Below are 50,590 nucleotides of genomic sequence, written 5' to 3'. Positions count from 1 at the left end.
GGGACGGTCTGGGCCGTGAAGCGAATCTGACATGGAGTAACACCCTGCAATTTGGCAATGAAATCGTTGCCGGTGAGTGGCAGGGTAATGCGACCTCTGCGCCGGAGGACGGGATTTATCCTGTATCTGTAGAAGAGGAAGTGGCCGGAAGGCTGGATATCCGGCTCAATGATGTGCTGACATTTAATATCGGCAGTGAAGAGGTGCAGGCGCGGGTAACCAGTTTACGAAAAGTCGACTGGCAGACTATGCAGCCCAATTTCTTCTTTGTCTTGTCACCTGAAGCGATGGCGGCGTTTTCACCAACCTATATCACCAGTTTCTTCCTGCCACGGGAAAGAAAGCCGGAACTGACAGAATTGCTGAAGCCATTCCCGTCCGCCACCTTGTTTGACGTGGATGCCCGTATCAATCAGTTGCGGGATATTGTCGACCAGGTCTCACTGGCCGTTGAGTTTATCCTGATTCTGGTGCTGGCTGCCGGCGCACTGGTGCTGATAGCACAGGTCCAGGCGTCAATGGACGAGCGTCAGCAGGAACTGGCTATACTTCGTACTCTGGGAGCGAAAGGATCGCTGATCCGCCTGAGCGTAGTATATGAATTTGTCATCATCGGCGTCGTGGCCGGGTTTATGGCCGCACTTGCCAATGAGCTCAGTCTCTATTTGCTGCAAACACAAATTTTTCAGATGGAAGCATCGTTGCATCCGGAGTTTTGGGTGATTGCACCGGTGACCGGAGCGATTGTTGTGGGTGTATTGGGGGCATTGGGCTGCTGGCGTTTGCTGTCATTAAATACCACAGCGTTGCTACGAAAAATGGTGTAGCAACCCTATTGAAATTACTGCGGTACAAAATAGCTGTACCGGCGGTATAAACCGGTTCAGAGAAGAGTGTGTCACTCTCTGAACCGGCTCTTTTCCTGATATTTTCCGGGCATTTTCCCGCCAGCTGGCAGGCTTCAGATTTTCATCTTTTCTGCACAGCGTTTTTTTATTTCGTTACAAAATTTACAACACCTCTTTACGTTGCCTGTGATAACTTACGCAATATTGCCGCCGGCCGTTCTGACAATCCGTTCTCCGGCCTGAAAATAATTGCTTCGCAGTGACCACAATCATTACGTTCAACAAAATAAAAATGACACCCAGCCTGACAAAGGATTTCATCTGACAATGAATAAATCATCTGTTTTCGCACTCCTGTTTATTCTTCTTATATGTGCATGGATGGTCTCCGGACTTTTTTCATCAGAGCCCGAAGAGCAAAATCAGACTCAAAGTGAGAGCCAGCCATTTTCCGTGGAAGTGACGGTTTCTGAAGCGCAGGTTACACCGGTTTCGCTGGTGGTTCAGGGACAAACCGTGCCGGAACGCTTGCTGGAAATTAAAGCACAGACGGCGGGACGTATTGAGCAGATTTTGGTAAGCGAAGGCGACTCTGTGCGAAAGGGTGATACCTTACTGACCATCGATATGGAAGACAGACTTATTCAGCTTGAGCAACAGGAAGCGCTGTACGAAGCCCGTAAGAAAACCTATAAGCGTTTGTCGCAACTGGCTGATAAGCAGTATCAAAGTGAATCAGAGCTCGACACCGCTCTGGCAAATGTAAAAGCGTCTGAAGCCGCCATTGCGAACATCCGTTCAGATATTAATTTTGTGCGTCCTGTGGCGCCTTTTGACGGCGAAGTCCAGAGTTTGTCTGCAGAAAGCGGCGATGTGGTAAGTATCGGCGATCCGATGCTGGAGCTGGTGGATAACTCGGTACTGGTGGTTGAGATCCAAATCGCACAACAACGGGTGAATGAAGTCAAAAAAGGGCTGCAGGCAGATATTAAGCTTGCCACCGGCGAGCAGGTATCAGGCAAAGTCCGCTTCATTGCTCCTTATGCCAGCAGTGAATCCCGTACCTATCTTGCTGAAATCGGCATACCCAATCCTGACGGAAAACTGAAATCCGGCTCCAGCGCCACGGTTACCCTGCACGTGAATGAAGTGAAGGCCCACTATGTATCGCCGGCGACATTCACCCTGGATGCCGATGGGCGAATTGGGGTTAAATCAGTTGGTAGTGACAATAAAGTGGAATTTCATCAGGTATCACTGCTGCAATCTGACAATGAAGGGGCCTGGGTAACCGGCTTGCCTGATACCGTGCGTCTTATCACCACCGGGCAGGGCTTTGTGGATGCCGGTAATGTGGTGACGCCAGTTGAGAAGGCGGCCAGATAATGAATGCGATAATCGATGCGGCATTTGCCCGCACCCGTACCGTAGCGTTGGTCTTTTTTGTTTTAACCATTGCCGGTGCCAGTGCTTATTTTGCCATTCCGAAAGAGTCTGAGCCGGACATCACGATTCCGTTTATCTATGTCTCGGTGGTGTACGACGGTATTGCACCGGAAGACAGCGAACGCCTGCTGGTGAGGCCGCTGGAGAAAGAGCTTCAATCCATTGAAGGCTTAAAAGAAATGAAAGGGACGGCCATTCAGGGCTTTGCCTCAGTGGTGATGGAGTTTGAAGCCGGCTTTGATGCTGACCAGGCGTTGCTTGATGTCAGGGAAAAAGTCGATCTGGCCAAAGCGGAGTTGCCTCCCGGCAGTGAAGAGCCCAGAGTTACCGAAGTGAACCTGTCACTCTTCCCGGTGCTGACTGTCATGTTATCGGGTGATATTCCAGAACGTACGCTGGTGAATATTGCCCGCCGTCTGCAGGATGAAATTGAAGCTTTATCCGGTGTACTGGAAGTGGATATTGCCGGTGACAGGGAAGAATTACTTGAAGTCATTATCGACCCGGTTGCGCTGGAAACGTATAACCTGTCTTTTCCCGATGTGCTGAATTTTGTCAGTCAGAATAACCAGCTGGTGGCAGCCGGGGCCATTGATGCCAGTGCCGGGCGCATGGTGTTTAAAGTGCCGGGCGTGATTGAGACCATGCAGGACCTGGCTACCTTGCCGGTGAAAAAAGTAGGGAACACCATCGTCACCTTCGATGATGTCGCCACCATCCGCCGTACATTCAAAGACCCCACCAGTTTCGCCCGCTTGCGGGGTGAAAAGGCCATTGCTCTTGAAGTATCAAAGCGAAGCGGCGCAAATATTATCGAAACCATTGCTGATGTACGCAATCTTGTGGAACTGGCGAGAACTCAGTGGCCGGATACCATCAAAGTAGACTATCTGCAGGACAAATCCGGTGAAATTAAGAGCATGCTGGGTGATCTCGAAAACAACGTGCTGACCGCTATTATTCTGGTGATGATAGTGATTGTTTTTGCCCTGGGTATACGGCCGAGCATCCTGGTCGGTATGGCTATTCCCGGTTCCTTTCTGGCGGCCATGACGGTGATATTCTTCTTCGGCATGACCATGAATATGATTGTGCTGTTCAGCCTGATTCTGGTGGTGGGTATGCTGGTTGACGGCGCCATTGTTACCATCGAGCTGGCAGACCGGAAAATTGCTGAAGGCGAGCCGCCGAAAACTGCTTTCGCAACCGCCTCCAAACGCATGGCGTGGCCTATTATTGCTTCAACCATCACCACGCTGACCGTATTCTTCCCGCTGCTGGTGTGGCCTGGCCTGGTGGGAGAGTTTATGAGCTTCCTGCCGCTGACCGTCATCATTACCTTAACCGCCTCGTTGTTTATGGCGCTGATCTTTATTCCGGTACTTGGCGGTGTGATTACCCGTAAAGTCAGCGTTGATACCCAGTCTGATACGGTGAAATTTATCCGCATGGCGGAGAAGGGCAACCTGGATGATATTCAGGGCTGGCTGGGCCGTTATCTGCGATTCTTAAAGAACATCGTAAATCATCCCGGCAAGTCCACACTGGCAGCACTGGGTATTATGTTCATGACCTTCGTGCTTTACGGTTTCTTTGGTCGTGGCGTGTTGTTCTTCCCTGACATTGAACCCGAATATCTGCAAATTCAGGTACAGGCACGGGGTGATTTATCTATTTATGAGCGCGACAAACTGGTTAAGAAAGTCGAGAAGTTTTTGTTGCAACAAGACAATCTCGATTCAGTTTACGCCCGCACAATTGGCGGCGGTGGTGGTAACGAGTCGGAAATGCCGGAAGATGTTATCGGCGTTATCCAGCTTGAATTAAGCGACTGGGAAACCCGTCCGCCGGCGTCAGAAATCATGGCTGATATCCGTGAATATGTTGAAACCATCCCCGGCATCAAAGTACAGGTACGGTTGCCCGACATGGGGCCGTCCTCCGGTAAACCGGTGGAAATTGTCCTCAGCGGGATCAGTAATGACAGTCTCATTGAAGGCACGGAACATATTCTTGCCCTAATGGAAGAAACGGGTGGTTTTGTTGATGTTGAAGACTCCCGGCCTCTGCCCAGTGTGGAGTGGCGTTTAAATGTCGACAGAGAGCTGGCGGCGCAGTACAACGTGGATGTCACCCTTCTGGGGAATGTGGTGAAGTTAATCACCAATGGCGCCATGCTGGCGGAGTACCGCCCGGATGATGCCGAGGAAGAAGTCGAAATTCGTCTGCGCTTCCCGGAAACCTTCCGCAATATTGAGCAGCTCTATCAACTTCGTATTCCGTCTGCCAACGGCTCTGTGCCGATTGGTAACTTCGTGACCATTGAGCCTGCACCCAAAACCGGACGGATAAACCGTCTTGATGGCGCACGGACCTATACTATTAAGGCTGAAATTGCGGAAGGTGAGTTACTGGATCAGAAGCTGAAGCAGATGCGTGAAAAGCTCATCGAATCGCCATTACCTGCTGACGTTATGTTGTCATTTAAAGGCGAAGATGAGGATACCCAGGAGTCAATGACATTCCTGAGTAATGCCTTTATCGGCTCGATTTTCCTGATGCTGATAATTCTGGTGACTCAGTTCAACAGCTTCTATCAGGCCTTTGTGGTACTGAGTGCAATTATCTTTTCAACAGCGGGCGTGTTAATTGGCCTGATGGTCACGTCGCAACCCTTCGTGGTGGTTATGAGTGGTATCGGCACCATTGCCCTTGCAGGGATAGTGGTAAACAACAACATCGTTTTAATCGACACCTATAATGCGCTCAAGAGTGAGGGCATGGATGCCAAAGAGGCCATTCTGCGCACGGCCGCGCAGCGTGCCAGACCGGTACTGCTGACGTCAGTTACCACCATTCTGGGTTTATTACCCATGGTGTTTGCGCTGACCATCGATATCGTCGGCCGGAATATTTCTGTGGGAGCGCCGTCAGCGCAGTGGTGGACAGTGTTGTCGAGCACTATTGCCGGCGGTCTGACATTTGCGACCCTGCTCACACTGTTGCTGACACCGGCGTTGCTGATGTTGGGAGAGAAAATAAAATCCCTGACCTCATCAGCCAGGGATTAAAGCTGCGCCTTTACCAGAACTTTTCAAGGATGTTCTGAACAATGTTAAGGCTCATAACGTGTGCAGCAAAGGTCTGCACACGTACCTGCATTCTATGAATTGGATAACCGCGAAATACCCACCACTTGCGGGTCGCATTATAACGGGTCAGAAATTGCTTTTTATGCGCCGGCAGCGGTGTGGTTCCGTAACGTTCCCAGGCTTTATACGCCCCTGTGATATCGGCATAACGCATGAATTTTTGCAACCATAACGGGAAACGTTGCCAGCGCAAGCTCGATTGAAAATCAATAATGGCGGGCTTTCCCTGCTCATCAATAAGAATGTTACCCATGTTCCGTAAGTCCAGATGAACCTGTCCGGCCTCATGCATCCGGTGAATTATTTTTTCCAGTTCGAGACAAAATGCCGGTGACAAACGGTTTCCCTCAGCACCGTAATCTTTCAGTGTTTGCCCGGCAATATGGCTGTAAGCAATGGAACATTCACCCGGCCGGAATCAGAGCGGTGTAATGCCCGGTATGTGTTGTAATGCCGTAATGGCATTGAACTCCTGGCGAACTGATAAACGCCCTATGGTTTTTCTGATAAGCCAGTGCCGTGAAGAAAAGTCTTTGATGATGAGTTGATAGTGTTCGTCCTGATATAAATAAACGATAGCGTTAGCAAAGCGTCCTTCATGCAGAACGGACAGGCTGCCGGCAGAAAACGTGTGGCCGGGTATGTGTGCTGACAGAGCACGAAGAATTGCCTGAATCATGTTGAGTGTGTGTTTTTGGTTGACCAGGCAAGTATTTTATCGCTTGTGGTTGCCCGGGCAACTAAATAGAGATTGTAAGCGGATAAGTGCGATAACTGTCAGTTAGTGACACAAATTATGCTGACAACGGGTGAGCATGCTGAAAAATTGTGCTCTTTCAGATTCTGAAAAATCCTTTAGTGCGACATCGTAAATGGCATTAATTTTAGGCGTAGTAAGCGGGAAAAGCTGTTCGCCTTTTGCGGTGAGGGCCAGTTTAAATGCGCGGCCGTCGTGAGGGCAGGGTTTGCGGCGGATAAGCGCCTTTTCTTCCATACGGCTTAAAATCCGGCTCATCGCGCCTTTATCATGATGCATCGCTTCACAGAGTTTTGCCAGGGTATCGGCTCTGCCTTCAGCGATCAGCTTGATAACGGCAAATTGTGAACCGGTAAGGTCAAATTCTTTCAGAGCCTCGTCCAGTCTGCTCATCATCTGATTCCTGACCAGCGCGATTTGTTTGCCGAATTCACCCGCAGCCACAGTCGTTACTCCGTTATGTAAAATACTAAAGACACCGGCAGACTAAACAGGTTCACATCGGGGTGCAAGGCTTTTGATTTATATACAAAAGCCTTTCGCTGGCCGGTGGCAATAGTCCGGCGGATCAGATGCTGCTATCAGCTTCAGCCATCTTTGTAGTGATAGCTGTAGCCGTTCAGGGCTGGGGCGCCGCCAAGGTGTGCGTAAAGCACTTTTGAGCCCTCAGGGAAGAAACCTTTTTTAGTCAGGTCGATTAGCCCCTGCATCGATTTTCCTTCATACACCGGGTCGGTGATCATGGCTTCGGTTTTAGCCGCCAGACGTATTGCTTCATTGGTTTCTTCTGACGGAACACCGTAAGCGGGGTAGGCATAATCAGGGTTGATAACAATTTCGTCTTCACGCACTTTGCGGCCAAGGCCCACCAGATCAGCCGTTTTATCAACAATACTGGTTACCTGATCCCGTGTCTGCTGCAGAGTGCCTGAAGCATCGATACCAATTACTGTATCTGCACGGTCGTGATTGGCAAAGCCCACAATCATGCCGCCCTGGGTAGAACCGGTCACTACACACACCACAATATAATCGAACTTAAAGCCCAGCTCTTTTTCCTGAGCAATCACCTCTTCGGCAAAGCCGATATAGCCTAAAGCACCGTATTTATGTACTGATGCGCCGGCCGGAATTGCATAAGGTTTGCCGCCGGCATCTTTTACTGACTGAATCGCTTTGTTCCAGCTGTCGCGAATGCCGATATCAAAGCCGTCGTCTACAAGGCGGCTGTCAGCCCCCATCAGGCGGGTCATCTGAATGTTGCCCACGCGGTCATAAACGGCATCGTAGTGTGGCACCCATTTCTCCTGCACAACCACGCATTTCATGCCGATTTTGGCAGCCGTCGCAGCAACCATACGGGTATGGTTAGATTGCACACCACCAATTGAAACCAGCGTATCAGCACCGCTTGCAATGGCGTCCGGAACAATATATTCCAGTTTTCTCAGCTTATTACCACCCATTGCCAGACCTGAATTACAGTCTTCCCGTTTAGCGTAGATATCTACTTTTCCTCCCAGGGCTTCAGTCAGTCTGGGCAAATATTCGATTGGCGTTACGCCGAATGTCAGCGGGTAGCGCTCAAAATTACTGATCAATGATTTCATAATCCGGTTTCCTGTTCTTACCGGTAGCCGTTTTAATTCTACGGGCAGTCCGGCAGGTGGTTTGTCAGGACAAGCAACAGACTTTGTCCTTTTTGTGCGTTATACTGCACAACATAAAACAAACATAACACCGTGCGCTATAGCGCACAAATAGTTTTTTGCTATGGCCGAACAAGAATTTAAGCAACATATTGCGTTACACCTTAAAACCCTGCGAAAAGACAGAGGACTCAGTCTGGACGCTCTGGCAAAGTTGTCCGGAGTCTCTAAGGCGATGCTGGGACAAATTGAACGTCAGGAATCCAGTCCCACCATTTCAACTCTCTGGAAGATTGCCAGCGGCCTGGATGCATCGTTTTCTGCCTTTTTTGCATCCGGACCGGATGACAGAGAACACAGTGATAACTTTCCCCGTGATCCGGACATGAAAGTGAAAGCCATCTTTCCTTATTCAGCAGATACGCGAATAGAAGTCATGGAAGTATGTTTGCTGAATTTCCATGAACAACAGTCTGATCCCCATGCGCCCGGGGTGATTGAGCACGTTTATGTGACAGAAGGGGCGTTATCGTTGCATGTGGACGGGGCGTGGCATGATTTAAAATGTGGTGGCAGCTTGCGTTTTCATGCCGATCAGCCGCATGTATATAAATCCACGGCGCAAACAACCCGTTTTCAAAATATTATTTGCTATTAGGCAGGTAAATCGCCCGGCAGAGACTAAGCTGAATAGCGTCTTTGCCGGACGGAAGTGCAAAATCAGTTATTTTGCTTTTTATCTTCAGAAGCCTCTTCTTCATCCAGATCCGTCACTTCAACACGACCCATGCTGACTTCATGTTTGGTACGCAGTTTCTGCAGAATTTCCAGTTGTGCTTCGGAGAAACGGAAGTTAACCGGCGTTTTCATTGCGTTGTCTTCAGCGAGGTAGTTTTGAATTGCTACCGTGTCGCCAAAGGCCTCGCCGGGTTGAGTCGCTACTACGGCATCCAGCATGGCCGCCCCGTTAGTTGCAGCCGACCGGCCGTATTTTCTGCCTTCACCAATCAGCGCTGCCAGAGTCCAGTCTTCCATTTCGAATTCGACGTCGTCGCGGTTTGCGTATTCATCGAACATGTCACCCTGCAGATAATCCATTAAATGGCTGATCAGTTTGGCCTGATCGTTGTCAAAGAACGGCATGTTGCGCTCGTATAATGCCGACACTTCGCCGTCAAAATACGTACCACGGTTTGAATTAATAAATTCACCGGCATTGTCTTCCAGTTTCCGCCACACTGTTTTGCCGGTGTAAGCAGTATTTCTCAGGCTCGGGCCACCAATATTGCCTTGCCAGAGACCATAAATAATCAGCGGATTACCAAAGTATTTTTCTTTGAGGATCGTAAACTGAATGTCGTCCAGGCTTAACGGAACACCGGCGACGTTGAGTAGTTTTTGCGCCATGATTGAGTCGTCATCACCGTAATCGAGCACCCGCAGTAAATTGTGCTTCGGATACACTTTCATCATTTCATCCAGCAGGGTGAAATTGTAAAGGTTCAGCCAGTAAGCCAGCTGTTCATTTTTGTTCAGCAGACGTAATGGCACTTCAGCGGGCAGCATTTCAAGGCTTGCGCGAATGTCAGAGATAAATTCAGCTATCAGATCTTTTTCACTTGCGCCTTTAAAATAGAACCTGTTGCCTTCCAGCGCCGTCAGTCTGTTGATGCGGGTTTTTAATCTGGTACCGACACCTGCATCCGGTCGGGGGGCTTTTTCCCGCGTGGACCAGCCACTTACTGTTACATAAGATGAGAGCAGCGCATTCAAATCATCATAGGCCACTTCCAGAGTAGAATTGGGATCATCGCCGCGAAATGGCTCAGGAATATTTTCTTCACCGGCAACAGACAGAGGAGATGTGCCTGCGAGCAGCAAAATCAGCAAGGTGTTGATTGTTTTTTTCATAGTTACATCCTTTTTACTAATTTGGAGTGATAACTATTTACTTCTGAGCCCGGACTGTCAATGCAGTTGTGCAATTAATAACCGGATGTGTGTCACGAAGATGTGACAAAATGTGAATGGCACCAGTCAGAGCAATTGTCAGTGACGGGCGCCGGACTCCATGGTTAAGTTTCAGGCGTATATTTGTTGCAAAGCTGCCGGCAGGGCCGGATAGCGAAAATGGAAACCGCTTTCCTGCAAACGCTCAGGAATCACATGCTGGCCGGTGATGACCATATCTGCAGCTTCACCCATCAGTATTTTCAGTACGAATGCCGGGACCATGAAGAAATCCGGCCGGTGAAGCGTTTCCGCCAGAGTTCGTGTGAAGACAGCATTGGTTTCCGGTTCCGGAGCCGTAAGATTATAAGGCCCAGTGCAGCGGTGGTTTTCAAGGAGATGTTCAATGGCTGACACCATGTCATCAATGTGGATCCATGACAGGATTTGTTTTCCGCTCGCAATTTTCCCTCCCACACCCAACTTTACCGGCATTGCCATTTTGGGCAATGCTCCCCGGTCCTTATCGAGCACGACACCGGTGCGTAACAAACATACACGGGTTGCGTCAGAGGCTGCCTGCATGGCGATTTGTTCCCACCGCTGACAAACCTGGTGGGTGAACTCATCATGAACGGTATGGTTATTTTCGGAAACCGGTCTATTTCCCTGACGGCCATAGTAGCCGATGGCTGAGCCGGATATAAAGACAGACGGCGGATGTTCACAGGCTTTCATGCGGGTAACAAGCTGCTGTGTCAGATCCCAGCGGCTATGGCAAATGCGTTGTTTTTGTAACGGCGTCCAGCGTTTATCTGCAATAGGCTCGCCGGCCAGATTAATGACGCCGTCAAACAGACAAAAATCTGCAATATCATGCAAACCTGCAATTACCTCAACATTGTCCGGCAACTGTTTGCGGGCATGCTCCGGCGACCGGCTTAACACGGTGAATTGATATTTACCTGCTGTTTTATGAATAAACCGGCTGCCAACCAGCCCGGTACCGCCTGTGACAAGTATTTTCACTAATACCTCTTTAAGGTTTGGTGCACGACAACGTCAGGGACACTGAATCGGCGAAGCGCAGCGCGTGAGGCTTATCCACTTCCACTTCTGCAAACGTTACCCACGGGTGCTCTGCTGTAACGGAAAGCACATCTGAAGTGAGTTTCTCAAGCAGAGAGAAACGGTTGTCTTCCACCAGTTTTATAATCGCTTTCGTCACCGTTTTATAATTCAGAGCATCATCCATGTTGTCAGTATTGGTGGCGTTTATTGCATCGTAATGAATCTTCGCGTTAACCACGACATCCTGTTTATTTTTTATCTCGTCGTCGTTAATACCAATATAGGTGCGCAGGCGCAGGTTCTTGATCCGGATGGTTGCCTGATTCAGCGTCATGATCTCTCTCGTTATTCTGGTTATATCTATCAGCAGTATAATTTGTTAATTTGATAACAGGAATTATCTTTAAAAGACCACTATGGAACTCAAATCACCCACAGCCAAAGCGATGATAGTACTCGCTTGTCTGGTCGTTGTACTGGCCGGTATTAAGGCCGCCAGCGCCATCATGGTACCTTTCTTCCTGTCGGTATTTATCGCCATTGCCTGCAGCCCGCTTATAAACTGGGCCAGTGCTCACCGCATTCCGCGCTGGGCATCTATTACTTTAGTAATACTGATTATTCTGGTTTTCGGATTCCTGCTGGCAGGGCTGGTTGGCCAATCATTAACAGATTTTAAGGAAAACCTGCCCGGTTACCGCAAACAGCTGGACAGCGAGTTTGCCTGGATCATTGACCGGCTGGCGACAATGAACATTCATATTAACCGTGAGCTGTTCACTCAGCACTTTGATCCCGGTACGGCGATGTCTGTGGCAACTAATTTTCTCAGCGGTATGGGAGGTGCATTGTCTAATATGTTCCTTATCCTGCTGACGGTTATTTTTATGCTTTTCGAAGCTGACAGCATGCCTTCACGTTTACATACGGCGCTTGCCGATCCGGAAATGAAGATGAAACATGTGGACCGGTTTATAAAATCGGTGAACAGCTATCTGGCGATTAAAACCGTGGTAAGTCTGGCAACCGGGCTTATCATCGGTATCTGGTTATATATTCTGGATATCGACCACTTTCTGCTCTGGGGTGTGCTTGCGTTTCTGCTCAATTATATCCCGAATATCGGCTCAATTATCGCTGCCATTCCCGCGGTGCTGATCGCACTGGTGCAATACGGGGCGGGCACTGCAGGACTGGTCGCACTGGCATTCGTGGCGGTAAATACCGTGATGGGAAATATCGTGGAGCCCAGATTGATGGGGCGGGGGATGGGACTGTCTACCCTGGTCGTGTTCCTTTCTCTGGTATTCTGGGGATGGCTGCTGGGCAGTGTCGGAATGTTGTTATCCGTTCCGCTGACCATGGTTGTGAAAATTGCGCTGGAATCCCGTGAGGAGAGCCAGTGGCTGGCATTACTGCTGTCCAGCAACGCAGAGCGGGATGCCAGACAGCTTTAATCAGTGAAATTACCTTTATCAGGCTATTACATTGACCGGTGTAATGATGACCGGTACCGCTTTCGAGGTCGGGGTGGCACTTTGCTGCCCCACACTGTTAAAGGGCACCAGCGGGTTCGCTTCCGGATAGTAGGCCGCAACGTTCCCCTGAGGAATATCGTAGCTGATCGCTTTAAAGCGTGAAATTTTACGGGTGACATCGTCATCCCATACGGTCTCAACATTTATCAGACTGCCTTCACGTATATTCAGTCTGGCTAAATCCTGCGGGTTCATGAACACAATATTACGTTCACCGAAAATGCCTCTGTAACGGTCGTTCATGCCGTAAATCGTGGTGTTGTACTGGTCGTGGCTGCGCAATGTCTGCATGGTGAAAACCGGCGTATCACTGGCTGCGATTTTTGCCATCACGCCTTCGCTGAACAAATTCTCAGGTAAGGCATTGTGGTTAAACAGGGCTTTACCCTCTTTATTCCGCCATTCCCGGTTTGCTGCAGCGTTGTACAAATGAAAGCCGCCGGGTTCGGCTATCTTATCATTCATATTCTCAAACCCGGGGATAACCTTCGCGATAAGGTCGCGGATCAGGCTGTAATCGTCTGACAGCGACAGCCAGTCTGCCGGCGTATTCTCACCCAGAGTTGCAGCGGCGATACGGCAAATGATCTCTGTTTCCGATTTAAGGTTGTTACTTTGCGGTGGTGTGCTGCCGCTGGAACCGTGCACCATACTGAATGTGTCTTCTACGGTAATCACCTGATTGCCCGTGGCCTGCATGTCGATTTCTGTTCTGCCTAAACAGGGCAGCAGCAGGGCGTCCTGTTTAGCGGTTACGTGAGTGCGGTTGAGTTTAGTTGCGATGTTTACCAGCAGTTCAGCGTTGCCGGCTGCAGCGGCGGTAAAGGGGGTATCTGCTGCGGCAGCCACCAGGTTTCCGCCAAGACAAATAAGTACTTTGCTGCGCTTTTCATGCAGAGCGCTGAGCATATCAAACACACGGTGTCCGGGTTTTTCCGGCGGATTGAAGCCAAAAGTCTCTTTCATGCGCTGATTAAAATCGGGTTTTGGTGCTTCAAGGATCCCCATCGTGCGGTTGCCCTGCACATTGCTGTGACCACGCACCGGACTCAGTCCTGCACCGGGTAACCCGAGGGCACCGGTGAGCAGATGCAGAGAAACAATTTCTTTGATGGTATCTACTGAGTAAAGATGCTGGGTGATACCCATCGCCCAGGTAGAAATGGTTTTGCGTGAAGCAGAAAACAGTGCTGCCAGTTCTTCGATTGTACTTTGCGACAGGCCACTTTGTTTTTCTATGCTCTGCCAGCTTGTTGCTTCAACAGCAGATGCATACGCATCGAAACCTGAAGTGTGTGAAGTAATAAATTCATGGTCGAGCCTGTCTTTGTGGTGCATCAGAATGGCCTTCGCCATACCTCTGGCAACAGCATAATCGCCCCCCAGTTTAGGTGAAACGTACTTACTGCTTATTTGCACAGTTTCAAGACCGAGTAACTCTGCAGGCTTTTGCGGGCTGGCAAATTTCTGTAAGCCGACTTCTTTTAAGTTATTCACCGAAACAATGGTCGCCCCCCGTTTTGACGCCGCACGCAGAGCGTTCAGCATGCGCGGATGATTAGTACCGGGGTTTTGTCCGAACACAAACAAGGTGTCAGCTTTTTCAAAATCTTTCAGGACCACCGTGCCTTTGCCTACACCTACCGACTGGTTCAGTGCAATGCCGCTGGCTTCGTGGCACATATTGGAACAATCGGGAAAATTATTCGTGCCGAATGCACGTCCGAATAATTGATAGACAAAAGAGGCTTCATTACTGGCACGGCCGGATGTATACAACTCAAGTTCATCAGGGCTGTTTAACCCGTTGAGTTTAGCAGCAATGATATCAAAAGCGTCATCCCAGCTTACCGGTTCATAATGGTCTGTTGCTGCATTGTAACGTAGAGGTTCTGCCAGCCGGCCCTGACTTTCCAGCCAGTGATCGGATTGTTTATTAAGATACGTCACACTATGTTGTCTGAAAAACTCAGCACCAATGGTCAACTCTGTCGATTCCCATGCCACTGCTTTTGCACCGTTTTCGCAAAATCTGAACGTACCGTCTTTTTCGTCCCCCCAGGCGCATCCCGGGCAGTCAAATCCCTTATGCTTGTTCACCTTATACAGGTTCAGCATGTTTTGACGAACCTGCTTACTTTTAATCAGTTCGTTCACAGTGGATTTAATTGACGGTAAACCGCCTGCCTTAGTGGATTTAACTGCCATGTTGAACCTCGCGGGAGAAAAATACAGGCTGGTTGTTTCGTGGCAAAAACACCAGATTCAATTTGTGTTGCCTGGCGAAAGACACTGCCAGTGACGTGGGAGAAGAAAAACTTATCAGTGTGGTAAACCCTGCAATCACTGCCTTCTGGACCAGTTCCACGCCACAGCGGCTGGTCACAACAAGATAACCTTCTTCATGGTTTTTTATGCGTTTTCGCACAGCACCGATCACTTTATCTAATGCGTTGTGACGGCCAATATCTTCCCGTCCGAGTACGATATCATTGCCTGAACCGTAAAGGGCGGCGTGCAGGGCGCCGGTCTTACGGGCTTTTTTCTGCAGCTTGTCCATGGCATCTCTGAGTGAACCGAAGTCACAGGCCGGCACAGGAGCCCAGCTTGCCGCAGCTTCAAGTTGCGGAAATGCCTGTTCAAGTGCGGTGTGATTACAAATTCCGCAGCCTGCATTAACCCGTGTAAAACGCCGTGATTTTAGCAGGTGCTCCCGGCGGCCGGTAAGGCTGACATTAGCTTCGATGCCGGCTTCGTTGCGCCCGATATGAATATCTTTAATTTCAACCGGCGCAGTAATGATTTGTTCAGTCAGAAAGTAGCCGGTAATGAAGTCTTCGATATCGTCAGGAGAGATCATCATTACTACCAGACTGATGTCATTGACGGAAATCGCCAGCGGCACTTCTTCAACCAGCAGTGATTCATCGTCAGGTAGTCTATGCTTGTCAGCAGAAAGTAATTCCGGTTTTGTCATTAACGCATACAAAATGTTTAATCGGCCAGGTTGAGCCATACTAGATGAAAATGCAGGACGGGCACAGTCGTATACTCAATTCGTCACCCTGTATGCATAGATAGCAAGTGTTCTGCAACGGCTCAAGTCGGTTGCAGTAGAGCAGGGAGACTTTTTAAGATTGAGAGGGGAGTATTATCAGTAACAGTTACAATGCACAATCAGAAACTGGCAGAATGACTGAAGAAAACGGCGGGCACACATTGTGCCCGCGATACGTGGTCATTTGAATTCCGGATAAAATACGGCCTTAGCTGCTGTAGCTGGCGCCAGAGGTAAATAACCGATTCCGGCCGAGCCGGTTTTAAGGATGATTTGATTACCATTCAATAAAGTAAGATCATCTTCGTCCAGATCATACTTCTCCAGACCAAGCTGTTCATGCACGTAGATAAAATCATCTGAGACATAATAACCGTCAACATCGTAGTACATAATTCGTTGTGCCGAGTCATCCAGTATCAGATCTGAACCGGTGGCGTTGGACATGGCTACTCTCATCAGGACGACACTGTCTTCATAATCCCATTCCGCATAATCCGGAGTCAGATAGACAAAGCTCACCGGCGGTGATTCTAGAACAAATGAGTCTATCACCGTGACCTCACTGACAACGCTGAAATCAAAGCCGTCATCTACATCAGCAAATGTCATTAAATTAACATGTATCTTTCGGGTGGCGCCCGGCGGCAAACAGCGGGCACCTACGGGGGTTTGGGAATAAAGAGAGGCGGTATCGAAATAGCCATTGTCAGTTCCACGCACTTCAAGAGAGGTGGCAAAGGTAATCGCCTCACCGTTAGCATCAGTCATATGCCAGTCGGGTCTGTCAGCATCACAAAGCATGAAATTCCCTGTATTGGTAATTTCATAAACACCATAAACCTCGGTGTCATAAAAATCATTGTCGTCTTCATCACCCCAGACCATATTCTGCCGTGGTACTGCTGCCAGTTTAATGGTCGGACTTACTGAAATATGATTTGAAACAATATTTCCTGATGATGAATAAATCGCGGTAAGAGGTAATTCTGCCTTATTCATTTCAACATTTTGAAGACCAAAGCATTCACCGGCAGCTGCTTCATAGGAAAGGCCTGCATCTTCCAAAGCAATCTGAGTTATAGATGTTGTCGGATCACACAACTCACTTTCTGAAGGCACCGCGTTACCTGTTAATCCATCACTACTGATATATTCATCATCATCTGTCCAGTCAACGCTGCCAGTCAGTTCCATAGTTTCTGTGCCGTCGTCCCAAATGAAAACTGCACCTGAAAAAGTGACTAGCTTGTCGGGTACATTAACGGTTATCTCGCAGTTAACCGAACATTCATAGTTGTATTCAACACCGTCAACCGACAGCGTTAGGAGAGAGGCTGACAGACCTATACCATCTATAAAACCAACTACAATCACAAAGCCATTATCAGGCTGTATACCTGCCAGCAGATCTTCTACGTCATTAAGATCTTCCATACCGACCAGTGTGACGGAATGTTCAACGCCTGAAAACGCGGCGAATCCAAAGGCTATATCATTGACTTCAAGTGTGCCGCCAACCAGATAGCTATGTTCACCAGTTACTGTCAGAATAGCGCTAGAGTCCACATCTGAGCCATTGCCGCCAGCACCGTCACTGTCATCGCCGCTGCTGTCGTCGCCTGAACCGTCGCTGCCATCACCGCTGTTATCGTCACCGGAACCGTCGCTGTCATCGCCGCTGCTGTCGTCACCGGAACCATCGCTGTCATCACCGCTGTCATCGTCACCGGAACCGTCGCTGTCATCACCGCTACTACCGTCACCTGATGAATCATCGCCATCACTGGTGCTGTCATCATCTGATACCGTCAGAGTCAGACCCTCCTGTTCGAAGGATTCAATCAAATGACTGGTTGCTTCGGCCTCACTGACCAGATAACCACGGCCGTCGGGGACAGCATCAAGCAGTGCCTGAATATTGTCTTGCGTAAACAGTGAAGGATCGACAGTCATGTCTATGGTAATCGTCCCTGCGATAGTCGCTACCGTTTCAGAGACATTAATGCCATTTGAAAGATCCCCGTCTTCGTCAATAGACTGGAGAATTCGGGACAGGTTTATTGAGTAGTTATCCAGCTCACCATCATCTTCAAAGGAAACCGGAGTAATAATGTCATCGCCGGCTGACACACCGATAACCCAATCACCAATGGAGAATGAAACAATATCGCCCTCATAGTAGGTAAAGGTGCCATTTTCATCTGTGACACCGGACGTTTCATCTGATGTATAAGTTAATCCCTGAACCGCACTATCAATGAAGCGGCCTTGCAACAGAGGGCGCTCATTTTCATCGTCGTCGCCACAACCACACAGGAGACTTAAAGACATGATCAAAAAACATGTTGGGTAAAACTGCCGGGTTGCCAGTGTGCTCATATTATCCTCCGTAAAATTCAGAACAGCAGGATTTATTATGTCCGGACAAGGTAATTTTGTTACCTACCAGAATTGGTAGTTTTATCTTTTTAATTGCAAAGGTCGTATGAGGTTGTGGGTAAGAGCGATGGCTACTGCATGAATTTTGTTTTTAGCTTTGAGCTTGATAAATATGCTCTTCCAATGATAACGCACCGTGTTGTGACTGATTGAAAGGCGGTCTGCGATGGCTGTATCTGTCAGGCCTTCAGCAGCCCAAAGTACTACATCGGTTTCCCGCACAGTAAGCATAGAAGCCACTTTCGCTGACGAAATAAGCGTCATGTGCTCGTTCAGCATGGCTGAAGCAAAATAGAATTCAGCTACAGTAAGACTCTTTTCTCTTGGAGAGGTGTCATCTTCACAGACAGATATGCAATTGTGTTCGCCGTTTTTCACGCGCAATCCCAGCGCGTATCCTTTATTCAGTCCAAATTCACCGGCTTCTCTGAGTATGCGTTTTCCTGTGTGGCCGGTGATTTCGGCAACCTTCTGCCACTCAAAAGGCAGAAGGTTGTGCAGGGAGTAGTCAAACAGCGGATCATGACGAGCATAATCGTTTTTCATATAGTGCATAGTCCAGTCTTTCGGGAAACTGGCCTTTACAACATCATTTTGAGCATTGCCTGGCCGGACTTTACAGTATCCTACGGCACTGAAACCCCGAAAATGCATAAACTTACAAAACATACTGAATGCTTTATCTGTGTCGGGTTGACCAGCCAGAGTTGTTGCCAGAGTTTCCACATCCATGTTTTCATCCTTAATCCGTAAGGCAAATGTGTGAGATTTTACTGGTAAAACTGATTGTTTAATTAATGTACTAAAATTCGCATGGAGAAGACGTGAATGCAATGAATCAATGGGCTATAGCATCAATATACTAAATAGGAATGACTGTTAGTGTGACCTGAAATTAATAGTGAATTATAAAGCTTCCATGGAATAATTTTCTACTCGCCGGTAATTGTGGCATTAACGCCCGGAAGGCTCATTTATGAATAAAAATGTGCAAATATTCGAAGTCATCCATACTAAGTTAAAACAGGGAAACTAACGTCAGGAGAAATTCGTGAAGCAAAAAGCGCTAATTCATGGCATCGCGATGTCAGCCAGTATTTTTATTCTTACCGCATGTGACAATAGCGGGAAGGAGGAAACCATTGCCGGACATCCTTACCAATATGACTGTGGTGATGCCGGTGCGGTGATTTTTCAGGTGGACGGCAACGATACAGCCATTCTGCAGATTGGCGCAAATGCCATGGTGCTGACGCCCGGTATCAGTGCCTCGGGTGCGAAATATACGGGTAACAGTGTGGTGTTCTGGAGCAAAGGTAAAGAAGCGACGCTCACCCTCAGTGATGAGGAATATCATTGTGCCCGAATTGAAGGGGAATGAATCAGGCAGTGTGATGACAAGAAAGAGTAGGCAATAAGTATTTAAATTTTCTCAATGCTGAAATAAATAAACCCGCTTTTCCAGGCGGGAACTTAATTAGTGGCTCATAATATTTACAAAGTTTTTTCATTTTTTTTATAAAAAGACTGATTTAGCTGCATCTGATTAGCCAGCACTCCCGTATGGCTAGATGTTCACTCACGAAAAAAGGTTAAATTATGTCCAGGTTTACGCCACTCACTCTTGCCGTCTCCGCGTCGCTGGTTGCCGGTCTTTCTGCCACAGCCATGGCTTCGAGCCACCGCGAAGCTCCGGCTATTACCCGTGCCCCTACCGTCGATGCCACAGATTTTTATATGTTTAACAGTTACGAATCTGGCAGAGAAGGGTATGTCACGTTGATAGCCAATTACATTCCGTTACAGGATGCGTACGGCGGGCCAAACTATTTTTCAATGGATCCGGATGCGGTATATGCGATTCACATTGATAACGATGGCGACGCGATGGAGGACATTACTCTCGCATTTCAGTTCAGTGCCATGCTGGCTGCAGATAATGAAGGTGTTGCTCTGCCGGTTGGTCCTGAAGGCGATCAGAAGATGATCAAAGTACCTCTGAAAAATATCGGGCCGGTCAGTGCTGACGATCAAAGTAATTCTAACTTTTCTGAGCATTACACAATGACATGGGTTAGTGGTAACGCCCGCACCGGTGAAAGAACATCACTGACACCATCTTCAGCAGCAATGTTTTCTAAACCACTGGACTATATTGGTGATAAAACTTTCACCAGTTCAGGTGAATATGAGCGTTACGCCGGTCAGTATGTTTATGATTTCGCTGTACCGGGCTGCGAGAACCCCGGCAAAGTCTTTGTTGGACAGAGAAAAGACCCGTTTGTTGTTAACCTGGGAGATACTTTTGACCTGGTGAATTATGTTCCTGTTGAAGGAGACAGTGCACCCGGTGCAGGTGACGGAGATGGTTTTCCGGGAGGAATCACTCAAAGCGAAGATAATGATGATCTCGCTGACAAGAACGTGACCTCTATTGCTGTTGAAATCCCGGCCGCTTGTATTACCGGAGACGGCAACGGAACAGTGGGCGCATGGACCACAGCCAGCCTGCCACAGGCCAGAATCCTGAATCCAAATGCAACGTTCGAAAAGCCATCAGCTGCTGGTGGAGCGATGACACAGGTATCACGGCTTGGTAGCCCGTTAGTCAATGAACTGGTAATAGGCCTTGGCGATAAAGACAAATTTAACAGTTCACATCCGTCTGCAGACGGACAATTTGCTGATTATGTGACCAATCCGGTATTGCCTGAATTGCTTAATATCCTGTTCCGCGATGCAGTGAATACTACCCTGGGCACAGATCTGGAAACTCTCGCGCCAACTAATTTTCCGCGTAATGATTTAGTCACTGCGCTTCTCACCGGCTTTCCGGGAGTAAATCAGCAAGCTACGGTAACTGCGTCGGAAATGCTGCGTCTGAATACGGGTATTCCGGCAACACCAGCCGGTGAACAGTCAGCGTTTGGCGTTGCCGGTGATGATCTTGCCGGTTTTCCAAACGGCCGGCGTCCGGGTGATGACGTAGTTGATATCGCACTTCGCGTGGTAATGGGGGCATTATGTTATCCCATTCCGGTGAATGGCGAGTCGACTGACTTAGGTCTCTGTACCTCAGAAGATGCAAGTGTTGGAAACGTACCCTTTACCGATGGTGCTCCGGTAGACGCTTCCATGACCATGTCTGGTTTTCCTTATCTTGCAACCCCAATCTCTGGCTCAGCGGAATAAAGGAATCATGATGAAACATCTATATTTAGTCGCAGTCACAGGCATCATTCTCAGCGGCTGCAGCGATGACGATGATACCAATTATGCTCCTGAGGTCATATCAGAAGACTTTACCACCACGGTGGATACATCATTTTTTGATACGCTCACAGCATCTGACGCTAACGGCGATACGCTCGTTTATTCGTTGGAAGGATCGCCGGCCAACGGTAGTGTAGAAGTCGCTGATAACGGTAGCTTTACATTCACACCAGATGCTGAATTTACCGGTGAAGACAGTTTTACGTTTACTGTCAGTGACGGTGTCAATGACCCCGTGAGCGGTACAATTGGTATTATTGTTGAAGCGGAGAACGTGATGGTTTCTACCTATGTCCGTTCCGCATTCAGTCAGCCGGCCACCGGAACCCCGCTTCCTGTAAATGGCAGAGTGTTTGAAAACGATTCGGATGATCCCGCAGCGTTCGATGATCTATTGACGGATTACTGATAACCGCGAGGCCAGGGACGGCCTGTTGTCACGGGGAAAAATATTGAAAATCTTCTTTTGCACACTATTTGCTACCTTTGTTGTTTGGGCGGGACAAACATCTGCAGTCCGCGCAGATATTTTCTATCCGGATGACAGTACTGTGATAGCAAGTTGGGAAGCCGGGCCGGAAGAAAAGCCAGCGCTATCTTCGTTAAAAAAATCACTGGATGAAGCGAGATCACTTAACGGTTCAGGGTTAGCGCTTCGACGCATAATCCGGATAACAAATGCAGTAATAAGCTCAGGAAACTTTGAGCCGGAAATGTTGTTGTTTAAGGCAAGATTACAGCAACACCAACATGCTTTCATTGATGCTGCTTCAACAATCAGGCAGTACACTGAGAAATTCGGAAAAACACCTTCTGCGCAGTTATTACAAGCGACCATTGCAATAAATCTCGGTAAATCTGATGAGGCTGAAGCTGCCTGCCGGTCTCTTGCCGGGATCGGAGAACCTGCCTTGTCTGCAATTTGTTTACTGGATATACGCTCGCAGCAATCTCCCGATTCAGATGATTACAAAAAGCTTGAACAGTTACATCAATATTCCGGTGTGACCAAATCCGCACCACTTGATGGATGGCTCAGAGAAATTCTGGCTTCTTTGGCGCTTGAACTTAACCGCCCGGAAGAGGCCTGTGCATGGCTTGATAATGTCGATTTTAATCAGGTTCCGTTGAGTCGTGTTGCGCTTTGGGCTGATATTCAGCTTGCCCTGGGTCAACCGGATAGAGTTCTCAACACGCTATCCCCCATTATTAATGATCCGGATAATGTAGATGATGCCATTATGCTCAGACTTGCGCAGGCAGAAAAACTAAGTAAAAACGGAACGCTGTGGACGCAAGCTATGGCACAGCGTGTGGCTATGCGCGCCTGGCGTGACGATGGCGTTCATGCGGCGCAACTTGCACGATATTATCTTGATATTCAACCTGATCCCCTGAAAGCTCTGAAGTATGCGCGTCTGAATTGGGAGCACGGGAAAACCCGGGCCGATAAGATACTATTGGAACGCGCCGTTGACAGCCAGATTGAATCAGAAGAAAAATAACCGGAGCAGGCATGTTTTTGTTGTCGTTTTATCGCGTTAGTGATTTTGTTTCCAACCGTGCATTCGGGTTGATGATTTTGTCATTCCTGATGATAACCGTTCCGGAGGGGGTGAAAGCCCATGAACTCAGCAACGGATATATTACTTTGAACGGAGACAATACGCAGAAGTTTAGCGGGCGACTTTCTCTTATGCCATACGATCTCGAGATTGAGATGAAACTGGATGAGAATTTTGATGGCAAACTCGTCTGGCATGAAGTAAAAGAAGCTCAATCTGATCTGCATGCCTACGCAGCTGCTGTTTTGCAATTTACTCAGGGTAGTGCAGCCTGTTCGCCGGTATTTCATGAAGTAGCAATGGAATTGATATCTGGCGAAGCCCTGATAGCTATACCATTCACAATCGACTGCCCCTACGACGCCAATGTTTCAGTGGATTATCAGGGGATGTTTGAGCAGGATGACACCCACCAAACATTGTTCAGTGCGGCTATAGGTGGAGAAAGTCATACTGATGTGTTTACGAATGAACACAGGCAAGTGACACTGTCAGCTGCGTCCGACGCTTCCGTGTGGCAAACCATCACTACTTTTGTGTATCAGGGCATTATTCATATCTGGATTGGTATTGACCATATTTTGTTTTTGTTAGCTACTTTGCTGACTGTTAATCTGGTAAGAAAAAACAATCAATGGCAGGGCGAATTGAGTAAAGTTAAAGTACTTAAATCTACGTTCTGGCTGGTAACTGCATTTACCGTTGCCCATTCTGTTACGTTGACAACGACTGCCCTTGGCTGGTATCACCCTCCCGGTCGCTGGGTGGAATTTGGTATTGCAATATCAGTGATGCTGACGGCAATCAATAACATCTGGCCTGTTATACACCGGCTGACCATTGTTACTTTCGCTTTCGGGTTGATTCACGGGATGGGCTTCGCAAGTGTGTTCGGGGAACTGCAAGCTGATGCACAGAGTCCTTTGCTGGCTATTGCTTCATTTAATATTGGTGTAGAGCTCGGTCAACTCGTCGTCGTGTTATTACTGCTGCCATTGCTTTTGGCATTAAGACATTTGCGATTGTATGCTACTGCTGTCATGCCTTTAGCCTCATCAGCTATTGCTCTGATTGCGCTCAACTGGGCAGTTCAGCGGTTTTGAGCTTTGTTAATACCTGTCACTCCCGCGGGCTGAAGCTCTGCTAAAACCTGCAACAGCGCATCCTGAAAAAAAAGCCCCGACAAAGTCGGGGCCTTCTAAATAGTATTAAGAACCGCTAATTAAACGTTCTTAACCGCTACGTCTGCTTCAAACTTACGCTTAACAGCAAGGTCTTCTGAAGGCGGAGCAAACTTGGTCAGGTCGATGCCTGCAACAGCCTGCTTGTACTCTTCAGTAGTCGGGAAGCGACCCAGTACTGTAGACAGCACTACCAGCGGCGTTGAGCCCAGCAGTGATTCGCCTTTCTTCTCGCTTGTATCAGCAACAACACGGCCCTGGAACAAACGGGTAGATGTAGCAATTACAGTGTCACCAGGTTCAGCTTTTTCCTGGTTACCCATACACAGGTTACATCCCGGACGCTCAAGGTACAGAATGTTTTCGTACTTAGTACGTGCTGCTTCTTTTGGCTTGGCATCGTCGAATTCGAAACCGGCGTATTTTGCCAGGATTTCCCAGTCGCCTTCTGCTTTCAGCTCATCAACAATGTTGTACGTTGGCGGAGCAACAACCAGCGGTGCTTTAAAGCTTACAGAACCGTTCAGCTTCTCCAGGTTACGTAGCATTTGTGCAATGATTTGCATGTCGCCTTTATGAACCATACAAGAACCTACGAAGCCCAGGTCAACTGGCTTGCCGTCGTAGTAAGAAACCGGACGGATAACGTCGTGGGTGTAACGCTTAGACACGTCTTCGTTGTTTACATCCGGGTCAGCGATCATTGGCTCATCGATTTGGTCCAGGTCAACAACGACTTCTGCGTAGTACTTAGCATTGTCATCCGGTGCCAGTGCAGGCTCTTCGCCAGACTTGATTTCAGCAATACGCTTGTCTGCCAGGTCGATAAGACCTTGCAGCATGTTCGCTTCGTTATCCATACCCTTGTTGATCATGATCTGGATACGGCTCTTCGCCAGTTCCAGTGATGCAATCATGGTCTCGTTGTCAGAGATACAGATTGAAGCTTTCGCCTTCATCTCAGCAGTCCAGTCAGTGAACGTAAATGCCTGGTCAGCCAGCAGGGTACCGATTTGAACTTCGATAACACGGCCCTGGAACACGTTTTCACCGGAGAATTGCTTCAGCATTTGCGCCTGAGTAGCGTGAACCACATCACGGAAGTCCATGTGTTCTTTCATGCTGCCTTTAAAGGTCACTTTTACAGACTGTGGAATTGGCATTGCTGCTTCACCCGTTGCCAGTGCCAGTGCAACAGTACCTGAGTCAGCACCGAAAGCGACACCTTTGGACATACGGGTATGTGAGTCACCACCAATGATGATTGCGCGGTCGTCTACAGTGATGTCGTTAAGCACTTTGTGAATAACGTCAGTCATTGCGTGGTAAACGCCTTTAGGGTCACGGGCTGTGATAACACCAAAGTTGTTCATGAAAGACATCAGTTTAGGGATGTTAGCCTGAGCTTTCTTATCCCATACTGATGCAGTGTGACAGCCAGACTGATATGCACCGTCAACCAGCGGAGAAATCGTTGATGCAGCCATCGATTCCAGTTCCTGACAGGTCATCGGGCCTGTGGTGTCCTGAGAACCAACGATGTTAACTTTTACACGTACATCTGAACCGGCATGCAGAGGAGAATCTGAATTCACACCTACCGCGTTACGGTTAAAGATTTTCTCAACAGCAGTCAGACCCTGACCTTCATGAGAGATTTCTTTTGCAGCTGCATACACTTCCGGTGCTTTAACACCCAGTGTTTCTGCCGCGAAAGTTTGTAACTTCTTACCAAACACAACCGCGTAAGAACCACCGGCTTTCATGAACTCCATTTTTTGAGGAGTGAATGAAGCAGAAACGTCAGCCAGTTCTTCAGAACCGTTGTACAGTTTCTTAGCTTTGGTATCGATGGTCAGTACGGTACCGGTTGCAACTGAATATGCTTCTTCCAGTACAGGGTCGCCATTTGCGTCACGAACCACTTCGCCGTTTTCGTCAGTTTTCTTAACCCAGTTTTTAAGGTCAAGACCGATACCACCGGTTACGTCAACGGTAGTCAGGAAGATAGGTGCAATACCGTTAGTACCTGCAACGATTGGTGCTTTGTTGACGAAAGGAATGTAAGGGCTGGTAGGCTCACCGGCCCACAGTGCCACGTTGTTCACACCGGACATCCGAGAAGAACCTACACCCATGGTGCCTTTTTCTGCAATCAGCATGACTTTAGCGTTAGGGTGCTTTTTACCCAGCTCAACGATTTCCTGTTGTGCTTCAGGCGTAATCATACACTGGCCGTGCAGTTCACGGTCGGCACGGGAGTGCGCCTGGTTACCCGGAGAAAGCAGGTCCGTAGAGATATCACCTTCAGCAGCGATATAAGTAACAACTTCGATTTTTTCAGGTACATCAGGCAGCTTGGTGAAGAACTCTGCTTTCGCGTAGCTTTCCAGAATCTCTTTTACGATTGGGTTGCCTGCTTTATAAGCCGCTTCAAGACGCCCGGTGTCTGCGTCGTACATGTAAACCTGTGTTTTCAGTACTTCAGCAGCTGGTTTGGCAACTGATTCGTCATCAGATAATGCCAGGTCCAGTAATACTTCTACAGACGGACCACCTTTCATGTGAGACAGCAATTCAAGTGCAAACTCAGGTGTGATTTCTTCTACTTTTTCTTCGCCAAGAACAATTTCTTTCAGGAATTGTGCTTTAACACCAGCCGCGCTTGTGGTGCCGGGCAGGGTGTTATAGATAAAGAATTTTAAAGAGTCTTCACGGTGCTCATTTGCTGTGTCTTTGATTTGAGCAATGATTTCTGACAGCAGATCAGCACTGTCTATTGGCTTCGGGTTAAGACCTAGTTCCGTTTTACGGGTTTCGATCTCTGCCAGATATTCTGAATACAAACTCATAATTTTCTCTCGGTCTTGGTTCACTCGGGCGTAGAATTAAGACGGTCTTAGCTATACGCGTATAAAAATGAGGGACATATTAACTGATTTTTAGTGATTACGTAATGACAGAAAGTGACCAGGGGGTGTCATGCAACATGCTTATGTAAAACAGATGTTGCATGTCGATTTTCGGTTTCCTGGTTTATGATTTGTGATTTATAAATTAGTTATAAAATTCATTGGTTTATAGAATTCTGATAAATGCGATGTGTGGTGACGCGTCAGATTGGTTTTACCATTGAGGATAAATTATAGTGTTGCATTTATGGTAAGCATTCATGATGGTTATGGTTGTACCAGATTGAAAAGTAAACATAACGCACAACAAACTGTAATTACACAGGAAATGACAATGTTACTGCTGCACCGCCAAGCGTACTGTCTGCAATATCCAGCCTCCCTTCATAAATAGCAACGAGATCGGCAACGACAGCCATGCCAATCCCCTGGCCTTCCGCGTAGGTATCCAGACGCTCGCCCCGTTCAAGCAGCGCGTCTTTCTGATCCGGGGGGATGCCCGGCCCGTCATCTTCTATACGGATATGACTCCAGCCCTCTTCCTGCTCAAGGGTGAGAAGTACCGTTGTGCTGGCTGCTTTACAGGCGTTATCCAAAAGGTTGCCCATCATTTCCATCAAATCAGTTTCATCGCCCTTGAACTGACAACCGGTATCACCTGCCATGTTTATGTTAAGTGAACGGTCACGATGCACTTTTTCCATTGCATTAAGTAGTTTTTGCGCCAGCGGAGCTACCGTGACACTGGCTTGCCAGCCGGCTTTGGCTGCTGCGGCCCGTTTGAGCTGGCGTTGGATGATATTATTGATTTGCGTAAGTGAGTCATGGGCATCATCGGGAAGATTATTGGTGCCCATAGCAACAGCCAGCGGTGTTTTCAGGCTGTGAGCCAAATCACCGAGACTATTCTTATAGCGACTGCGTTGTTGGGCTTCTGCTTCAAGCAACCGGTTAATGCTGTTTTTTAGCGGGGTAAACTCTTTCGGATAATGGCGGGTGAGTGCACCCTGGCGTCCGCTGGCTGTCAGCCGTATTTCATTGATCAGCTCACGCACAGGATTTAGCACGAAAGTAATGCCGGCGATGATCAATACAAGGAGTCCGGCAGCAAGCAGGAGCAACCATTTCCACAATGTACCTGTGAATGCGTCACGCTCAAGGTTGAATTCCTGACGGCTGTTCATAATGTAAAAATGAACCGGTTCGAAACTGTCGGCTGCTGCGAATTCTGCTGTAAACGCATAGCTGAAATAGCTGCCGGTGTTACTGAGTGCGCCCCGGTCTTCCGTGATAAATTCTTCATCGCCGGTTGCGGGGGCGGGCAGGGTAGCGATCACCTCATTGTGTAACGCTGAAGCCGATTTCCAGACTACTTTATTGCGGAAAACGATAATGCCTATGTAGCCTGAATCCGGCAAATTAAGCTGCTCTTCGTACAATAGTTCCGGCATGTAAGGCACATCACCGTCCAGTTCAAAGGCAGAGACCAGTGCCAGGTTCATCAGCTTTAATTCGTTATGCTTCGCCTGGGTGAGACTTTCCGTATAGGCTTTGTCCAGAGTCAGCACGGTCACCGGAATAAAAATAGCCAGCGCCAGCAGTGCCAGAAGGGCACTGCGAAGACGAAGAGACAGACGGGTCATAGATCTCTGTTCAGGCGGTAGCCGCGGCCACGAAGTGTTTCAATAGGTTTCAGCGTGCCGTCAGGATCGAGTTTTTTCCGCAGGCGTCCTACAAATACCTCAATCACATTACTGTCTAAATCGAAGTCCTGATCGTAGATATGCTCTGTCAGTTCTGTTTTCGATACAATCTTCTGCGGATTCAGCATCAGGTATTCCATGACCTTGTACTCGTAAGCCGTGAGATCCAGTCGGACGTCGTTCAGAGTAATTTCTTCGGCAACTGTGTCCAGACATACCGGACCAAACTGAATAGACGGATTTGCCTGACCGGAAGCCCGGCGGATCAAAGCCTTCACTCTGGCCAGTAACTCTTCATTGTGAAATGGCTTGGTGAGATAGTCATCAGCACCGGCATCCAGACCTTCTACCTTTTCCTGCCAGCGGTCTCTGGCGGTCAGGATCAGCACCGGTGTACGAACGTCGTTCTGACGGGCTTTACGGATCACGTCGAATCCGTCAATACCCGGCAGTCCGATATCAATAACGGCTAAATCGTAATTATATTCCTGAAGCTGATATAAGGCGTTATTTCCATTGTCTGCAAGGTCCACGCTGTAGCCGTTTTGCTGCAGCAAAGCATCTAACTGGGTTAGCAGACGACTGTCGTCTTCGGCAATTAATAAGCGCATTTGTCTTAATTATCCTTGTCCGTTGCCGGCTGAACTTTACCGGTTTTCTTGTCTACATCCACCGACACCACACGTCCATTTTTTTTCAGCACTTTCACGCGGTATTTGGTACGGGTTTGATCGACCCGCAATACACGACCTTTTTCATGTTGTTGTGCTTTTGTCGCGGCCTGACTGCGATCTATCTGTTGCGCCTGCTCCTGAACGGCAGCGGCCTGCTGCGATAGCGGAGCTATGAGCAGTAACACAGTCAGAACCAGGGTTTTAAGGATATTCATACAGCCTCAGGATGGTGCTCAGGACACGGCGTCCGGCATTCTCTAATTTTCGTATCCTAGCATAACCGTTATAAATGAACATTGGCTGAATTGAATCTGACTTTTGTTAACTGCTGCAAATTCATTATGTTAATCCCTGTTCGTGTCCTGAGTTCATACCACCTCAAGGTAAACTTTACAGAAAATGAGACATATCAATCTGTCCCCTAGGTGAACCCAATCAAGAAAGGTTCATTTAATCAATGGGTTAATGAGTTATCTTCGTCTGGCATAGCTACTGCAGTGGATATCAGGTGTTGAATTAAAGATCTTTGCAGAAGAACGTGAAACGAGGAGATAAAATGACATCTGATGATATTCGTACCCGCATGTGGAAGGCGTTGTCGGACAGCCCTAATGTAATGTTGAGCCTTGATGCCAGCCGGGATCACGCTGAACCCATGCACGCCATTCTTGATGAAAAAGCTAACAGCGAATTCTGGTTTTACACAACGAAAACTAACCGTGCAGCGTCCGGAGGTCCAGCTATGGCGCAGTTTTCCAGTAAGGGGCATGATGTGTTTGCCTGCATCCGGGGTACGCTGGTGGAAGAGACACGCAAGGAAATTATTGATAAATACTGGTCGAATCCGGTATCTGCATGGTTTGAAGGCGGAAAAGATGATCCCGCCCTGAAAATGATGCGGTTCGAATTAAAGGATGCCGAGATCTGGCTTGCAGAGCCCGGATTTAAAGGCGTATTTAAGTTACTTACCGGAAAGAAAGTCGATCCGGAGGAAATGGGCGAACACGAGAGAGTAAACCTGTAACGGCGAGTTGCACCAATAAATGAAAAACGGGAGCCGCTGGCTCCCGTTTTTGTTTCCGTAACCGGTTACGGCAATACTTTCTTGTAGGGTTTAACTACCACGTTGTCATAGACGCCGGCTTCCACATACGGGTCGGCTTCAGCCCAGGCTTTCGCGGTTTCCAGAGAGTCAAATTCAGCGACAACCAGAGAACCGGTGAATCCGGCAGGGCCGGGATCGTCACTGTCGATAGCAGGGAAGGGGCCGGCAATCAGCAAGCGGCCTTCGTCTTTTAACGCATTCAGACGTGCCAGGTGAGCAGGGCGGGCGGCCAGGCGCTTTTCCAGACTGTTTTCCACGTCGGTTGCACAAATCATATAGAACATCGTATTTCTTCCCTTATTTTTCCGTAGCCGCTTTCATGCCGGTAACAAAGGCATCGAGTGCGCTGAGCATGGCCGGCACATCATCTAAATGTTTGGCGATGATGTTAACGGTGGCTGAACCACTGATTGCGCCCGCAGCGCCGGCTTTGATGGCTGTCGACACCTGCTCCGGTGTTGAAATACCAAAGCCGAGAATTGGCGGAGCACATGCATAGTCTGATAATTTGGCAATTAATGACTCTGCCGGAATATCTGCAGCGGTTTCCACGCCGGTTACACCAGCACGGCCTAACAAGTAAGTGTAGCCGCGTGAGTGTTCACCAATCTGCGATAACGTTTCTTCTGTTGCATTAGGCGGTGCAATAAGAATTTGAGCTACGCCGGTTTCATTGGCTACAGATATAAAGGGTTTTGCTTCGCGAAGCGGTACATCCGCTACCAGAATTGAATCAACGCCGGCATCGTGTGCCTGCTGATAAAAAGCTTTGATCCCTTTGGCCATCACCAGGTTGCTGTATAACAATAAGCCCATAGGCACATCGGGGTATTTTGCTCTGACGCGGGAAAGCATCTCAAAGCAGGCATCCGGTGTAACGCCGTTGCCAAGTGCACGAATACTTGCAGCCTGAATTGTCGGGCCATCAGCTATGGGATCTGAGTAGGGAATACCCAGTTCAAGAGCGTCTGCGCCGCTTTCAATCAACTGACAGATAATTTTTTCAGACGTGTCGATATCCGGATCGCCAATCATGACGAAAGGAACAAACGCACCGCGATTACCGGCGTTCAGCCGGCCAAACATATCACTATAGCGATCCATTAAAATCTTCTCCCAGAATCTTGATCACGTGTCCAAGGTCTTTGTCGCCGCGACCCGATAAATTCACCACGATAATGGTTTCTTCTTCTGCTTCGTCTGCCATGTTGAGCGCATGGGCCAGCGCGTGGGAAGACTCAAGCGCCGGAATGATACCTTCTTTTCGGGCTAACAGCTGGAAGGCATTCAGCGCTTCTTCGTCAGTAACCGCAACATATTCAGCGCGGCCGGTATCTGCAAGATAGGCATGCTGAGGACCAACCGCAGGGTAGTCCAGACCGGCTGACACAGAGTAGCTTTCTTCAATCTGGCCTTGCTTGTCCTGCATAATATACGTGTATGCACCGTGCAGAATGCCTTTCGAGCCGGTACAAATGGTGGCACCGTGTTCTTTGGTGTGCAGACCTTTCCCTGCAGGTTCTACACCGATTAGCTTCACAGAAGGCTCGTCGATGAAGTCAGCAAACATGCCGATAGCATTCGAGCCGCCGCCAACACAGGCGACCACGGCATCCGGTAATCTGCCTTCTTTTTCCATGATCTGCGCACGGGTTTCTTCACCAATCATGCGGTGGAATTCACGTACGATATGGGGGAACGGGTGTGGGCCGGCCGCGGTGCCCAGCAGATAGTGTGCTTTTTCGTAATTGGCAGACCAGTCGCGGAGTGCTTCGTTAACCGCATCTTTCAGCGTACCTGAACCTGCATTCACTGGAATGACTTCCGCACCCATTAAACGCATACGGAATACGTTCGGTGCCTGACGCTCAACATCTTTCGCACCCATGTAAATGCGGCATTTCAGACCCAGCAGCGCGCAGGCAAGTGCCGTCGCCGTACCGTGTTGACCTGCACCGGTTTCGGCAATGACTTCGGTTTTACCCATACGCTTAGTCAGCAGTGCCTGTCCGAGAACCTGGTTGGTTTTGTGCGCACCGCCATGCAGTAAATCTTCACGCTTCAGATACAGCTTAACCTTGGGGTTTGTAACCAGATTGCGCGTCAGGGTCATCGCCGTAGGACGACCTGCATAATCTTTTAGCAGTGCCGAAAACTCTTCCTGAAATGCCGGATCTTCTTTGGCATCAATAAATTCTTTCTCGAGTTGGTCTAGCGCGGGAATAAGCAACTCGGGCACGTACATGCCCCCGAAATCCCCGAATTTTGAATCAAGTTGGTTCATGAATAATCCTGTTGATCATCAATTAATAGCGTCGTGCTGTTGCGAACAGCGCCGCCAGCTTTTCAGCAGATTTTTGTGCCGGAGCATCTTCTACTCCGGAATTTACATCTATGGTGCCCGCGCCGGTTCCGAGCGCAGCGACCAGGTTACCGGCATGAATGCCGCCGGCAACGATGAGTTTTTTCTTGTCTGTCACATTGTCCAGCAGTGACCAGTCGAATGACTGTCCCGTTCCGCCTTTTTCCGAACCTACCTGACAATCCAGCAGTACACGGTCTGTTACGGTTTCGCCCAGCAAATCGCTGAGGTGCGGCGGTAAGTCGCCGGATATGCCAACCGCCTGCCAAATCTGGCATTCAGCAGGCAGTGCTGCCCGCAATGTCTGGCGGAAAGCCGCATCTTCGCTGCCGTGTAACTGAACGGCAAACAGGCTAAGTGTACGCGCGGCACTGGCAATATCATCCACAGGCTGGTCGACAAATACACCCACATAACGGCCCGGCACTGTCTCAGTAATCATGCGCGCCTGCTCCTGCGTTACACAACGTTTAGACTTTTCTGCGAAGATAAGACCGCCATAGTTTGCGCCGCCGTCAAACGCAGCTTTAGCGTCTTCTGCACGGGACAGGCCGCATACTTTGATGTCGCCGTAAATGAGGGCACGCACCGCTTCTGGTAAATCTTTTTGTGCCATCAGCGCACTGCCAACCAGAAAGCCCTGGCATAGCGGCGCTAAGCGGCGTACATCCTGATGGGTATAAATGCCGGATTCAGAAATCACGACGAAATCATGAGTTGCCTTGTCCAGCATGGGGATCAGTTTTTCGCTGGTGGCGAGGTCGGTGGACAAATCCCGCAAATCACGGTTATTGATGCCGATGATTTTCGCTTCCAGCGCGATGGCGCGGTGCATTTCTTCTTCGTTACTGACTTCGGTAAGAATATCCAGCGCCAGGCTGTCAGCCAGGCCGGCAAGTGTGCGGTAAGTGTCGTCGTCCAGCACACTCAGCATCAGCAAAATAGCATCAGCGTTATAATGACGGGCCAGATAAACCTGATACTCGTTCACAAAGAAATCTTTGTTCAGAACCGGTTGCGACACCCGCTCAGTCACATAAGCCAGATAGTCATAACTGCCCTGAAAATACTTTTCATCAGTCAGCACTGAAATGCCTGCTGCGTAAGGTTTATAAGCAGCAAGAATTTCGTCGAGGTCGAACACAGGGCGGATGAGACCTTTTGACGGCGATGCCTTTTTACATTCAAAAATAAAACCGGCGTCCGGCTGACTCAACGCATCGAACAAGCTTTTATTTGAAGGTGTCAGTGAATCTTTAAACGTGGCTAACGGCATTGCTGCCATACGTGCTTCTAACTCCACACGTTTATCGGCGACGATGCGTTCTAACACATTACTCATCGTTACTGCTCTCCTGATGACTGATTTTTGCCACGGCGTTAAGCGTGGTTAACGGTTTGCCCTGTTTCATGGCTTCCATAGCCATTTCCGCACCGTCTTTGAATGTGGTCACGGTGTCGGTAAGTTTCAACAGCGCGCCGCAATTCATTGCGATGGCGGCCCGGTGTGCTTCCTGACCTTCGCCGGCCAGAGCGGCTTCCACCATTTTGCGGTTTTCATCGGGTTCACCGCCGGCTATGGCCTCAAGAGGGTATGAAGGTAAACCGAAGTCTGAAGGCGTCACGGTCAGTGTGCGTAAATCACCATGCTCTAAATCGATGATGTGAGATTCGCCGTGCAGAGCCAGTTCGTCCAGTCCGTCACCATGAACAATCATGGCACGGTGCTGACCGAGCAGCATTAACGTACGGGCATACGGCTCAAGGAGCTCCGGAGAATACACACCGAATAAACCATGGGTAGGGCCGGCAGGGTTTGCCAGCGGCCCCAGAATATTGAAAATGGTGCGGGTTTTCAGTGCCGCACGGATGGGCGCAGCGTGACGCATACCGGAATGATAAACCGGTGCGAACAGGAAGCAGAAGTTCGCATCGTCCAGGCATTGTCTTGCTGTCTCAGGGCTGATTTCCAGATTAATACCGAACTGTCTGAATATATCAGCAGAGCCGGATTTACTGGAGACACTTCGGTTACCGTGTTTGGCGACTTTTACGCCGCAACTGGCGGCTACCACACCCGCCGCACTGGAAATATTAATGGTGTTATGTCCGTCACCGCCGGTGCCGACAATATCCGCAAACGGATAATCCGGCGTGGGGAAAGGCAGCGCGTTTGACACCATGGCACTGGCAGCACCGGCGATTTCATTGGGTGATTCGCCGTTCAGCTTTAATGCGGTAAGCACGGTTGCCAGAATCAGATCAGGTTGTTCGCCATGCATAATGCTGTTAAATAAAGCAAAAGACTGCGCCTGACTCAGATGCTCTTTAGCAAATAACAGGTCCAGCAGGGGAGAGGCATCATACATGTTCCAACTCCTTGTCGGTTAAATAGTGAATACTTTGCAGTAGTAAACGGCTTCCGTCTGCGGTGAGAATTGACTCAGGGTGAAACTGGAAACCAAGCATTTTATCTTCGGGGTGATAGACCGCCATGGTGGTGTCCCCAAAACTGGCAATGGTTTCTAACCCTGCCGGTAATGATGTAGCCACAAGAGAATGATAACGGGCCACATGCAGCGGGTTAGCCAGACCTGAAAACATAGCCTCGCCGGAGTGACTGATGGGCGATGATTTGCCGTGCATTACCTCTCTGGCCCTGTCGACCACGCCGCCGTAATGACTCACGATAGCCTGGTGACCTAAGCATATACCCAATACCGGAAAAACACCCTGTACCTTTTTAATCAGTGCGGGCATGCAACCGGCTTCATGGGGCGCTCCCGGACCCGGCGACAATAACAGCAATACCGGCGCTTTTTCTGCTTCCTGCTGCATGCGGGAGAACAACATGTCCGCATCTACCGTGTTACGGTACACAATGATGTGTAAATCCAGTGCCCGGAGCTCGTCAACCAGGTTATAGGTGAAGGAGTCTACATTATCGAGCAGAAAAACGGTGATTTTATCTTTCATGATCAGGCTCCCTATTTCAAAGAGCGGCGAACCGCGTTGATGACAGCCTGCGCTTTGGTGCGGGTTTCATTGGCTTCAGATTGGGGATCTGAGTCGTAAACCACACCGGCGCCTGCCTGAATATAAGCACGGTCGTTTTTCACAAACGCTGAGCGGATAACAATACAGGTATCCATATCGCCGTTTCCGTTTAAGTAGCCCACAGCGCCGCCATAGCTTCCCCGGCGTTTCTTTTCAACCTGGCGGATTAATGTGGCCGCACTGACTTTCGGTGCGCCGACCAGGGTGCCCATGTTCATGCAGGCCTGATAAGCATGCAGCGCATCCAGATCGTCACGCAACTGACCCACGACACGGGAAACAAGGTGCATCACGTGAGAGTAGCGATCTACTTTCAGCAAGTCTTTCACAAAACGGGTACCCGGACGGCTTACTTTCGCCACATCGTTACGGGCCAGGTCGACTAACATAATGTGTTCGGCTTTCTCTTTGTCATCTTCACGCAAATTCAGTTCAATGCGGCTGTCCAAATCCGGATCGATTTCACCATTCGCCCGTTTGCCTCTGGGACGTGTACCGGCGATGGGGTAAATTTCCACCTGATTCGATGATTTCTCATATTTGATTGCCGACTCAGGTGACGCGCCGAATATAGTAAAGTCTGCATCCTGCATATAAAACATATAAGGACTTGGATTACTGATTTTTAATTGAGCGTAGGCGGTTAACGGGTCAGGACAAGGTAAGGAGAAAGTGCGGGAAGGTACAACCTGAAAAATGTCACCGGAAAGGATATTGGCTTTTAAGTTGACAACATCCTGCTTATAGGTTTCATCGTCTTTGTCGACATCCACATCCATAGCATCCTGTGCCCCTGGCGGGATAGTGGCAGTGCTCGCAGGTATATCTGTGAGTCTGGCCTGCAGCCGCTCCAGTCGCTGTGCCACATCAAAATAACTTTGTGCCACATTAGGACCGCTGAATACGCTGCCGATTAAACGGGTCTGGCGGGTTTGATGATCGACTGTGAGTAAGGTCTCTGCCAGATAGAATACAAAGTCCGGACAGTCATTTTCGCCATCGGGTACATCAGGTAAGTTTTCGAATGTGGCCAGCAGATCATAAGCAAATACACCACCCAGAAAGACGGCGTGGGGATGCTGGCGGATTGGCGTGATTTTCTGAACCAGTAATCGCAGGGCGTCGAATACACTGGCCGCTTTCAGCCGGCTGTCTTCATCAAGGGCATCATCCGCAGCGTGGCAGGTGAGCGTTACCGTTGCACCGTCTCTTTCAACACTGGTATTGTCCGGGCGCTGCGCTTCAATCAGCGGTATTACCGATTCGCCGTTGGGGGTCAGTGCAGTGCAGATAACCTGATTACCCTTGCACACAAGGCGCATCGCGGCATCTACCATCAGCAGGCTTTGCAAGTCGTCCTTGCTGTCAATTTCTGCTGATTCTAACAACAGTGCATTTGATTTTCCGGCACAAAGGTGGGCAAAGGCGGCTAACGGATCGTTCAGGTAGGTACCTGACTGTTCGATTGTTTCCACTTTGCCGGGCTGGGTGCCCAGTTCCGCTAAACTCATTGTCGCATTTTCTCCAACTGCGATTAAAAAAAAAGGCCCGTTAAACGGGCCTTTATTGTGTTCTTTTACGCACTCACGCGTACACCGCCCGTTACTTCAGGGAGTGCCACCACCAAACTGCTTTAACTAAAGTGCTGATTGATAATTGATTACGCATGATTTCTCTGTCATAAACTTCGATAGGCATCGAAGGCGTTAGTACGTATAATATGCCCTATAGAAGAAAACAAAAACGAAGTTGTGTCAACCGTAAATTTGCATAAGACATTGAAAATCGATCTACATAGTCATACAAAATTTTCCGACGGCCATTTAACGCCGGAAGAGCTGGTGCTCCGCGCGCACACCATGCAAGTGGATGTGCTGGCCATTACCGATCATGATACCCTCGCCGGATTACCGCTTGCCCACCAAACTCAGGCAAAGCAAAAGCGTGCGATGACGATCATTAACGGCGTTGAAATCTCCACCGCCTGGCACGGGTTCGATATTCATATCGTCGGCTTAAATGTGGATGTGGAAGATGCATCACTCAACAGTTTTCTGGCTGAGCAAAGTGCAATACGCAAGGAACGTGCGGTTAAAATTGGTGAAAAGCTGCAAAAATGCGGGTTTGACGGTGTGCTTGAAAAAGCGCTGAATTTTGCCGGAGTCGGGCAGGTGACCCGTGCACACTTCGCACGCGTATTAGTGAATGAATATGGTGTTGCTACCATGGATGCCGCCTTTAAAAAGTACCTTGGAAAAGGGAAACGGGCCGCCGTTAAGGCTGTATGGCCCGGTATGGAACAAGCCATATCTCATATTCGTGCTGCCGGTGGTCAGGCTGTACTTGCTCATCCCGCCCACTATGACATAACAGCAAAATGGTTGCGCCGTCTGGTCAATGATTTTGCGCATCACGGTGGACAGGCCATCGAAACGGCTTTTCCCGGTATCAATCCTGACAAGCAAAAGCTTATCAACGAGCTTGCCAGCGAGCACAATCTTTTGGCTTCGGCGGGGTCTGATTTTCACTTCCCGTCCAGGTGGACAGAATTGGGGCGTAATTTAGGTATCGCTTCTCACCTCAAGCCAGTCTGGCATGACTGGGCACTGCCCGCCCATCAGTAACAGGACATTGTAATGAGTCAATTTTTCTATATTCATCCTGAAAATCCACAGCAGCGATTATTGAATCAGGCTGTGGAGTTAATCCGGCAGGGCGAAGTGGTGGTGTATCCCACTGATTCCGGCTACGCCATTGGCTGCCAGATGGAAGACAAAAAGGCGCTGGAACGCCTTTGCCAGATAAGGCAAATCGAACAAGATCACAACTTCACTTTGATGTGCCGTGATATGTCCGAATTATCGTTTTATGCCAAAGTGGATAACACCGCTTTCCGGCAAATAAAAAATAACACTCCGGGTCCATATACGTTTATTTTTAAAGCTACCCGTGAGGTACCCCGCCGGTTACAAAACCCGAAGCGGAAGACCATCGGGATCCGTGTACCGGATAACGTGATTGCACTTAAGTTGCTGGAAACCCTTAATGAACCGCTGATGTCCACATCGCTGATCCTGCCTGGTAAACAAATGGCAGAGTCAGATCCTGATGAAATCCGCGACAGGCTGGAAAAACAGGTAGGATTGATTATTCATGGCGGGTATCTTGGTGAAGATCCCACCACCATTGTCGATTTCTCTGAAGGCAATGCGGAAGTGATCAGGGAAGGCAGTGGCGACCCGTCACCGTTCCTGTAAAACAATCACAACACGGACGAACAGCACTTAAGATGACAGATGAACAAACGCCGGCGGCAGTAAGCGACCCCGTTCAGCAACCTTTGCCACTGGCGTTTATCAATGGCGAAGCGGTTATAGAAAAGCCGTCAGATCTGTACATTCCCCCCGATGCACTGGAAGTCATTCTGGAAACTTTTGAAGGCCCGCTGGACCTTCTTTTGTACCTTATCCGCAAACAAAAATTCGAAATCGTAACCTTACCCGTGGCAGACATTACGGCGCAGTACATGGAATATGTGGAGGTTATGAAAACATTGAAGCTGGAATTAGCTGCCGAATATTTGCTGATGGCAGCGATTCTGGCTGAAATAAAATCACGGTTACTGCTACCAAGGCGAAGCGATGAACCGGAAGATGAAGAAGACCCCAGAGCGGAACTTATCCGCCGGTTAAGAGAATACGAAGCCGTTAAAGAAGCTGCACAATCGCTGGATGAACAACCCCGTATGGAGCGGGATGTGTTTGCTGTGAAGGCTGATGTGGCGCTGAGTGTGCAACCGGTGCGGATAGAGCCGGATGTGTCACTGCAGGAGCTTGTGCTGGCATTCAGCCATGCCATGAAGCGGGCTGCCGCGTTTGAACATCATACAATTGAGCGGGAGGCGCTGAGTACCCGTGAGCGCATGAGCCAGATTCTGGCTATGGTAAACAGTGAGACCTACACACCGCTGGATGCGTTATTCACGCCGGAAGAAGGCAGAGCAGGTGTGGTGGTGTCTTTTCTGGCGATTCTGGAATTAGTAAAAGAACAGCTTTTATTGTGCGTTCAGACAGGACCATTTGCCAGAATTCATGTAAAATTGGGCCGTCATGAAGAAGATTAATAAAGTCCAGCTTAAGCAACTGGTCGAGGCCGCACTGTTTGTTGCCGATGGGCCTATGACTAAACTGGCACTGCGTGAGTCTGTGCTGGCTGAATTTACAGTCAGTGAAAGGGCGCTGAACGAGGTGCTCAAAGAGCTGGTGCTGGACTATCAGCCCAGAGGAATTCAACTGGTTGAAGTGGCCAGCGGATACCGCTTTCAGTCACTGGACAGCTTAAGCCCCTGGCTGAGCCGCATGTGGCAGGAAAACGCGCCCCGTTACTCCCGTGCAATGTTGGAAACGCTGGCGTTAATTGCTTACCGTCAACCCATAACCCGCGGCGAAATTGAAGCGGTACGCGGGGTGGCAGTCAGCAGTAATATTATCCGTACCCTGACAGAAAGAGACTGGATAAAAGTGGTAGGGCACAAAGAAGTGCCGGGCAGACCGTCGTTATATGCCACTACCAGACAGTTTCTGGATTATTTTTCGTTAAAGTCGTTGGCCGATTTACCCGGATCTGAGGTTTTTGAAGGGCTTGAAGACAACGAACAGCCGCCTGCGACGGCTACACTGGAGGCACCGTCTGACGACGACCGTGCGATTGAAACCGCTGAACAAAAGCGAGAAGAAAATGAGTGAAAAGTTGCAAAAAGTCCTGGCTAACCAGGGACTGGGCTCCCGCCGTGAAATGGAACGGTGGATAGAAGCCGGAAGGGTATCGGTAGATGGCAAAATTGCGACACTGGGTGACCGTGTTGAGTCCGGCCAGCAAATCCGTGTGGACGGTCATCTGTTATCCCGTCAGGCAGAAAAACCGGTATGCCGTGTACTGATGTATAACAAGCCAGAAGGTGAATTATGCAGCCGTCACGATCCTGAAGGCCGCCCCACAGTATTTGACCGTTTGCCAGCTATCCGCGTGGGACGCTGGATTGCCGTGGGCCGGCTGGATATCAATACCAGTGGCCTGTTGTTGTTCACCAATGACGGTGAACTGGCAAACCGCTTAATGCACCCTAAATGTGAAGTAGAACGTGAGTATGCTGTACGCGTATTCGGTGAAGTATCCGGTAAAACGCTGAACACGCTGACGAAAGGGGTTGAACTGGAAGATGGTCTGGCGCGGTTTACTGAAATCAAAGCCCGTTCTAAGCCTGCCGGTGAAGAAGAGAGCATGAACCGCTGGTACAACGTGACGTTGTCTGAAGGCCGTAACCGCGAAGTACGTCGCTTGTGGGAGTCTCAGGAAATGCAGGTCAGCCGTCTCGTTCGCGTGCGCTACGGACCGGTGGAGCTGCAAAAGCGTTTACCGCAGGGTGCCTGGGTAGAGCTGCCGCTGGAGCAGTTAAATGCCCTTCGTAAACTGGTGCAACTGGACGATGAAACACAAACGCTGGTGGATGTAAGACAGGGTAAACTGGATCACGCCCGCCTTACCCGCATGCGCCGCTCGGTGAAAAAGCACCGTACACGGCAGTCTCATCAACGTAATCAGTCAGCCAGCTCTGACTGACGGGAAGGGCGTTTCTTTAAACAGGCACGCCCGTTATCAATGCCGTGCCGGCGGGCAACCTGAGCAATCAGCCCGCGGTGCGTTTTGAGAAATTCATCTAATTTTTCCAGCATCGCCGGATACTGCTCACTGGAAATCCGCAGGCTCTCTTTCTTATCCTGAATATGTGCTGATGCCACGATGCGTTTACCTGACAGCTTCAGTGCTGCAGTTGCATCATTCAGCTGTTCACTGTCTGTGATAATGGCATCAACTTCACCGTCAACCAGCGCCTTTACCAGGAGTGTCGGGTCAGCGAATGACACTATTTTTGTGTAGCCTTTACGTTCCTGTTCTAACCAGTCACTGGAAACCGGCTGATCTTCAATAATACCAAGTGCAGTCACGTCGGGAATTCGCATCCACTGATTCTCAGGTAAAACACGGGTGATTTCACAAATACCGACCACAGGCTGGCTGTAAAACAACGTGCCGTCTGTGGCAGACCAGCGGGGATGATCCGGAAAGCGGAAATCAATCGTGTTTTCTTTAAACCATTGATCGTAAGCGTCGCCCTGAAGGGGCACATATTCCAGTTCGAAGCCCTCTTCAAGAGCAAATGCTGTCATCACCGCATCGAGTACCGGTTGATATTTACCACCGTTGACCGGGTGGACCTGTCTGCCTGAACTGTCTTCAACACCTACAAAGAAAGTATCTTTCGCCGCAAAAGCCTGACCTGAAAGCAATACGGCAGCGAGAAGAGTGATAGCGCGTCGCATCGTATTCGTCCTGTTCACTTAAACTTTAGTCGTAACACAAGCCTATCAATGCATTTGCATTTGCACGATAAGGCCGTTGGCATGCAAGTATTAAAACCAATACCTGAAGAAAGTGAAGTAATCTGTATTCAATGTCTTAGCGTAGACAAGGTGAATTCATAAAACAGGAGAAGATAATGCAATCGATGCCTCAATTAGGTGTAGGTACGTTTCGTTTAGAAGGAGAGGTAGCAAGAAAAACGGTTTCAGATGCGCTTTCCACCGGCTTCCGCCATATCGATACCGCCCAGTTTTATGGCAACGAAGAAGAAATCGGCAATGCAATTCAAACTGCCGGTCTTCCCCGTGAAGAACTGTTCGTGACCACCAAGGTATGGCACGACCATCTTGATAAGGGTCACTTCATTCCGTCTGTGCACGAAAGTCTGAACAAACTGAAAATGGCCTATGTTGACCTGCTGCTCATCCACTGGCCGTCACCCAATGATCATATTCCCATGGAGTCATATTTAGCCTCACTGAAGCAGGCTAAAGAAGAAGGTTTAACGCGCCATATCGGTGTGTCGAATTTCACTATGGCACAAATCGACAAAGCGGTTGAGATCCTTGGAGAGGGCGAGATACTCACTAATCAGATAGAGCTTCACCCGTTTATGCAAAACCGTCAGGTGGTTGAACATTGTAAGCAGGCTGGTATTTCTACTACCGCCTATATGCCCTTTGCGGTGGGCGAAGTCATGAAAAATGATGAACTCAAAGCCATTGCTGACGCGCACGGAGCCAATCCTGCCCAGGTTGTACTGGCGTGGATGGAAGTAAAAGGTATCCATGCCATCCCTTCATCAACGAATAAGGACCATTTGCAGGCGAACTTCGATTATACCGCTGTCACGCTGTCAGAAGATGATGTGGCGCGCATTGATGAGCTGGATAACGGCGAACGTATCGTGGATCCGGATTTCGCGCCGCAGTGGGATTAATATCCTTTTACATTTAACCACCCGTAATTGTCATAAAGGGTTTGCCGGCTGCACTTTCATCACCATATAGTGGATAGGATGTATACGCCTGATGACGTGCAGTCAGGTAAGTAAGGCAATATTAATACAAGGACAAACGTGCTACCGGATAATAAACAGCAGCAGCTCCGGCGTGCAAAACGCATCGCGCTTTTCTGGCTGGTAGGAGCTGCGTTTGTCTTTATTCTTGCGACGCTGGCAGAGTACCGGCAGTGGATAACGCCATGGCCCGCCTGGGCCGGTCTCATTAAGATGGCATCAGAAGCTGCGCTGGTTGGCGGGCTGGCTGACTGGTTTGCCGTCAGCGCATTGTTCAGGCCTATTCCGGCCAGATTTCCAATCCCTCACACGAATATCGTAGCGAATAACAAAGCGGCGGTTGCCGGTAATTTGTCCCGCTTTGTGAAGGAAAAATTCTTCAATGAAGTCGCTATCGAAAAACTGGTCAATGATTCCCGTCCTGCTCAGGGAATGGCAAGATGGTTGCGGGAGCCTCAAAATGCAGACCGTCTGAGTCGCTTCGCTGCGCGCTCGCTGGTAGGGATCATAAACACGCTGGACGATAAACCCGTTCAGGACATGATGGTAAGCGGAGTAAAGCGGGCACTGCTGAAAATGGATCTTTCACCTCTCGCGGCCGGCACGTTACGGGTTCTGACCCGTGATAAGCGCCATCAGGAGGTGCTGGATCAATTGCTTTATAAAATCGCAGAGCTTGCTCACCGGCCTGACAGTCAGATGTTTATTGCTGAAAAGCTGCATAGCTGGCTGAAAGCAGAGTACCGGCGACTGGAGAAAATACTGCCAACCACCTGGTTGAGCGAGCAGGGCGCTGACATCGCTTCCAAAGCCATTGTGAGCATTCTGGCGGATATTGCCAATGACAATGAACATCCGGTCCGCCAGAGTTTCGACCGCCAGCTGGAGGACTTCACCGCAAGGATGGAAACCGACCCTGCTATGACAGAGAAGCTGGAAAATATCCGTAACCAGTTGCTGAACAACGATACCCTTCAGCTGTACCTGTTTCAGGTGTGGGGCGACGTGAAACGCTGGTTAATTGATGATGTTGCAGCCACAGACGGCAAGTTCACAAGCCGGGTATCCCATGCACTGCAGGAAGCCGGTAAATCGGTGGCCAACGATGAGCAACTGGCAAACGCTATTGATGTACACATCGCAGAAGCCGCCAGAGCCATGGCACCGGAGCTGGCGGATTTTCTTACTGATCATATCCGTAAAACTATTCTGGCCTGGGATGACAACCAGATGGCGGAACAAATTGAGTTGAATATCGGTAAAGATCTGCAAAAAGTGCGTATTAACGGTACCTTAGTGGGCGGGTTGATTGGTGCCTGTCTGTTTTTAATCGAACATGCTATCAGTCTTTTATAACCGGTACGTAGCCGTCTTCCTTTTGAGTTTTTTGCACTATCGTGTGACACTTTTCCTTCCCCATTTCTATTTATAAAAAACGAAAACAACATGAGAAAACGATTTCTTCCTGTGTTACTGCTGGTGTTGCCATTTATGTATGTCAGCGCTGACGCAGAGCAAGTCAGAGCCCGCGATATTGGCATTGCTCCGGGCGTACTTGCTCCCGGAAAACTGAATAGCATAACCGATGTCGCAGGTGTGCGGGTGGGGCAGGTAACCCTTCATAAAGGAAAAGACATTCACACCGGTGTGACAGCCATTATTCCGGCAGAGGGCAATTTACGGCAGCGTAAGGTACCGGCTGCGGTATACGTGGGTAATGGATACGGCAAAATGGCCGGGATCAGTCAAATCCGGGAGCTGGGAGAAATTGAAACCCCCGTTGTGCTTACTAATACACTGAATGTGGCTGAAGGTATTGCCGGCGTGGTGGAATGGACGCTGGCACAACCCGGGAATGAAGACGTGGCATCGGTGAACGCTGTCGTAGGTGAAACCAACGACGGATTTCTTAACGACATCCGCCGCAGAACCGTAACGAAAGCTGATGTGATTCAGGCTATCAATACAGCGCAAAGTGGCCCGGTTGCAGAGGGAAATAATGGTGCCGGCAGCGGTACCCGCGCCTTCGGATGGAAAGGCGGGATCGGAACAAGCAGCCGTTTGCTGCCTGCATCACTGGGCGGATACACGGTCGGTGTGCTGGTACAGAGTAACTTTGGCGGCATCCTGAATATCGACGGCCTGAAAGCCGGGGAAGCGCTCAATCAGCACTACCTGTATAACGAACTGAATAACGATACCGCTGCTGACGGCTCCATTATGATAGTGGTTGCAACAGACGCACCGCTGGACGACCGCAATCTGGAAAGGCTGGCAAAGCGGGCCATGGCCGGTGTTGCGCGAACCGGTGCCAGCCTGACAAACGGCTCCGGCGATTATGTTATAGCCTTTTCTAACGCAGATGCATTACGTCGTGACGAGCAGTCGCCGGCTCATTCGTCCACTGTGATGGCGAACAGTCAGGTGTCACCTTTATTCGAGGCGGTGATTGAAGCAACGCAGGAAGCCATTTATAACAGTCTGCTTATGGCTGAGGACGTGGAAGGTTTTCACGGGAGTGTAAAAGCCCTGCCGGTAGACAAAATCCGCTCTATGTTACCGGCCGAACAGGGGACTACAGAGTCATCTGATACGTTGAGAGTGGCTACTTTTAACGTAAGTATGGAGTCAACAAATTACCCTTCTTCAGGGCTTCCGCCCGGTGATGACGTGCTTAAAAAGGTGTTGTCAGATGGCAATAATCCGCAGGTCAAAAATATTGCTGAGATCATTCAGCGCACCGCGCCGGATATTATTTTGCTTAATGAGTTTGATTACATCAAATCGCAGAGCGATGGTGTGCGGGCTTTTATTCAAAATTATCTGAATGTCAGCCAGCACGGGCAACCTGCTATCGATTACCCGTACGTTTATCTCGCACCGGTGAATACCGGTGAGCCGTCTCCTTTCGATCTGGATAACGATGGAAAAGCCACCGGAACAGGCGGTGATGCGTGGGGATTTGGCTTGTATCCCGGCCAGTACGGCATGGTTGTATTGTCGAAATATCCCGTCGTGCATGATCAGGTGCACAGCTTGCAGACATTTAAGTGGAAAGATATGCCCGGAGCTCAGAAGCCCGTTGACCCGGCCACAGATACTTCCTGGTATAATGAAGAGGAATGGGCTGAGTTCCGTTTAAGCTCCAAGTCTCACTGGGACATACCCGTTAACGTTAATGGCCGCATTGTGCACGTACTTGCTATGCATCCCACACCGCCTAATTTCGATGGTGATGAAGACCGTAACGGTAAGCGGAACCATGATGAAATCAGGCTGATGGCTGACTATCTGTCTCCGGATAAAGGCGAATATATTGTTGATGATGAGGGTAAACAATCCGGCCTGCCGGAAAACACCCGTTTCGTACTGGCGGGCGATTTCAACGCTGCCGATGCGGGTGATAAACACAGGCCCGGCGCAATAGAACAGCTTATTGATAACCGGTATGTGAACGGCAATGTTATTCCGGAAAGTGAAGGTGGCCGTGAACATTCAACAGAGCCTTACAGCCGCAGGTTCACTGCTCACTGGGGAGCAAGGGCAGATTACGTTTTACCGTCAAGATATGGTTTTGAAGTGACCGGTAGCGGTGTTTTCTGGCCCGAAAAAGCCAGCCCGTTGTACCGTCTGGTGAAAGATCGTGAAGCAAGTTCTGATCACCGCCTGGTCTGGCTGGACGTCAAGTTAACCGGTAAGTGATTAAGCAGGCCGGGCAGATGTATTTCTGTCCGGCCTGTCAGGGATTAGCTGCGGTTGCTGTTGTTACGTCTAATTATTTTGCTTTCCAGCGCAGGATTAGCAAGCTCAAGTACAACGGCGCGCTCTAAAATGATATTGCCGTTAACAACCACATCGTCCGTGATTGAAAGTACCGGTTGTTCGGATTTGTTCTTCATCCAGCCATTTTCAGTTTCTTCAAATACGATGTCGCCGTATATCCGGGTATTGCCTGACAAGCTGACATCACCGTTTTGCGTTGTGACTGAGCCTTTTATCTCGCCATCCGGCACCGTAATATCGCCATTCACTGTTTCCAAATCGCCTTCCACCAGACTATTCACAGAAAGCCCGATATTACCATTTACCGTAGACATATCACCAAACACATTCAGGTTTTTACCGGCATTGATATCGCCGTTAACCGTACTCGCATCATTGATTGCAGCGTTATCTGCAATACTGATGTTGCCATTCACCGTACTGACATCTTCAGCAACAGTAAATGTTTGCAAAGTCACGTCTCCGTTTACGGAAGACACATCACCAGCATGACGGCCTTCATAGATGGTTACCGATCCCAGCACACTGCTTACATCGCCGCCATCGTGATAATCACCGTTACCTCCGACATTGATTACACAGCCTGATAGTGTGGCAGCACATAAAAGTGATAAAGCAATAATTGAGCGATTCCTGTTTAACATACTATTTTCCGTTTTGTAGTGATGTGTGTCCGGTATGGCGTTAATACTCCCGATTTTGCCGGGAAGGATTCACTTAATAATGAGCAATAACCGCACACGAATGAGTGTAAAAAGTATGACAAGTTCAGCAATTGCTGAGCCAAAATTGATTATGTATTTAAAATCAGGAGGTTATGGATTTTTGGCGTGCAGGGGGAAGGGGAGAGCGTATCCGGGAGTAGTACGGAACACCACATTTTGGTGTTCCGGACCAAAAATGCTTACTGATCGAGCGGGGTATTAAAATCTTCTGACAATTCGAAGTCACCTTCCACGGTGGTCAGCACATTACCGTCGAAATTAAGTACCAGTTGCTTCTGGAAATCTTCACCGCGTTTGGACATACCGCGCTTCATATCGTACACGTAATACCATGTGCTCTTATCAAAAGAGTCTTCAACAACAGGGTGGCCAAGAACATAAACAACCTGCTCTTTGGTCATGCCAACACGCAGCTTTTTAACGTCACGTTCGTCCAGAAAGTTGCCCTGTGGCACATCAATCCGGTAGATCCAGTTGTTACAGGCAGTGGTGAAAAATACAGCGGTTAACAAAATAGCGATTTGATACAACTTCATGCGTGAGCTTGTCCAGTTATGCTTTGATTATAGTGACAGGCATTACCTTTGCCGGCAAACCAGTGTCAGAATGCGGCTGTCGCAAAATAATGCGCGACAGCATGCTACCCAATCACCTATGACCAATCAACCGCTTATTAGTTCGATTCTGCACTTTCTAACAGTTCTCTGGCATTTGCCAGTGCTGATTCGGTTACCTTGTCACCAGCAAGTAACCGGGCCAGTTCGTCTATCCGGTCCTGCTTCGTTAATGGCAACATCTGTGTTTCTGTTGTATTGCCATCGCTGAACTTGGTCACAAACAGCTGGTTATGGGCCTGTGCAGCTACCTGAGGTAAGTGCGTAACACACATAACCTGACTCACTTTACCCAGCCGGCGTAACAAACCACCCACAATGGCGGCGGTCGGGCCGCTGATCCCTGTATCGACCTCATCAAAAATCATGGTCGGTGTTGCATGTTTGTCACTGGTCAGTACCTGAATGGCAAGCCCGATACGAGACAGCTCACCGCCCGACACCACTTTCTCCAGCTTGTCTGCCGGCTGACCGGGGTTAGTGGACACCAGGAAAGTTACGTCATCCAGACCAGACGCCACAGGCGTTTTGTCTGGATGATAATCAACGGCAATATCGATGACCGCATGAGGCATATTCATCTGACGGATTTGCCCCTGAATCGCTTCTGCCAGCTTAACTGAAGCGATCTGCCTTGATGCCGAAAGTGCCTCACAGGCCTGACGGTAAGCGTCTTTTGCTTCAACGACCTCATGCTGTAAATCTTCCAGACGATTCTCATCCTGCTCCAGACCGGCAAATTCTGCCGCCAGTGCCTGGTGATGCCCGAACAGTTCTTCAGGCATCACAGTATGCTTACGTGCCAGTTCCATGGCTTTGCTGTAACGTGATTCCACCTGTTGCAGCCGCAGAGGATCTATTTCAAGATCATCGCAATAGCTGCGTAATTCTCTGGCTGCTTCTTCCACCTGAATAGAGGCCTCGTTCAACAAGGCAATAATCGGTGTCAGGGCGCTGTCGTGTTCTTCCAGCTCAGACAGACGGTCAAGACCATTTTGAATAATGGATAACGCATTACCCTCGTCATTCTCATACAGGTTATAAAAACTCGTTTGCGCTTGTTCCAGTAATGTCTGGCCGTTACTTAACCTGCGGTGCTCAATTTCCAGTTCAGTAAATTCGCCGTCTTCAATGGCAAATTCATCCAGCTCCTGGACCTGATAGGCCAGCAGTTGCTGACGGTCAGCACGCTGTTGTGCCTGTGTTTCCAGATTTTTCAGTTCCGACTGTTTTTGTTTCCACAAGCGGTAGTTATCTGACACGGCGCTCAGCAAGGCAGGATGCGCGGCATACTGATCAACTAGTTTTCGCTGATAATCGTCTTTCAAAAGCTGAAGGTGCGTGTTCTGGCCATGGATAGCAATGAGGTACTGGCCGAACTGTTTCAGCTGTTGCAGCGATACCGGTGTGCCGTTAATGAACGCTTTCGATCTGCCTTCGCGGGAAATGATACGGCGTACAAAACAGCTGTCGTCATCTTCATCCAGTAATTCCTGCTCATCCAGCCAGGCCAGTGCAGCTTTATGGCCTTTCAGATTAAAATGGGCAACGATTTCAGCTTTAGGCGCGTCTTTACGCACCGCGCCGGCATCGGCCCGCTCACCCAGACAAAGGCTGAGTGCATCAATGGCAATAGACTTACCCGCACCGGTTTCACCGGTGATGGCCGTCATACCCGACTCAAGATTGACAGATAATTGCTTAACAACAGCGAAATTTTTGATCGACAGATTAACCAGCATGTGTTCACCGCAGTATGTTTATACAGTATGTGTAAATATATACAGTATTTTGGCTGTGTAAAGTGAAGTTTTTAATGCGGGATGAAAATGTTGGTATGTATGGGGGTGAGGAATCCTTAGCAGGTAGTTTTGTATGGAGAGGGTTTTAACTAACGCCTTTTACAGGAGTATATAAGTTTATCGTTGTTTCCTGGTTGCGAGAAACGGACATTTCATTTCTAGTTGTCTATTTGAGGGCATCGGTGTCAATTGTTAGTATGAACATCATTATCAAGAAGAACTAGACCTGATGAAGAATATTATATGCAACTCTCCAAGCTTCAAGATTAATAGAGATTGCATCATTTACGGTAATTCTGCCCGGTGTATACCTAACCTCTGGTGTTACATTAGACAGTAATTCCCAATTTAGTTTTGAGTCAGGTTCGTATCCTAGTCTACGCGATAAACTAACGAGCTTTCCGAAGTTATGAGTTTTAGGAAAGCTTTCCCGCGAATTCAACTCCGAAGTGCACCACTCGCTAAATTAGGCAGCCTTGCGTAAT

The 50,590-nt window shown here is 49.0% G+C and carries 45 protein-coding genes and 1 pseudogene; 20 read left to right on the top strand and 26 right to left on the bottom strand.

All coding sequences use genetic code 11. The features are described 5' to 3' along the window. The 3 genes from AC4PME_RS15740 to AC4PME_RS15730 form a co-directional block, all read left to right on the top strand. On the top strand, positions 1-827 hold an 827-nt coding region (locus AC4PME_RS15740; RefSeq protein WP_491529651.1), incomplete at its 5' end, for an ABC transporter permease. A gap of 348 nt (positions 828-1,175) precedes the next feature. Then, the gene (locus AC4PME_RS15735; RefSeq protein ID WP_491046215.1) at positions 1,176-2,234 is read left to right on the top strand and encodes an efflux RND transporter periplasmic adaptor subunit; all 1,059 of its coding nucleotides are present in this window, start codon (positions 1,176-1,178) and stop codon (positions 2,232-2,234) included. Beyond that, on the top strand, positions 2,234-5,365 hold the full coding sequence (locus tag AC4PME_RS15730; protein WP_491046216.1) for an efflux RND transporter permease subunit: 3,132 nt from the start codon (positions 2,234-2,236) through the stop codon (positions 5,363-5,365). Before AC4PME_RS15735 ends, AC4PME_RS15730 begins: the two co-directional genes overlap by 1 nt. A gap of 10 nt (positions 5,366-5,375) precedes the next feature. Here the strand turns inward: AC4PME_RS15730 and AC4PME_RS15725 are convergent, their stop codons facing one another. The 4 genes from AC4PME_RS15725 to AC4PME_RS15710 all read right to left on the bottom strand — a co-directional run bounded on the left by AC4PME_RS15725 (position 5,376) and on the right by AC4PME_RS15710 (position 7,813). Then, positions 5,376-5,783 (bottom strand): protein kinase family protein, encoded by a 408-nt coding sequence (locus AC4PME_RS15725; RefSeq protein ID WP_491046217.1) that lies wholly within the window; start codon positions 5,781-5,783, stop codon positions 5,376-5,378. 81 nt (positions 5,784-5,864) lie between these two features. Further along, a complete protein-coding gene (locus AC4PME_RS15720; protein ID WP_491046218.1) occupies positions 5,865-6,125 on the bottom strand; it encodes a hypothetical protein in 261 nt (86 codons plus the stop codon). Between the two features lie 102 nt (positions 6,126-6,227). Then, positions 6,228-6,647 carry a MarR family winged helix-turn-helix transcriptional regulator gene (locus AC4PME_RS15715; protein ID WP_119500877.1) on the bottom strand — a complete coding sequence of 140 codons (420 nt, stop codon included), beginning with the start codon at positions 6,645-6,647 and terminating at the stop codon, positions 6,228-6,230. A gap of 143 nt (positions 6,648-6,790) precedes the next feature. Further along, on the bottom strand, positions 6,791-7,813 hold the full coding sequence (locus tag AC4PME_RS15710; protein WP_119500878.1) for a 1-aminocyclopropane-1-carboxylate deaminase: 1,023 nt from the start codon (positions 7,811-7,813) through the stop codon (positions 6,791-6,793). Positions 7,814-7,976: 163 nt separating this feature from the next. Between AC4PME_RS15710 and AC4PME_RS15705 the strand changes: the two genes are divergently transcribed. Continuing rightward, positions 7,977-8,510, top strand: a complete 534-nt coding sequence (locus tag AC4PME_RS15705; RefSeq protein WP_491046219.1) for a helix-turn-helix domain-containing protein — start codon at positions 7,977-7,979, stop codon at positions 8,508-8,510. Positions 8,511-8,572: 62 nt separating this feature from the next. Here the strand turns inward: AC4PME_RS15705 and AC4PME_RS15700 are convergent, their stop codons facing one another. From AC4PME_RS15700 to folX, 3 genes are all read right to left on the bottom strand, one after another. Continuing rightward, entirely contained in the window at positions 8,573-9,763 is a 1,191-nt protein-coding gene (locus AC4PME_RS15700) for a DUF547 domain-containing protein (RefSeq protein ID WP_491046220.1), read from the bottom strand. Positions 9,764-9,934: 171 nt separating this feature from the next. Further along, the gene (locus AC4PME_RS15695) at positions 9,935-10,831 is read right to left on the bottom strand and encodes a TIGR01777 family oxidoreductase (protein ID WP_491046221.1); all 897 of its coding nucleotides are present in this window, start codon (positions 10,829-10,831) and stop codon (positions 9,935-9,937) included. Between the two features lie 10 nt (positions 10,832-10,841). Further along, entirely contained in the window at positions 10,842-11,207 is a 366-nt protein-coding gene (gene folX / locus AC4PME_RS15690) for a dihydroneopterin triphosphate 2'-epimerase (RefSeq protein ID WP_491046222.1), read from the bottom strand. A gap of 82 nt (positions 11,208-11,289) precedes the next feature. On the opposite strand from folX, the gene AC4PME_RS15685 reads away from it, so the two are divergent. After that, positions 11,290-12,330 carry an AI-2E family transporter gene (locus AC4PME_RS15685; RefSeq protein ID WP_474851682.1) on the top strand — a complete coding sequence of 347 codons (1,041 nt, stop codon included), beginning with the start codon at positions 11,290-11,292 and terminating at the stop codon, positions 12,328-12,330. A gap of 18 nt (positions 12,331-12,348) precedes the next feature. Here AC4PME_RS15685 and AC4PME_RS15680 read toward each other — a convergent pair whose 3' ends face one another. From AC4PME_RS15680 to AC4PME_RS15665, 4 genes are all read right to left on the bottom strand, one after another. After that, on the bottom strand, positions 12,349-14,619 hold the full coding sequence (locus AC4PME_RS15680; protein ID WP_491046223.1) for an FdhF/YdeP family oxidoreductase: 2,271 nt from the start codon (positions 14,617-14,619) through the stop codon (positions 12,349-12,351). Beyond that, the gene (fdhD, locus tag AC4PME_RS15675) at positions 14,609-15,388 is read right to left on the bottom strand and encodes a formate dehydrogenase accessory sulfurtransferase FdhD (RefSeq protein WP_491046224.1); all 780 of its coding nucleotides are present in this window, start codon (positions 15,386-15,388) and stop codon (positions 14,609-14,611) included. Before fdhD ends, AC4PME_RS15680 begins: the two co-directional genes overlap by 11 nt. A gap of 261 nt (positions 15,389-15,649) precedes the next feature. Further along, positions 15,650-17,803: a hypothetical protein gene (locus tag AC4PME_RS15670; protein WP_491046225.1), complete on the bottom strand. Its 2,154-nt coding sequence runs from the start codon at positions 17,801-17,803 to the stop codon at positions 15,650-15,652. Positions 17,804-17,932: 129 nt separating this feature from the next. Then, positions 17,933-18,643: a helix-turn-helix transcriptional regulator gene (locus AC4PME_RS15665; protein WP_491046226.1), complete on the bottom strand. Its 711-nt coding sequence runs from the start codon at positions 18,641-18,643 to the stop codon at positions 17,933-17,935. A gap of 319 nt (positions 18,644-18,962) precedes the next feature. On the opposite strand from AC4PME_RS15665, the gene AC4PME_RS15660 reads away from it, so the two are divergent. The 5 genes from AC4PME_RS15660 (at position 18,963) to AC4PME_RS15640 (ending at position 23,852) form a co-directional block, all read left to right on the top strand. After that, a complete protein-coding gene (locus tag AC4PME_RS15660; protein ID WP_491046227.1) occupies positions 18,963-19,292 on the top strand; it encodes an MliC family protein in 330 nt (109 codons plus the stop codon). A gap of 218 nt (positions 19,293-19,510) precedes the next feature. Further along, the gene (locus AC4PME_RS15655) at positions 19,511-21,103 is read left to right on the top strand and encodes a DUF4331 domain-containing protein (RefSeq protein ID WP_491046228.1); all 1,593 of its coding nucleotides are present in this window, start codon (positions 19,511-19,513) and stop codon (positions 21,101-21,103) included. A gap of 7 nt (positions 21,104-21,110) precedes the next feature. After that, the gene (locus AC4PME_RS15650; protein WP_491046229.1) at positions 21,111-21,593 is read left to right on the top strand and encodes an Ig-like domain-containing protein; all 483 of its coding nucleotides are present in this window, start codon (positions 21,111-21,113) and stop codon (positions 21,591-21,593) included. 307 nt (positions 21,594-21,900) lie between these two features. Further along, a complete protein-coding gene (locus tag AC4PME_RS15645) occupies positions 21,901-22,689 on the top strand; it encodes a hypothetical protein (RefSeq protein ID WP_491224069.1) in 789 nt (262 codons plus the stop codon). 11 nt (positions 22,690-22,700) lie between these two features. After that, positions 22,701-23,852: a HupE/UreJ family protein gene (locus AC4PME_RS15640; RefSeq protein ID WP_491046231.1), complete on the top strand. Its 1,152-nt coding sequence runs from the start codon at positions 22,701-22,703 to the stop codon at positions 23,850-23,852. A 119-nt stretch (positions 23,853-23,971) separates the two neighbouring features. Here AC4PME_RS15640 and AC4PME_RS15635 read toward each other — a convergent pair whose 3' ends face one another. From AC4PME_RS15635 to AC4PME_RS15620, 4 genes are all read right to left on the bottom strand, one after another. Further along, the gene (locus AC4PME_RS15635) at positions 23,972-26,782 is read right to left on the bottom strand and encodes a bifunctional aconitate hydratase 2/2-methylisocitrate dehydratase (RefSeq protein ID WP_491046232.1); all 2,811 of its coding nucleotides are present in this window, start codon (positions 26,780-26,782) and stop codon (positions 23,972-23,974) included. A 377-nt stretch (positions 26,783-27,159) separates the two neighbouring features. Then, positions 27,160-28,485: an ATP-binding protein gene (locus tag AC4PME_RS15630; protein ID WP_491046233.1), complete on the bottom strand. Its 1,326-nt coding sequence runs from the start codon at positions 28,483-28,485 to the stop codon at positions 27,160-27,162. Next, positions 28,482-29,156, bottom strand: a complete 675-nt coding sequence (locus AC4PME_RS15625; RefSeq protein ID WP_303574633.1) for a response regulator transcription factor — start codon at positions 29,154-29,156, stop codon at positions 28,482-28,484. The genes AC4PME_RS15630 and AC4PME_RS15625 overlap by 4 nt, the downstream gene beginning before the upstream one ends. Positions 29,157-29,161: 5 nt before the next feature. Continuing rightward, positions 29,162-29,434, bottom strand: coding sequence for a PepSY domain-containing protein (locus AC4PME_RS15620; RefSeq protein ID WP_491046234.1), 273 nt, complete (start codon positions 29,432-29,434; stop codon positions 29,162-29,164). A gap of 341 nt (positions 29,435-29,775) precedes the next feature. Between AC4PME_RS15620 and AC4PME_RS15615 the strand changes: the two genes are divergently transcribed. Continuing rightward, a complete protein-coding gene (locus AC4PME_RS15615; RefSeq protein ID WP_349585600.1) occupies positions 29,776-30,243 on the top strand; it encodes a pyridoxamine 5'-phosphate oxidase family protein in 468 nt (155 codons plus the stop codon). Positions 30,244-30,308: 65 nt separating this feature from the next. On the opposite strand, the gene AC4PME_RS15610 is transcribed toward AC4PME_RS15615, so the two are convergent. Genes AC4PME_RS15610 through AC4PME_RS15580 form a run of 7 tightly spaced genes read right to left on the bottom strand, consistent with a single transcriptional unit; the run spans position 30,309 to position 37,254 of the window. Beyond that, a complete protein-coding gene (locus AC4PME_RS15610) occupies positions 30,309-30,608 on the bottom strand; it encodes a YciI family protein (RefSeq protein ID WP_490708963.1) in 300 nt (99 codons plus the stop codon). 13 nt (positions 30,609-30,621) lie between these two features. Further along, positions 30,622-31,428, bottom strand: a complete 807-nt coding sequence (gene trpA / locus AC4PME_RS15605; RefSeq protein WP_474851705.1) for a tryptophan synthase subunit alpha — start codon at positions 31,426-31,428, stop codon at positions 30,622-30,624. Next, positions 31,415-32,608, bottom strand: a complete 1,194-nt coding sequence (gene trpB, locus AC4PME_RS15600; RefSeq protein WP_491046235.1) for a tryptophan synthase subunit beta — start codon at positions 32,606-32,608, stop codon at positions 31,415-31,417. Before trpB ends, trpA begins: the two co-directional genes overlap by 14 nt. A gap of 22 nt (positions 32,609-32,630) precedes the next feature. After that, on the bottom strand, positions 32,631-34,028 hold the full coding sequence (gene trpCF / locus AC4PME_RS15595) for a bifunctional indole-3-glycerol-phosphate synthase TrpC/phosphoribosylanthranilate isomerase TrpF (RefSeq protein ID WP_491046236.1): 1,398 nt from the start codon (positions 34,026-34,028) through the stop codon (positions 32,631-32,633). Beyond that, complete coding sequence (trpD, locus tag AC4PME_RS15590; RefSeq protein ID WP_119500896.1) at positions 34,021-35,055, bottom strand: anthranilate phosphoribosyltransferase; 1,035 nt, start codon at positions 35,053-35,055, stop codon at positions 34,021-34,023. Before trpD ends, trpCF begins: the two co-directional genes overlap by 8 nt. Further along, on the bottom strand, positions 35,048-35,662 hold the full coding sequence (locus tag AC4PME_RS15585; RefSeq protein WP_119500897.1) for an aminodeoxychorismate/anthranilate synthase component II: 615 nt from the start codon (positions 35,660-35,662) through the stop codon (positions 35,048-35,050). Before AC4PME_RS15585 ends, trpD begins: the two co-directional genes overlap by 8 nt. An 11-nt stretch (positions 35,663-35,673) precedes the next feature. Further along, complete coding sequence (locus AC4PME_RS15580) at positions 35,674-37,254, bottom strand: anthranilate synthase component 1 (protein ID WP_491046237.1); 1,581 nt, start codon at positions 37,252-37,254, stop codon at positions 35,674-35,676. Positions 37,255-37,521: 267 nt separating this feature from the next. On the opposite strand from AC4PME_RS15580, the gene AC4PME_RS15575 reads away from it, so the two are divergent. Genes AC4PME_RS15575 through rluB form a run of 5 tightly spaced genes read left to right on the top strand, consistent with a single transcriptional unit; the run spans position 37,522 to position 41,362 of the window. Continuing rightward, positions 37,522-38,367, top strand: a complete 846-nt coding sequence (locus tag AC4PME_RS15575; protein ID WP_491046238.1) for a PHP domain-containing protein — start codon at positions 37,522-37,524, stop codon at positions 38,365-38,367. A 12-nt stretch (positions 38,368-38,379) separates the two neighbouring features. Then, a complete protein-coding gene (locus AC4PME_RS15570; RefSeq protein WP_490708969.1) occupies positions 38,380-39,000 on the top strand; it encodes an L-threonylcarbamoyladenylate synthase in 621 nt (206 codons plus the stop codon). 32 nt (positions 39,001-39,032) lie between these two features. Then, on the top strand, positions 39,033-39,866 hold the full coding sequence (locus AC4PME_RS15565; protein ID WP_303574621.1) for a segregation and condensation protein A: 834 nt from the start codon (positions 39,033-39,035) through the stop codon (positions 39,864-39,866). Beyond that, complete coding sequence (scpB, locus tag AC4PME_RS15560; protein ID WP_491046239.1) at positions 39,853-40,488, top strand: SMC-Scp complex subunit ScpB; 636 nt, start codon at positions 39,853-39,855, stop codon at positions 40,486-40,488. The genes AC4PME_RS15565 and scpB overlap by 14 nt, the downstream gene beginning before the upstream one ends. Then, complete coding sequence (gene rluB, locus AC4PME_RS15555; protein ID WP_474864257.1) at positions 40,481-41,362, top strand: 23S rRNA pseudouridine(2605) synthase RluB; 882 nt, start codon at positions 40,481-40,483, stop codon at positions 41,360-41,362. The genes scpB and rluB overlap by 8 nt, the downstream gene beginning before the upstream one ends. Here rluB and AC4PME_RS15550 read toward each other — a convergent pair. Then, positions 41,341-42,123 carry a type 2 periplasmic-binding domain-containing protein gene (locus tag AC4PME_RS15550; RefSeq protein WP_491046240.1) on the bottom strand — a complete coding sequence of 261 codons (783 nt, stop codon included), beginning with the start codon at positions 42,121-42,123 and terminating at the stop codon, positions 41,341-41,343. The two genes, rluB and AC4PME_RS15550, sit on opposite strands and share 22 nt — an antisense overlap. A gap of 176 nt (positions 42,124-42,299) precedes the next feature. On the opposite strand from AC4PME_RS15550, the gene dkgB reads away from it, so the two are divergent. The 4 genes and pseudogenes from dkgB (at position 42,300) to AC4PME_RS15530 (ending at position 46,883) form a co-directional block, all read left to right on the top strand. Continuing rightward, positions 42,300-43,103 carry a 2,5-didehydrogluconate reductase DkgB gene (gene dkgB / locus AC4PME_RS15545; RefSeq protein WP_119500904.1) on the top strand — a complete coding sequence of 268 codons (804 nt, stop codon included), beginning with the start codon at positions 42,300-42,302 and terminating at the stop codon, positions 43,101-43,103. Between the two features lie 138 nt (positions 43,104-43,241). Beyond that, positions 43,242-44,537, top strand: coding sequence for a DUF445 domain-containing protein (locus AC4PME_RS15540; RefSeq protein ID WP_491046241.1), 1,296 nt, complete (start codon positions 43,242-43,244; stop codon positions 44,535-44,537). A 90-nt stretch (positions 44,538-44,627) separates the two neighbouring features. Next, positions 44,628-45,689: pseudogene (locus tag AC4PME_RS15535) on the top strand (P1 family peptidase); the annotation flags it as partial. A 45-nt stretch (positions 45,690-45,734) separates the two neighbouring features. Beyond that, on the top strand, positions 45,735-46,883 hold the full coding sequence (locus tag AC4PME_RS15530) for an endonuclease/exonuclease/phosphatase family protein (protein ID WP_491046246.1): 1,149 nt from the start codon (positions 45,735-45,737) through the stop codon (positions 46,881-46,883). Positions 46,884-46,927: 44 nt separating this feature from the next. Here the strand turns inward: AC4PME_RS15530 and AC4PME_RS15525 are convergent, their stop codons facing one another. The 3 genes from AC4PME_RS15525 to recN all read right to left on the bottom strand — a co-directional run bounded on the left by AC4PME_RS15525 (position 46,928) and on the right by recN (position 50,045). After that, positions 46,928-47,608: a DUF4097 family beta strand repeat-containing protein gene (locus tag AC4PME_RS15525; RefSeq protein ID WP_491046242.1), complete on the bottom strand. Its 681-nt coding sequence runs from the start codon at positions 47,606-47,608 to the stop codon at positions 46,928-46,930. Between the two features lie 260 nt (positions 47,609-47,868). Continuing rightward, a complete protein-coding gene (locus AC4PME_RS15520) occupies positions 47,869-48,225 on the bottom strand; it encodes an outer membrane protein assembly factor BamE (protein WP_119500908.1) in 357 nt (118 codons plus the stop codon). 137 nt (positions 48,226-48,362) lie between these two features. After that, on the bottom strand, positions 48,363-50,045 hold the full coding sequence (gene recN / locus AC4PME_RS15515; protein ID WP_491046243.1) for a DNA repair protein RecN: 1,683 nt from the start codon (positions 50,043-50,045) through the stop codon (positions 48,363-48,365). Positions 50,046-50,590: the final 545 nt, after the last annotated feature.

It is taken from the genome of Alteromonas sp. (genome assembly GCF_984505615.1).
Note: the sequence above shows the minus strand (reverse complement) of the source record. Positions and strands in the feature narration are given on the sequence as shown.

Excerpts from the sequence above, each read along its gene's own strand:
- AC4PME_RS15735 (WP_491046215.1), top strand. The coding sequence starts at position 1,176 with ATGAATAAATCATCTGTTTTCGCACTCCTGTTTATTCTTCTTATATGT.
- AC4PME_RS15730 (WP_491046216.1), top strand. The coding sequence starts at position 2,234 with ATGAATGCGATAATCGATGCGGCATTTGCCCGCACCCGTACCGTAGCG.
- AC4PME_RS15720 (WP_491046218.1), bottom strand. The coding sequence starts at position 6,125 with ATGATTCAGGCAATTCTTCGTGCTCTGTCAGCACACATACCCGGCCAC.
- AC4PME_RS15710 (WP_119500878.1), bottom strand. The coding sequence starts at position 7,813 with ATGAAATCATTGATCAGTAATTTTGAGCGCTACCCGCTGACATTCGGC.
- AC4PME_RS15705 (WP_491046219.1), top strand. The coding sequence starts at position 7,977 with ATGGCCGAACAAGAATTTAAGCAACATATTGCGTTACACCTTAAAACC.
- AC4PME_RS15700 (WP_491046220.1), bottom strand. The coding sequence starts at position 9,763 with ATGAAAAAAACAATCAACACCTTGCTGATTTTGCTGCTCGCAGGCACA.
- folX (WP_491046222.1), bottom strand. The coding sequence starts at position 11,207 with ATGACGCTGAATCAGGCAACCATCCGGATCAAGAACCTGCGCCTGCGC.
- AC4PME_RS15685 (WP_474851682.1), top strand. The coding sequence starts at position 11,290 with ATGGAACTCAAATCACCCACAGCCAAAGCGATGATAGTACTCGCTTGT.
- AC4PME_RS15680 (WP_491046223.1), bottom strand. The coding sequence starts at position 14,619 with ATGGCAGTTAAATCCACTAAGGCAGGCGGTTTACCGTCAATTAAATCC.
- fdhD (WP_491046224.1), bottom strand. The coding sequence starts at position 15,388 with ATGACAAAACCGGAATTACTTTCTGCTGACAAGCATAGACTACCTGAC.
- AC4PME_RS15670 (WP_491046225.1), bottom strand. The coding sequence starts at position 17,803 with ATGTCTTTAAGTCTCCTGTGTGGTTGTGGCGACGACGATGAAAATGAG.
- AC4PME_RS15665 (WP_491046226.1), bottom strand. The coding sequence starts at position 18,643 with ATGGATGTGGAAACTCTGGCAACAACTCTGGCTGGTCAACCCGACACA.
- AC4PME_RS15655 (WP_491046228.1), top strand. The coding sequence starts at position 19,511 with ATGTCCAGGTTTACGCCACTCACTCTTGCCGTCTCCGCGTCGCTGGTT.
- AC4PME_RS15650 (WP_491046229.1), top strand. The coding sequence starts at position 21,111 with ATGATGAAACATCTATATTTAGTCGCAGTCACAGGCATCATTCTCAGC.
- AC4PME_RS15640 (WP_491046231.1), top strand. The coding sequence starts at position 22,701 with ATGTTTTTGTTGTCGTTTTATCGCGTTAGTGATTTTGTTTCCAACCGT.
- AC4PME_RS15635 (WP_491046232.1), bottom strand. The coding sequence starts at position 26,782 with ATGAGTTTGTATTCAGAATATCTGGCAGAGATCGAAACCCGTAAAACG.
- AC4PME_RS15630 (WP_491046233.1), bottom strand. The coding sequence starts at position 28,485 with ATGACCCGTCTGTCTCTTCGTCTTCGCAGTGCCCTTCTGGCACTGCTG.
- AC4PME_RS15625 (WP_303574633.1), bottom strand. The coding sequence starts at position 29,156 with ATGCGCTTATTAATTGCCGAAGACGACAGTCGTCTGCTAACCCAGTTA.
- AC4PME_RS15620 (WP_491046234.1), bottom strand. The coding sequence starts at position 29,434 with ATGAATATCCTTAAAACCCTGGTTCTGACTGTGTTACTGCTCATAGCT.
- AC4PME_RS15615 (WP_349585600.1), top strand. The coding sequence starts at position 29,776 with ATGACATCTGATGATATTCGTACCCGCATGTGGAAGGCGTTGTCGGAC.
- AC4PME_RS15610 (WP_490708963.1), bottom strand. The coding sequence starts at position 30,608 with ATGTTCTATATGATTTGTGCAACCGACGTGGAAAACAGTCTGGAAAAG.
- trpA (WP_474851705.1), bottom strand. The coding sequence starts at position 31,428 with ATGGATCGCTATAGTGATATGTTTGGCCGGCTGAACGCCGGTAATCGC.
- trpB (WP_491046235.1), bottom strand. The coding sequence starts at position 32,608 with ATGAACCAACTTGATTCAAAATTCGGGGATTTCGGGGGCATGTACGTG.
- trpCF (WP_491046236.1), bottom strand. The coding sequence starts at position 34,028 with ATGAGTAATGTGTTAGAACGCATCGTCGCCGATAAACGTGTGGAGTTA.
- trpD (WP_119500896.1), bottom strand. The coding sequence starts at position 35,055 with ATGTATGATGCCTCTCCCCTGCTGGACCTGTTATTTGCTAAAGAGCAT.
- AC4PME_RS15585 (WP_119500897.1), bottom strand. The coding sequence starts at position 35,662 with ATGAAAGATAAAATCACCGTTTTTCTGCTCGATAATGTAGACTCCTTC.
- AC4PME_RS15580 (WP_491046237.1), bottom strand. The coding sequence starts at position 37,254 with ATGAGTTTAGCGGAACTGGGCACCCAGCCCGGCAAAGTGGAAACAATC.
- AC4PME_RS15570 (WP_490708969.1), top strand. The coding sequence starts at position 38,380 with ATGAGTCAATTTTTCTATATTCATCCTGAAAATCCACAGCAGCGATTA.
- AC4PME_RS15565 (WP_303574621.1), top strand. The coding sequence starts at position 39,033 with ATGACAGATGAACAAACGCCGGCGGCAGTAAGCGACCCCGTTCAGCAA.
- scpB (WP_491046239.1), top strand. The coding sequence starts at position 39,853 with ATGAAGAAGATTAATAAAGTCCAGCTTAAGCAACTGGTCGAGGCCGCA.
- rluB (WP_474864257.1), top strand. The coding sequence starts at position 40,481 with ATGAGTGAAAAGTTGCAAAAAGTCCTGGCTAACCAGGGACTGGGCTCC.
- AC4PME_RS15550 (WP_491046240.1), bottom strand. The coding sequence starts at position 42,123 with ATGCGACGCGCTATCACTCTTCTCGCTGCCGTATTGCTTTCAGGTCAG.
- dkgB (WP_119500904.1), top strand. The coding sequence starts at position 42,300 with ATGCAATCGATGCCTCAATTAGGTGTAGGTACGTTTCGTTTAGAAGGA.
- AC4PME_RS15530 (WP_491046246.1), top strand. The coding sequence starts at position 45,735 with ATGTTACCGGCCGAACAGGGGACTACAGAGTCATCTGATACGTTGAGA.
- AC4PME_RS15525 (WP_491046242.1), bottom strand. The coding sequence starts at position 47,608 with ATGTTAAACAGGAATCGCTCAATTATTGCTTTATCACTTTTATGTGCT.
- AC4PME_RS15520 (WP_119500908.1), bottom strand. The coding sequence starts at position 48,225 with ATGAAGTTGTATCAAATCGCTATTTTGTTAACCGCTGTATTTTTCACC.
- recN (WP_491046243.1), bottom strand. The coding sequence starts at position 50,045 with ATGCTGGTTAATCTGTCGATCAAAAATTTCGCTGTTGTTAAGCAATTA.